General features: G+C 67.2%; 52 protein-coding genes and 1 pseudogene (2 of these 53 cut by a window edge). 29 read left to right on the forward strand and 24 right to left on the reverse strand.

Annotated elements, in window-relative coordinates:
- Window positions 1-743, forward strand: the 3' portion of a protein-coding gene (locus ACYVKR_RS19370) for a type 2 periplasmic-binding domain-containing protein (protein WP_460482593.1). 310 nt of this gene lie to the left of the window's left edge; the window shows 743 of its 1053 coding nt (coding positions 311-1053); its start codon lies off the left edge, out of view; the stop codon is at window positions 741-743.
- A 34-nt stretch (window positions 744-777) separates the two neighbouring features.
- On the forward strand, window positions 778-1755 hold the full coding sequence (locus ACYVKR_RS19375; protein WP_460482594.1) for an ABC transporter substrate-binding protein: 978 nt from the start codon (window positions 778-780) through the stop codon (window positions 1753-1755).
- Between the two features lie 6 nt (window positions 1756-1761).
- Here ACYVKR_RS19375 and ACYVKR_RS19380 read toward each other — a convergent pair whose 3' ends face one another.
- Window positions 1762-2673 (reverse strand): LysR family transcription regulator, encoded by a 912-nt coding sequence (locus ACYVKR_RS19380; protein ID WP_460482595.1) that lies wholly within the window; start codon window positions 2671-2673, stop codon window positions 1762-1764.
- A 142-nt stretch (window positions 2674-2815) separates the two neighbouring features.
- Here ACYVKR_RS19380 and ACYVKR_RS19385 point away from each other — a divergent pair, with 142 nt between their 5' ends.
- On the forward strand, window positions 2816-3769 hold the full coding sequence (locus ACYVKR_RS19385; protein WP_460482596.1) for a DMT family transporter: 954 nt from the start codon (window positions 2816-2818) through the stop codon (window positions 3767-3769).
- A 5-nt stretch (window positions 3770-3774) separates the two neighbouring features.
- Here ACYVKR_RS19385 and ACYVKR_RS19390 read toward each other — a convergent pair whose 3' ends face one another.
- Window positions 3775-4479, reverse strand: coding sequence for a Rossmann-fold NAD(P)-binding domain-containing protein (locus ACYVKR_RS19390; protein WP_460482597.1), 705 nt, complete (start codon window positions 4477-4479; stop codon window positions 3775-3777).
- A gap of 56 nt (window positions 4480-4535) precedes the next feature.
- On the opposite strand from ACYVKR_RS19390, the gene ACYVKR_RS19395 reads away from it, so the two are divergent.
- The 4 genes from ACYVKR_RS19395 (at window position 4536) to ACYVKR_RS19410 (ending at window position 7458) form a co-directional block, all read left to right on the forward strand.
- The gene (locus ACYVKR_RS19395) at window positions 4536-5291 is read left to right on the forward strand and encodes a Rossmann-fold NAD(P)-binding domain-containing protein (RefSeq protein WP_460482598.1); all 756 of its coding nucleotides are present in this window, start codon (window positions 4536-4538) and stop codon (window positions 5289-5291) included.
- Between the two features lie 260 nt (window positions 5292-5551).
- A complete protein-coding gene (gene bktB / locus ACYVKR_RS19400; RefSeq protein ID WP_460482599.1) occupies window positions 5552-6736 on the forward strand; it encodes an acetyl-CoA C-acyltransferase family protein in 1185 nt (394 codons plus the stop codon).
- A gap of 163 nt (window positions 6737-6899) precedes the next feature.
- The gene (locus ACYVKR_RS19405) at window positions 6900-7076 is read left to right on the forward strand and encodes a hypothetical protein (RefSeq protein WP_460482600.1); all 177 of its coding nucleotides are present in this window, start codon (window positions 6900-6902) and stop codon (window positions 7074-7076) included.
- A gap of 25 nt (window positions 7077-7101) precedes the next feature.
- Window positions 7102-7458 carry a YfeK family protein gene (locus ACYVKR_RS19410; RefSeq protein ID WP_460482601.1) on the forward strand — a complete coding sequence of 119 codons (357 nt, stop codon included), beginning with the start codon at window positions 7102-7104 and terminating at the stop codon, window positions 7456-7458.
- Between the two features lie 27 nt (window positions 7459-7485).
- On the opposite strand, the gene ACYVKR_RS19415 is transcribed toward ACYVKR_RS19410, so the two are convergent.
- A complete protein-coding gene (locus ACYVKR_RS19415) occupies window positions 7486-8736 on the reverse strand; it encodes a serine hydrolase domain-containing protein (RefSeq protein WP_460482760.1) in 1251 nt (416 codons plus the stop codon).
- A 117-nt stretch (window positions 8737-8853) separates the two neighbouring features.
- Between ACYVKR_RS19415 and ACYVKR_RS19420 the strand changes: the two genes are divergently transcribed.
- Window positions 8854-9786: a LysR family transcriptional regulator gene (locus ACYVKR_RS19420; protein ID WP_460482602.1), complete on the forward strand. Its 933-nt coding sequence runs from the start codon at window positions 8854-8856 to the stop codon at window positions 9784-9786.
- A gap of 115 nt (window positions 9787-9901) precedes the next feature.
- Here ACYVKR_RS19420 and ACYVKR_RS19425 read toward each other — a convergent pair whose 3' ends face one another.
- The 5 genes from ACYVKR_RS19425 to ACYVKR_RS19445 all read right to left on the reverse strand — a co-directional run bounded on the left by ACYVKR_RS19425 (window position 9902) and on the right by ACYVKR_RS19445 (window position 13702).
- Complete coding sequence (locus tag ACYVKR_RS19425; RefSeq protein ID WP_460482603.1) at window positions 9902-10879, reverse strand: hypothetical protein; 978 nt, start codon at window positions 10877-10879, stop codon at window positions 9902-9904.
- A 197-nt stretch (window positions 10880-11076) separates the two neighbouring features.
- A complete protein-coding gene (locus tag ACYVKR_RS19430) occupies window positions 11077-11640 on the reverse strand; it encodes a nucleotidyltransferase family protein (protein WP_460482604.1) in 564 nt (187 codons plus the stop codon).
- A gap of 89 nt (window positions 11641-11729) precedes the next feature.
- On the reverse strand, window positions 11730-12164 hold the full coding sequence (locus tag ACYVKR_RS19435) for a cupin domain-containing protein (RefSeq protein WP_460482605.1): 435 nt from the start codon (window positions 12162-12164) through the stop codon (window positions 11730-11732).
- A gap of 187 nt (window positions 12165-12351) precedes the next feature.
- Complete coding sequence (locus ACYVKR_RS19440) at window positions 12352-12990, reverse strand: sugar phosphate isomerase family (RefSeq protein ID WP_460482606.1); 639 nt, start codon at window positions 12988-12990, stop codon at window positions 12352-12354.
- Window positions 12991-13000: 10 nt separating this feature from the next.
- Window positions 13001-13702 carry a CoA transferase subunit A gene (locus ACYVKR_RS19445; RefSeq protein WP_460482607.1) on the reverse strand — a complete coding sequence of 234 codons (702 nt, stop codon included), beginning with the start codon at window positions 13700-13702 and terminating at the stop codon, window positions 13001-13003.
- An 88-nt stretch (window positions 13703-13790) separates the two neighbouring features.
- Between ACYVKR_RS19445 and ACYVKR_RS19450 the strand changes: the two genes are divergently transcribed.
- Window positions 13791-14363 carry a helix-turn-helix transcriptional regulator gene (locus tag ACYVKR_RS19450; RefSeq protein ID WP_460482608.1) on the forward strand — a complete coding sequence of 191 codons (573 nt, stop codon included), beginning with the start codon at window positions 13791-13793 and terminating at the stop codon, window positions 14361-14363.
- Window positions 14364-14432: 69 nt separating this feature from the next.
- Here the strand turns inward: ACYVKR_RS19450 and ACYVKR_RS19455 are convergent, their stop codons facing one another.
- The gene (locus ACYVKR_RS19455; protein WP_460482609.1) at window positions 14433-14861 is read right to left on the reverse strand and encodes an Lrp/AsnC family transcriptional regulator; all 429 of its coding nucleotides are present in this window, start codon (window positions 14859-14861) and stop codon (window positions 14433-14435) included.
- A gap of 125 nt (window positions 14862-14986) precedes the next feature.
- Here ACYVKR_RS19455 and ACYVKR_RS19460 point away from each other — a divergent pair, with 125 nt between their 5' ends.
- Together ACYVKR_RS19460 and rocF are read left to right on the forward strand one after the other, a co-directional pair.
- The gene (locus tag ACYVKR_RS19460) at window positions 14987-16114 is read left to right on the forward strand and encodes an ornithine cyclodeaminase (protein WP_460482610.1); all 1128 of its coding nucleotides are present in this window, start codon (window positions 14987-14989) and stop codon (window positions 16112-16114) included.
- A gap of 1 nt (window position 16115) precedes the next feature.
- The gene (gene rocF, locus ACYVKR_RS19465; protein WP_460482611.1) at window positions 16116-17069 is read left to right on the forward strand and encodes an arginase; all 954 of its coding nucleotides are present in this window, start codon (window positions 16116-16118) and stop codon (window positions 17067-17069) included.
- Between the two features lie 27 nt (window positions 17070-17096).
- Here rocF and ACYVKR_RS19470 read toward each other — a convergent pair whose 3' ends face one another.
- Window positions 17097-17984 (reverse strand): 5'-nucleotidase, lipoprotein e(P4) family, encoded by an 888-nt coding sequence (locus ACYVKR_RS19470; RefSeq protein WP_460482612.1) that lies wholly within the window; start codon window positions 17982-17984, stop codon window positions 17097-17099.
- 355 nt (window positions 17985-18339) lie between these two features.
- Here ACYVKR_RS19470 and katG point away from each other — a divergent pair, with 355 nt between their 5' ends.
- Window positions 18340-20529, forward strand: a complete 2190-nt coding sequence (katG, locus tag ACYVKR_RS19475) for a catalase/peroxidase (protein WP_460482613.1) — start codon at window positions 18340-18342, stop codon at window positions 20527-20529.
- Window positions 20530-20628: 99 nt separating this feature from the next.
- Here katG and ACYVKR_RS19480 read toward each other — a convergent pair whose 3' ends face one another.
- From ACYVKR_RS19480 to ACYVKR_RS19490, 3 genes are all read right to left on the reverse strand, one after another.
- Window positions 20629-22104, reverse strand: coding sequence for a YdgA family protein (locus tag ACYVKR_RS19480; protein ID WP_460482614.1), 1476 nt, complete (start codon window positions 22102-22104; stop codon window positions 20629-20631).
- Between the two features lie 200 nt (window positions 22105-22304).
- Window positions 22305-23291, reverse strand: coding sequence for a Bug family tripartite tricarboxylate transporter substrate binding protein (locus ACYVKR_RS19485; RefSeq protein ID WP_460482615.1), 987 nt, complete (start codon window positions 23289-23291; stop codon window positions 22305-22307).
- Window positions 23292-23471: 180 nt separating this feature from the next.
- A complete protein-coding gene (locus ACYVKR_RS19490; RefSeq protein WP_460482616.1) occupies window positions 23472-24263 on the reverse strand; it encodes an AraC family transcriptional regulator in 792 nt (263 codons plus the stop codon).
- Between the two features lie 101 nt (window positions 24264-24364).
- On the opposite strand from ACYVKR_RS19490, the gene ACYVKR_RS19495 reads away from it, so the two are divergent.
- Window positions 24365-25570, forward strand: coding sequence for an MFS transporter (locus ACYVKR_RS19495; RefSeq protein ID WP_460482617.1), 1206 nt, complete (start codon window positions 24365-24367; stop codon window positions 25568-25570).
- 55 nt (window positions 25571-25625) lie between these two features.
- Here ACYVKR_RS19495 and ACYVKR_RS19500 read toward each other — a convergent pair whose 3' ends face one another.
- Together ACYVKR_RS19500 and ACYVKR_RS19505 are read right to left on the reverse strand one after the other, a co-directional pair.
- Window positions 25626-25706: a hypothetical protein gene (locus tag ACYVKR_RS19500; protein ID WP_460482761.1), complete on the reverse strand. Its 81-nt coding sequence runs from the start codon at window positions 25704-25706 to the stop codon at window positions 25626-25628.
- Window positions 25707-25912: 206 nt separating this feature from the next.
- Window positions 25913-26806 (reverse strand): hypothetical protein, encoded by an 894-nt coding sequence (locus tag ACYVKR_RS19505; protein WP_460482618.1) that lies wholly within the window; start codon window positions 26804-26806, stop codon window positions 25913-25915.
- 151 nt (window positions 26807-26957) lie between these two features.
- On the opposite strand from ACYVKR_RS19505, the pseudogene ACYVKR_RS19510 reads away from it, so the two are divergent.
- Window positions 26958-27092: pseudogene (locus ACYVKR_RS19510) on the forward strand (transposase); the annotation flags it as partial.
- A gap of 199 nt (window positions 27093-27291) precedes the next feature.
- On the opposite strand, the gene ligA reads toward ACYVKR_RS19510, so the two are convergent.
- The 3 genes from ligA to smc all read right to left on the reverse strand — a co-directional run bounded on the left by ligA (window position 27292) and on the right by smc (window position 34120).
- A complete protein-coding gene (gene ligA / locus ACYVKR_RS19515; protein WP_460482619.1) occupies window positions 27292-29370 on the reverse strand; it encodes an NAD-dependent DNA ligase LigA in 2079 nt (692 codons plus the stop codon).
- Between the two features lie 71 nt (window positions 29371-29441).
- A complete protein-coding gene (locus ACYVKR_RS19520; protein ID WP_460482620.1) occupies window positions 29442-30569 on the reverse strand; it encodes a cell division protein FtsZ in 1128 nt (375 codons plus the stop codon).
- 23 nt (window positions 30570-30592) lie between these two features.
- Window positions 30593-34120, reverse strand: a complete 3528-nt coding sequence (gene smc, locus ACYVKR_RS19525) for a chromosome segregation protein SMC (RefSeq protein WP_460482621.1) — start codon at window positions 34118-34120, stop codon at window positions 30593-30595.
- A gap of 234 nt (window positions 34121-34354) precedes the next feature.
- Between smc and ACYVKR_RS19530 the strand changes: the two genes are divergently transcribed.
- The gene (locus tag ACYVKR_RS19530) at window positions 34355-36145 is read left to right on the forward strand and encodes a monovalent cation:proton antiporter-2 (CPA2) family protein (protein ID WP_460482622.1); all 1791 of its coding nucleotides are present in this window, start codon (window positions 34355-34357) and stop codon (window positions 36143-36145) included.
- A gap of 11 nt (window positions 36146-36156) precedes the next feature.
- On the opposite strand, the gene ACYVKR_RS19535 is transcribed toward ACYVKR_RS19530, so the two are convergent.
- From ACYVKR_RS19535 to ACYVKR_RS19545, 3 genes are all read right to left on the reverse strand, one after another.
- Window positions 36157-36546: a VOC family protein gene (locus ACYVKR_RS19535; RefSeq protein WP_460482623.1), complete on the reverse strand. Its 390-nt coding sequence runs from the start codon at window positions 36544-36546 to the stop codon at window positions 36157-36159.
- 69 nt (window positions 36547-36615) lie between these two features.
- Complete coding sequence (locus ACYVKR_RS19540; protein ID WP_460482624.1) at window positions 36616-36981, reverse strand: hypothetical protein; 366 nt, start codon at window positions 36979-36981, stop codon at window positions 36616-36618.
- A gap of 58 nt (window positions 36982-37039) precedes the next feature.
- Complete coding sequence (locus tag ACYVKR_RS19545) at window positions 37040-37927, reverse strand: LysR family transcriptional regulator (protein WP_460482625.1); 888 nt, start codon at window positions 37925-37927, stop codon at window positions 37040-37042.
- Window positions 37928-38045: 118 nt separating this feature from the next.
- On the opposite strand from ACYVKR_RS19545, the gene ACYVKR_RS19550 reads away from it, so the two are divergent.
- The 9 genes from ACYVKR_RS19550 (at window position 38046) to ACYVKR_RS19590 (ending at window position 44801) form a co-directional block, all read left to right on the forward strand.
- Entirely contained in the window at window positions 38046-39572 is a 1527-nt protein-coding gene (locus tag ACYVKR_RS19550; RefSeq protein WP_460482626.1) for a CoA-acylating methylmalonate-semialdehyde dehydrogenase, read from the forward strand.
- A 66-nt stretch (window positions 39573-39638) separates the two neighbouring features.
- Window positions 39639-40268, forward strand: a complete 630-nt coding sequence (locus ACYVKR_RS19555) for a lysozyme inhibitor LprI family protein (protein WP_460482627.1) — start codon at window positions 39639-39641, stop codon at window positions 40266-40268.
- Between the two features lie 191 nt (window positions 40269-40459).
- Window positions 40460-40762: a lysozyme inhibitor LprI family protein gene (locus tag ACYVKR_RS19560; RefSeq protein WP_460482628.1), complete on the forward strand. Its 303-nt coding sequence runs from the start codon at window positions 40460-40462 to the stop codon at window positions 40760-40762.
- Between the two features lie 74 nt (window positions 40763-40836).
- Window positions 40837-42003: an acyl-CoA dehydrogenase family protein gene (locus tag ACYVKR_RS19565; protein WP_460482629.1), complete on the forward strand. Its 1167-nt coding sequence runs from the start codon at window positions 40837-40839 to the stop codon at window positions 42001-42003.
- A gap of 7 nt (window positions 42004-42010) precedes the next feature.
- The gene (locus ACYVKR_RS19570; protein WP_460482630.1) at window positions 42011-42442 is read left to right on the forward strand and encodes a TfoX/Sxy family protein; all 432 of its coding nucleotides are present in this window, start codon (window positions 42011-42013) and stop codon (window positions 42440-42442) included.
- 13 nt (window positions 42443-42455) lie between these two features.
- Window positions 42456-42875: a DUF488 domain-containing protein gene (locus ACYVKR_RS19575; protein WP_460482631.1), complete on the forward strand. Its 420-nt coding sequence runs from the start codon at window positions 42456-42458 to the stop codon at window positions 42873-42875.
- A gap of 94 nt (window positions 42876-42969) precedes the next feature.
- Window positions 42970-43863 carry an HIBADH family dehydrogenase gene (gene mmsB / locus ACYVKR_RS19580; protein WP_460482632.1) on the forward strand — a complete coding sequence of 298 codons (894 nt, stop codon included), beginning with the start codon at window positions 42970-42972 and terminating at the stop codon, window positions 43861-43863.
- Between the two features lie 2 nt (window positions 43864-43865).
- Window positions 43866-44261, forward strand: coding sequence for a DUF3224 domain-containing protein (locus tag ACYVKR_RS19585; RefSeq protein ID WP_460482633.1), 396 nt, complete (start codon window positions 43866-43868; stop codon window positions 44259-44261).
- 45 nt (window positions 44262-44306) lie between these two features.
- Window positions 44307-44801 carry a DUF4440 domain-containing protein gene (locus ACYVKR_RS19590; protein WP_460482634.1) on the forward strand — a complete coding sequence of 165 codons (495 nt, stop codon included), beginning with the start codon at window positions 44307-44309 and terminating at the stop codon, window positions 44799-44801.
- A gap of 282 nt (window positions 44802-45083) precedes the next feature.
- On the opposite strand, the gene ACYVKR_RS19595 is transcribed toward ACYVKR_RS19590, so the two are convergent.
- Both ACYVKR_RS19595 and ACYVKR_RS19600 read right to left on the reverse strand, forming a co-directional pair.
- The gene (locus ACYVKR_RS19595; protein ID WP_460482635.1) at window positions 45084-47228 is read right to left on the reverse strand and encodes a xanthine dehydrogenase family protein molybdopterin-binding subunit; all 2145 of its coding nucleotides are present in this window, start codon (window positions 47226-47228) and stop codon (window positions 45084-45086) included.
- 13 nt (window positions 47229-47241) lie between these two features.
- Window positions 47242-47685 (reverse strand): (2Fe-2S)-binding protein, encoded by a 444-nt coding sequence (locus ACYVKR_RS19600; RefSeq protein WP_460482762.1) that lies wholly within the window; start codon window positions 47683-47685, stop codon window positions 47242-47244.
- Between the two features lie 200 nt (window positions 47686-47885).
- Here ACYVKR_RS19600 and imuA point away from each other — a divergent pair, with 200 nt between their 5' ends.
- The 5 genes from imuA (at window position 47886) to ACYVKR_RS19625 (ending at window position 55585) form a co-directional block, all read left to right on the forward strand.
- On the forward strand, window positions 47886-48683 hold the full coding sequence (gene imuA / locus ACYVKR_RS19605; RefSeq protein WP_460482636.1) for a translesion DNA synthesis-associated protein ImuA: 798 nt from the start codon (window positions 47886-47888) through the stop codon (window positions 48681-48683).
- Window positions 48625-49995, forward strand: a complete 1371-nt coding sequence (locus tag ACYVKR_RS19610; protein ID WP_460482637.1) for a Y-family DNA polymerase — start codon at window positions 48625-48627, stop codon at window positions 49993-49995. Before imuA ends, ACYVKR_RS19610 begins: the two co-directional genes overlap by 59 nt.
- A gap of 9 nt (window positions 49996-50004) precedes the next feature.
- Window positions 50005-53139, forward strand: a complete 3135-nt coding sequence (locus ACYVKR_RS19615) for an error-prone DNA polymerase (protein WP_460482638.1) — start codon at window positions 50005-50007, stop codon at window positions 53137-53139.
- 207 nt (window positions 53140-53346) lie between these two features.
- Entirely contained in the window at window positions 53347-54180 is an 834-nt protein-coding gene (locus ACYVKR_RS19620) for a hypothetical protein (protein WP_460482639.1), read from the forward strand.
- Between the two features lie 202 nt (window positions 54181-54382).
- Window positions 54383-55585, forward strand: coding sequence for an ABC transporter substrate-binding protein (locus ACYVKR_RS19625; protein WP_460482640.1), 1203 nt, complete (start codon window positions 54383-54385; stop codon window positions 55583-55585).
- Between the two features lie 63 nt (window positions 55586-55648).
- Here ACYVKR_RS19625 and ACYVKR_RS19630 read toward each other — a convergent pair whose 3' ends face one another.
- Window positions 55649-55651, reverse strand: the final stretch of a protein-coding gene (locus ACYVKR_RS19630; RefSeq protein ID WP_460482641.1) for a nitroreductase. It continues 663 nt past the right edge of the window; 3 of the gene's 666 nt are visible here — the last part of the coding sequence; the start codon falls outside the window, past its right edge — the gene reads right to left on this strand; it ends in the stop codon at window positions 55649-55651.

The following is a 55651-nucleotide window of genomic DNA, read 5'->3' on the forward strand; positions in this document are numbered from 1 at the left end:
TCAAGCAAGCCAAGCCAGATGGCAAGACCGTGCTGCTCAGCGCGATGGAGCCGCTGATCATCGCGCCGGCCATCTATCCCAACCTGCGCTTCAACCCGAACACCGATTTCACCCCCGTCACCGACGTGGCGAGCTTCGTCTTCTGCGTGGTCGTGGCGGGCAACTCGCCCTACAACAACCTGGCCGAGTACCTGCAGGCGGCGCGCACGACTCCCGAGAACGCCATGATCGGCATCACCTCGCCGGGCAGCATCGGCCACTTCTTCGCCTACGACTTCGGGCGCATCGTCAAGCTCGACAAGATATCGATGGTGCCCTTCCAAGGCGCGCCGGGGCTGATCACCAACCTGATCGGCGGCCAGGTGCCGGCGGTGATCGACGGCTCGACCGCCTTCGCCGAGCAGCACCGCAACAAGAAGCTGCGCATCCTGGCGCTGTCGTCCACGCAGCGCCTGCCCGGCCTGCCCGATGTGCCGACCTTTGCCGAGAGCGGCTACCCCTCGCTCGTGGCATCCGCCACCACGGTGCTCTACGCGCCCGCCGCCACGCCGCAGCCGCAAATGGCGATGTGGCACCAGGCCATGCGCAAGGTGCTGGCGCAGCCCGATGTGCGCGCCAAGCTGCAGCGCAACGGCTATATCGTGAGCGAAGGCGCCAGCTCGCAGGAGGTCGTCGACAAGGCCCGCGGCGTTGCCGAGCGCCTGTTGCCCATCGTCAAGGCCACCGGCTTCAAGGGCGACTGAGCCCATTCCTCCCCATTCTCCAAGGCACCCCACCATGACCACCACCTCCGGCCTGCAGCGCCTGCGCTTCATCCTCAACACCTACTACTCGGGCCCCCAGGCCTGGTTCTACCTGGCCGACGACCGCGGCTACTTCCGCGACGAAGGGCTGCAGATCGATTTCACCGAAGGCGACACCGCCGCCAATGCGGTGCCCAAGCTCGCCAGCGGCGCCTTCGACGTGGGCTACGGCGACATGAACGCGCTGATCGAGCTGGCGGCGCAACGCCCGGGCGAGGCGCCGATCGCGGTCTACGCCATGCACAACCAGTCGCCCTACACCATCGCCGTGCCCGCCGACGGCCCCATCCGCACGCCGGCCGATCTGCGCGGGCGCAAGCTGGTGTCGCATGTCAACGATGCGGCCTGGCGGATGTTTCCCGAGTTCGCGCATGCCAACGGCTTCGACCCGGCCGAGGTGACCGTCGAGTTCTCGGACCTGCGCCACCGCGAGATCGTGCCGCTGATGCTGCAGGGCCGCTGGGACGGGCTGTTCGGCTTCGTCAACACCGTGGCCGCCGGCACCATGGAGGCCGGGCTCGATCCCAAGGCCTGCCTGCGCCACCTGGAGTGGCGCCACCACGTGCCCTCGCTGTATGGCGCGGCGCTGATGGTGACGCCGCAGTTGCGGCGCGAGCAGCCCGAGGTGGTGGCCGGCCTGGTGCGGGCCGTCAACCGCGGCGTGGCCGATGCCGTGGCCGACCTGGATGCGGCGATCGATGCCGTGGCCCGCCGCAACCCGAACATCGACCGCGTGGCCAACCGCGCGCGGCTGGCCGGCACGCTGGCGCTGGAGATGGGGCATGCCGAAGGCGCGCGCCATGGCATTGGCGACATCGACGAAGCGCGGCTCGCCGAGGCCATTGCCTGCATCTCTGCGGCCAAGCATTTCGCCACGGCGCCGTCGGCGGCCCAGGTCTTCGACCGCGGCTTCCTGCCTGCGCCGGAGCAGCGCGTGCGCTCGCTGGGTTAAAGCGGCTCAGGCCCGCTTCCGGCGGGCTTGGGACTGCAACATTCCCGCGGCGGAATCCGCCGACCATGCATCCATGTGGCTGCGCAGCAGCTCCTGCGCCTGCACCGCCACCGGCCCCGGCGTGCCGGTCCCGGTGCGCAGCACGATGGACGCATAGGGCAGCACGGGCAGGCCGGCCTCCTGCGGCAGCACCTGCAGGCCGGCGCCCGGCAGCATGCGCTCGGACAGCAGCGACACGCCCAGCCCGGCCCGCACGGCCGCCAGGATGCCGGAGATGTTCGGGCTGGTGTAGGTGATGCGCCAGGGCCGGCCCATCGCGTCCAGCTGGCCCAGCGCATGGCCGCGCAGCACGCACTCGTGCGGAAAGAGGATCAGCGGCAGCACCCTGGCCTGCTCGAAGCCATGGCCCGGCGCGGCCACCCAGTGCAGGGTCTCGGCCCAGCTGTCCGGCCCGGCGATGGCCTGGCTTTCCACGCGCCGGAACAGCGCGACGTCGAGCAGCCCATTGGAGAGGTCCTGCTCCAGCTGCCGCGACAGGCCGCAGCGCACCTCCAGCCGCGCATGGCCCATGCCCTGCGCCAGCGGGCTGAGCAGGCCCGGCAGCGATTCCACCGCCAGATCCTCGGTCACGCCCACCCGCACCAGCTCGGGCAGGTCTTCGGTGAACACATTGCGCGCCTCGTCGTGCAGCGCCAGGATGCGGCGCGCATAGCCCAGCATGCGTTCGCCGTCGGGCGTGAGCAAGCTGCTGCGCGCGCCACGCGAAAGCAGCTGGCGCCCGGCCTGCTCCTCCAGCTTCTTGATCTGCTGGCTGATGGTGGACTGCGTGCGGTGCACACGCTCGCTGGCCCGCGAGAAGCCGCCGCTGTCGACCACCGAGGCAAAGGTGCGCAGCAGGCTGATGTCGAAGTCGGGCATGGGGTGCTCCAGGTATCGAAAAATCAAATATCTCTGATGGAAACTTTGAATTTCCAAATACAAGCATAAACCCCTAGAGTGACCTTGTCACCGCTTTTTGAGCGGCTTCTTCACGGTTTTCGCCGCCTTCAGGAGCACCACCATGACCCACTCCGCCACCGCCCACGCAGGCGCCCCAGAGGCTCCGTCCTGGGCCTATGCCCTGCCCTTCACCCTGGTCTGGGCCAGCGCCTTTCCCGCGACCAAGTTCGCCCTGCTCGACAGCCCGCCGCTGCTCTTCCTCGCCGGCCGCTTCCTGCTGGCCGGCTTGCTGCTGCTGGCCGGCTTGCTGCTGCTGGCCTGGGCCTGGTGGCAGGGCGAGCGCATCCGCCCCGGCCGCGCGGACTGGCTGGCCCTCATCGTGCTGGCCGGCTGCAACCACGCGCTGTACCTGGGGATGAGCTGGAGTGCGATGCGCGAGGCGTCCGCGGGCCTGGCCACCATCATCATCGGCGCGGGGCCCATCGTCGTGTCCGTCCTCGCCGTGCCGGTGCTGGGCGAGCGGCTGACCTGGCGCAAGGCCGCCGGCCTGCTGCTGGGCTTTGCCGGCATGGTATTCATCGTGCGCCACCGGCTCAGCGGGCAGATCGACACGCTGCACGGCACGCTGCTGCTATTGGCGGCGCTGGCGCTGCTGTCCACCGGCACCGTGCTATACAAGCGCCTGCGGGTGGGCATAGGCAGCAGCGCCAATGTGGCGCTGCAACTGCTGCTAGCGGCGGCCATCATGCTGCCCTGGGCGCTGGCCACCGAAAGCCTGGACGAGGTGCATCCCAACGCCCGCCTGGCGGCATCGATGGCCTGGTCGGTCGCCGTTGTCTCGGTCGTCGGCTACATGCTGTGGTTTGCGCTGCTGCGCCGAGCGGACGCCAGCCGCGCCAGCGCCTGGCTGTTCCTGACGCCGCCGCTGGGCCTGCTGGTGGGCTGGGCCGTGCTGGGCGAGCCGCTGGCGCTGGACGACTTCCTCGGCGTCATCCCGGTGATCGCCGGCATCGCGCTGGTGACCCGAGCGGGTGCGATGCCCAAGCCCTCCGCCATGCCGGCCCCGTGCCGGTAGCCCGCCTACACGTGGCGCATCAGGCCGCCATCGACCTTGATGTTCTGCCCGCTGATGTAGGCCGCACCTTCCGATGCCAGGAAGGCCACGGTGGCGCCGATCTCTTCTGCCTTGCCGTAGCGCTGCAGCGGCACGGCGGCCTGGCGCTCGTCCTTCTTGGGCAGGCTGTCGATCCAGCCGGGCAGCACGTTGTTCATGCGGATGTTGTGCTTGCCGTATTCGTCGCAGAAGATCTTGGTGAATGCGGCCAGGCCCGAGCGCGCCATCGCCGAGGTGGGGAACAGCGCCGCCGGCTCGAAGGCCCAGGCCGACGAGATGTTGATGATGCTGCCGCCGCCCTGCTGCTGCATGATGGGCGCGACGAGGCGCGTGGCGCGCACCACGTTCAGGAAGTACACCTCCAGGCCCGTGATCCAGTCCTCGTCGCTGATCGCCAGCAGCTCGCCCTTGGGCCCGTGGCCCGCGCCGTTCACCAGCACGTCGATGCGGCCATGGCGCTGCATCACGGCATCCACCAGCCGCTGCAGGTCGGCCACGCTGCGGTTCGAGCCGGTCACGCCCACGCCGCCCAGTTCCTTGGCCAGCGCCTCGCCCTTGCCGGACGACGACAGGATGCCCACTGCAAAGCCGTCCTCGTGCAGCTTGCGGGCCGCCGCCGCGCCCATGCCGCTGCCGCCGGCCACCACCACTGCTACGCGTTGCTCGTTCATGCTCGTTCTCATCTGGATTGAAAGACCGCCATCGTAGCGGCTCGTATGATGCGGGGATGCATCCACACCTCATCATCCTCACCGGCGGCTCGCGCGGCATGGGCCTGGCCATAGGCCAGCAGTTGCTGCAGCAAGGCCACCATCTGCTCAGCATCTCGCGGCGCAGCTCCGCAGACCTGGCCGCCAGCGCGCACGCGCCGGGCCAGCTCACGCAATGGGAGCAGGACCTGGCCGACAGCGGCGCGGCGGCGCAGCGCCTGTCCGGCTGGCTGCGCGGCCTGCAGGCGGCCGACTGGGCGGGCATCACCCTCATCAACAACGCCGGCGTGATCCCGCAGATCGCGCCGCTGTCGGCCGTGGCCACGGCCGACCTGCAGAACGCGCTGCGCGTGGGTTTGGAAGCCCCCATGGCGCTGACCGGCGCCTTCCTCGCCGCCACCGAAGACTGGACCATTCCGCGCAAGGTGCTGAACGTGTCCTCGGGCCTGGGCCGCCGGCCCATGGCCTCGCAGGCCGCCTACTGCACGGCCAAGGCCGGCATGGACGCCTACGCCCGCTGCGTGGCGCTGGAGGAAGCGCTCAAGCCGCACGGCGCGCGCATCGTCTCGCTGGCGCCCGGCGTGATCGACACCGACATGCAGCTGCAGCTGCGCAGCGCCGATGCCGGCGACTTTCCCGACGTGGCCAACTTCAGCGGCATGCATGCGGGCGGCAAGCTCAGCACGCCGCAGGACGCCGCCGCCAAGGTGCTGGCCTGGCTGGACCGCGCCGACTTCGGCCAGAACGTGGTCGCGGACGTGCGCGAGCCCTGAGCCACTTTTATTTAATTTGATAGCTGCTTGCGCTTGATTTATATGATTTTCAAATACAAAAACATCTGAAATCATTTATAAATAAGCGCTAGCAGCTATCAAAAATGCAGTATCCACACTGCCGCTGTCACCTAGGCGCGGTCCGTAAAGTTACTGACTTGCGCAAAGCCGCAGGCTCGCAATAATGTTGCAGTGCATCATCCGCATGCATGGCGGCATCGAGGCCCTGCACGCATCCATTCCATACCAGGAGATAAACCATGTCCCGTGAAGTCGTCGTCGTCAGCGCAGTCCGCACCGCCATTGGCACCTTTGGTGGCGCCCTCAAGGACGTGCCGCCCACCGAGCTGGGCGCGCTGGTCGTCAAGGAATCGCTGGCCCGCGCCGGCGTGGAAGGCAAGGACGTCGGCCACGTGGTCTTCGGCCACGTCGTCAACACCGAGCCCAAGGACATGTACCTGTCGCGCGTCGCGGCCGTGAACGGCGGCTGCGCCAAGGAAACGCCGGCCATGAACGTCAACCGCCTGTGCGGCTCGGGCCTGCAGGCCATCGTCAGCGCCAGCCAGGGCATCCTGCTGGGCGACTACGACGTGGCCATCGGCGCCGGCGCCGAGAACATGAGCCGCGCGCCCTACGCCAGCCTGGCCACGCGCTTTGGTGCCCGCATGGGCGACACCAAGATGGTCGACATGATGATCGGCGCGCTGCACGACCCCTTCCACACCATCCACATGGGCGTGACCGCCGAGAACGTGGCCAAGGAATTCGGCATCAGCCGCGAAGACCAGGACGCGCTGGCGCTCGAGAGCCACCAGCGCGCTGAGAAGGCCTGGGCCGAAGACCGCTTCGCGGGCCAGATCGTGCCCGTGATGCTCAAGAGCAGGAAGGGCGAGATCGCCTTCGACAAGGACGAGCACTTCCGCGCCGGCGCCAAGATCGAGGACTTCCAGAAGATGAAGCCGGTGTTCGTCAAGGAAGACGGCACCGTCACCGCCGCCAACGCCTCGGGCATCAACGACGCCGCCGCCGCCGTGCTGCTGATGGAAGCCTCGGCTGCTGGCGCGCGCGGCGCTAAGCCGCTGGCCCGCCTGGTGGGCTACGCGCACGCTGGCGTCGAGCCCAAGATCATGGGCATCGGCCCCGTGCCCGCCTCGAAGGCCGTGCTGGCCAAGACGGGCCTCAAGCTCGACCAGATGGACGTGATCGAGGCCAACGAAGCCTTCGCCGCGCAGGCCTGCGCCGTCACCAAGGGCCTGGGCGCCGACCCGGCCAAGGTCAACCCCAACGGCTCGGGCATCTCGCTGGGCCACCCCATCGGCGCCACCGGCGCGGTCATCACCGTCAAGGCCATCCATGAGCTGCACCGCACCGGCGGCCGCTACGCGCTGGTGACCATGTGCATCGGCGGCGGCCAGGGCATCGCGGCGATCTTCGAGCGCATGTAAGGCCAGGCGGCCTCCGGCTCTGCCGGAAGGCTTGCGCTGGAGTGGCAGGGGCATCGTTGGATGCCCCTGCTGCTTTGTGCACATGGCAACGGGCCGCGCTCGGCCATCGGTTACGCTCGGGGCAGTCCACACTCCACGCGCCTGTAGCCGGGCGCCGCAGACCATGGCAGAGCTCTTGCTGCAGATCCTGCTCGAACCACCGGCCTACGCCATCTCGCGGCTGCTTCTGAAGTTCACCTCCATGGCGGAGCAAACCGCCGGGCAGCTCGCTTATTGCATTCTTCTGGGCCTCATCACGGCAGCCTGCTTCGCCGCCTGGTTCATCTACCAGTCCAGCTAGCCGCCATGGCTTGCCGTCCTCTTCCATGAAAACCGCCCTGCTCGCCGCCGCCCTGTTGCTGCAAGCCGCCGCCTGGGCCCAGCCGCCGTCGCCCGCCACCGCGCGCGAGATCGATCAGCTGTTCGCGGCGCTGCGGCAGTCCGGCTGCGAGTTCTCGCGCAACGGCGCGTGGTACGGGGCGGCCAAGGCCGCCGAGCACCTGCAGCGCAAGTACGACTACCTGCGCGAGCGCGGGCTGGTGCCGTCCACCGAGTCCTTCATCGAGCGCGCGGCGACCAAGAGCAGCGTATCGGGCCAGCCCTACCAGGTGCGCTGCGGACAGGCCGCACCGGTTGCCAGCAGCGATTGGTTCACCGGCCAACTCCGTGAGCTGCGCAAATAGGCGGCCGTTCCGGCGAGCCTGTCCCGGTTATTCCTGCGCTCCGGCCACCTGCAGCCCGGCATAGACCGCATCGCGCAGCTCGGGCACCAGCCGGCCGGCCATGCCTTCGAAAGCCGTGTTGGTGAGCAGGACCACCGACAGCCCGCGCGCCGGATCGATGAACCAGTTGTGGCCGTAGGCGCCGCCCCACTGCAGCGTGCCGCGGCTTTGCGGGGTCTTGGCCGCGGCCGGGTCATCCAGCACCGCCCAGCCATAGCCGAAACCCCAACCCGGCCCCTGGGTCTGCGCCTGCGGCCCCACCTGGTCGCGCACCATGGCGGCCACCGTGTGCGGCTTGAGCAAGGGGCCACCGCCGTTTCTGACCGTCTCCATCAGCCGCAGAAAATCCCCGGCCGTGCCGACCATGCCGGCGCCGCCCGAGGCAAAGGCCTTGGCGTCGTAGGCACGCTGCGGCGCAAAGCGGATCGCCCCGCCCATCCCGGGCGGCAACGGCACCTCGATGTTGCGGAACATGCGCACGGGCTCGGGCTTGCCATCGGCATACGGCGTGGCCAGGCGGTCGCCGGCCTTCGCCACAAAGCCGGTGTGGCGCATGGCGAGCGGCCGTGTCACGAGCTTTTGCACTGCCTGCGGCAGCGGCTGGCCGCTGGCCTTGGCCACCACGGCGCCCAGCACGTCGATGGACAGCGAGTAGCGCCACTGGCTGCCAGGCTCGAAGTACAGCGGGCTTTTCGCCAGCCGACGCAGGTTCTCGTCCAGGCTCCCGCTGGAGTCGTCCAGCCCGTCTGAGATGCCCAGCCGGGCATAGGTGCCGTCGCGGCCCTCGGCAAAGCCATAGCCCAGGCCCGAGGTGTGCGTCAGCAACTGGCGGATGGTGATGGCTGGCACCCGGCCATCGGCCAGCGCAGGACTGAAGTACGGCAGGTAGGCCGTCACCGGCGCATCCAGGTCCAATTTTCCCTGCTCCACCAGGCGCATCGCCGCCACGCTGACGATGGGCTTGCTCATCGAGGCCAGGCGAAACACCGTGTCCGTCTCCATGGGCTGGCGCGCCTCGCGGTCAGCCCAACCCACGGCCTTGCGGTACAGCACGCGGCCCTGCTGGGCCACGACCACCACGCCACCGACGATGCGCTGCTCCTGCAACGCGGCTTGCAGCACCGGATCGATATGCACGCCCAGGGTTGCAGCGGGCGATGGTTTTTGCTGGGTTGGTGCCAACGCCTTTGCTGTTGTCGGTGTTTGCGCGGTGACCGTAACGCCTGCCACGGCAAGCATGGCCGCCAATGCCAACGAATAGATGGAATTTTTCATGGATCGCCTCTTTCAACTCAACAAGGCGACCAGCTTAGCTAGCACAATAGTGAAGAAAAACAGCCTTGCTCTTCACCCATCATGAAGCAATTCTTCACCAACGAGCGCGAGCCGCTGCATGCGCTGAACATCTTCGTGCAGGTGGCCCGCACCCACAGCTTCACCCGCGCGGGTGACCGGTTGGGCGTGAGCGCATCGGCCGTGTCGCAGCAGATGCGCAAGCTCGAAGCCCACCTGGGCCTGCGCCTGCTCAACCGCACCAGCCGCCATGTGGCGCTGACCGAAGCCGGCCAGCAACTGCTGGCCGAGGCCTCGCCCGCGCTGGACCAGCTCGACCTGGCGCTGCAGCGGCTGCGGGCCGACCACGACGCGCCCTCGGGGCTGTTGCGCATCAACACCTCGCGGCTGGCAGCCGGCATGCTCATCACGCCGCGGCTGGACGAGTTCCTGGCCCGCTACCCGCGCATACAGCTGGAGCTGTTCACCGACGATACCTTCGCCGACATCGTGCAGGGCGGCTTCGACGCCGGCATACGCCTGGGCGCCTTCCTGGCGCGCGACATGGTGTCGCTGCCGCTGGACCGCGGCCAGTGGGAGGCCGTGGTCGCCAGCCCCGACTACCTGCGCCGCCACGGCAGGCCCGAGACGCCGGCCGACCTCGCTGCCCACGACTGCCTGCGATTTCGCCTGCCCGGTAGCGGCCGGCTGCTGCCCTGGATCTTCATGGTCGATGGCCAGGAGGTGGAACTGGAGGTGGCGGGCCGGCTGATCTTCTCGGACGACGCCCTGGTCACCCGCGCTGCCTGCCAGGGCCATGGCCTGGCCCACAAGTTCGCCGGCAGCATCCGCAAAGAGCTGGCCGACGGCCGCCTGGTGCAGGTGCTGCAGTCCTACGAACGGCCGTGGTCGGGCTTTCACATCTACTATCCGGCGCGCAAGCTCATGCCGCCCAAGCTGCGGGCGTTTGTTGATTTTCTGCGGGAGCCTTTGGAGGCGGAAGAACGGCCGGCTTGAAAGACTTCCACCGCTGAAGGGGCGATCTCCGAGCTTCAGTCCAAGACTGCGTCGACCCGATCAGAACCAAAGCACCGGCCACCATGGGGCGGCAGGTGCTTCATGGGTGCGAATCTCAGTTCCAGTTCACTTCGATATTGATGGGCTGGGAAGTAGTACCGTTTTTGCCGGTCTGTGCCACCAGCCCCTTCAGCCTTCCGCTGGCGATGATCCATTGCGTGTCCACGGCAGGTTGACCGCCATCCCTCTGCGTGGTGTATTGCATCTTGCAGGTCTCAAAGGTACCAAACGCGGTCTGGATGGTTTCGCGGCCCAGATAGACCGAGGTGCGCACAACTTGGGTCGTGGTGTTCTGGATGTTATTCGTGTTGACGGCGGTGTAGCTGGCGGTGTGGGGTTGGTTGAGTGGCAGGGAAAGCGGCACCGCCAGGGGGGGTGTAAACGTTTCCTTGTAATTGAACAGCACATGGCGCGAGCCACTGCCGCCCCAGTTTCCATAGAGATAATTCACGCCATCTATGTTATTGGTATAGGTGTAGCGAAAGGGCGTGCTATCGCTATTGCCATTGATGAAGAATTCGCGCACCTGGTAGGCTTTTCTCCCTTCAAAGGTGAATTCGCCCATGGCTTCGGAGCCGTTCTTTCCCGTCGGCGTTATATATGCCCAGAGGCTGCCGGTGACGAATGGCTTGTCGGACGAAAAACAGGCAGCACTCGTGTCCGAATTGGCGGGGTCGTCTGCGCATTGCACCCTGATGTCCGAAATGGCTGCGTTAGCGATGCCACTGCCCTTGGCAACGGTGCACGTCTGGAATTGCGGCTGCTTTGCAACGGTGACGTTGTAGGGCTTGCCTGCTTCCACCTTGGCCGGAAACTCAAAAGCACCATTGCTCGACAGCGTCAGATCATTGCCGCCATTGTTCTGCAGCAGCAGTGATTTACCACTGCCCAATCCCTCCACTTCTCCACCAATGCCATACGAGGCCACAGGAAGCGGTGGTGTTTCGTCATCACTGCCACCTCCTCCGCCACAAGCGGACAGCACTATGGCAGCCATGAAAGAGGGGAAAAAAACAGTGGGCATGGCGCTCATGCGCATATGTCGTCCTTCATTGTTGAATTTTGGATACCACGCTAGATATTGGGCCGAGCCCAATATTTTTTCATCGATCGATTTTATATATCAACAATTAATCCATGCCATGAAAAACTGATGGAAATGCATTTTGTTACCTGAATCTGTTGCGCTTTTTGCCCCGCCCGGCTCATCTCCATCTGAGGCCCACCCTTCTATGCAGTGGGCTGAACGGGGGAGACGATCTTCAGCCAAGGCCAGCGGGCGCGATAGGACTCCGCCTTCTGCTGGAAAAGCTCGCGGTGCGGCGTCAAGGGATTGGGCGCTAGCACCCCGTCGTAGACCAGATCCAGCCCGTTCGGCGCATAGAGTTCACCGGGCCGGATGCCGATGCAGGTGGCCGGGATCAGAAACCGGTCGATGCCATCGGACGAACTGCGCAGCGCCGGGTAGGCGTGGCCGAAGTACGACTCGTACCAGAGGTGGACACGAGCTTGGTTTGTCACTTCTACCGAGATGCCCAGGTCCCGCAGGACATGTTCGGCACGCGCCTGCGCCTCCTGCTCCGCGGCTTCGGTGGTGTCCGAAGCATCGAAGTAGAAAAGGTCGTAGTCCTTGATGGACTCCTCGGGCTCTCGGCGCGCCTGCAGGTTCCAGACCGTCTGGAACAGGCAGCCGGCAACCAGCCAGCCGTCGGGAAGCTCCAAGTCTTCCCAGCGCTCAAGAATGGCACGGTTGTGGGTGTTTCGCAGGATGTCGGCGAGAAAGCGCTCTTGCATGGATCGCGGGTCAGGATCATGGTCCGCCCTCACTGAGCCGTGAGGGGCTGCTGCCAGCTGATTCTGCCGCAATGACGAAGGTCAGTGGCTTACGCGCCACCCGGCGCGGCGGGAACCAGCCCATAGCGAGCCATGACCGCCACCAGGGCCGCCTTGTCCGGTGGACCGCCTGCGTTGACGACTGCGCCTATGTCCCGAAAGTACTGGATACCGATATCGGGCGACTGCACGATGAGGGCCCGGGCTTCGGTGCCATGAGGGTTCGAGAAATGGTGGACGCTGCCTCGGGGGCTGTACATGCACTCCCCCGCGCCAAGGTCGCGGACTTCGGCGTCGACGGCGTACCGCAGGGTGCCTTCCAGCACGTAGACGCATTCGTCGTTGTGCGTATGGCTGTGTGGAGGCGGCACGTTGGAACTCGGCGGCACCGTGAGCTCGAACATGCCCACGCTTCCCGTCTGCGATCCATCCACGAGGTAGTGAACGGACAACTTCCCTAGCTGGATGGTTGAGGAATCGGTCATGGCAATCCTCCGTCGGCGATGACGCACCATCATGCCGCAACTGGCCTCCCGCAGGACGACGGTTCCTAGTCCATTCCTACCGGTCTTCGGCGGTGCGACCCGACCCTGCCAGTGGTTCAAATTGGAATGATGGAATGAAAAAACGCAGCCCGTGGCTGCGTTCTTGCTGTGAGCGAAAGACCGAGGCTCAGCGGATCAGTGCCGCGCCCGTCTTGGACTGCACTTCGTCGAAGCTCACGCCCTCGGCCAGCTCGACGATCTTCAGGCCCTGCTCGGTCACGTCGAACACGCCCAGGTCGGTGATGATGCGGTCGACCACGCCCACGCCGGTCAGCGGCAGCGTGCAGTTGGGCAGGATCTTCAGGTCGGTGGTGCCGTCCTTCTTCTTGGCCACGTGTTCCATCAGCACGATCACGCGCTTGACGCCGGCCACCAGGTCCATCGCGCCGCCCATGCCCTTGACCATCTTGCCCGGAATCATCCAGTTGGCCAGGTCACCCTTCTCGGACACCTGCATGGCGCCCAGGATGGACAGGTTGATCTTGCCGCCGCGGATCATCGCGAACGACTGGTCCGAGCCGAAGATGGACGAGCCCGGCAGCGTGGTCACGGTCTGCTTGCCGGCGTTGATGAGGTCGGCGTCGATCTCGTCCTCGGTCGGGAAGGGGCCGATGCCCAGCATGCCGTTCTCGGACTGCAGCCACACCTGCTTGTCGCCGGTGTGGTTGGCCACCAGCGTGGGGATGCCGATACCGAGGTTGACGTAGAAGCCGTCTTCCAATTCTTGCGCCGCGCGGGCGGCCATCTGGTCTTGGGTCCAAGGCATGTCGGGCTCCTTACTTCTTCTCGGTGATGGTGCGCTTTTCGATGCGCTTCTCGGGGGTCTTGTTCAGCACCATGCGGTGCACGTAGATGCCGGGCAGGTGGATCTCGTCGGGCTTGATCTGGCCCAGTTCGACAATCTCCTCCACCTCGACGATGCACACCTTGCCGCAGGTGGCGGCCGCAGGGTTGAAGTTGCGCGCCGTCAGGCGGAACTGCAGGTTGCCCGAGGTGTCGGCGCGCCAGGCCTTGACCAGCGACACGTCGGCCACGATGGAGCGCTCCATCACATAGGTCTCGCCGTCGAAGTCGCGCGTTTCCTTGCCCTCGGCCACCAGCGTGCCCACGCCGGTCTTGGTGAAGAAGGCGGGGATGCCCGCGCCGCCGGCGCGCATCTTCTCGGCCAGCGTGCCCTGGGGCGTGAATTCCAGCTCCAGCTCGCCCGCCAGGTACTGGCGCTCGAACTCCTTGTTCTCGCCCACGTACGAGGCGATCATCTTCTTGATCTGGCGGGTGTCGAGCAGCTTGCCCAGCCCGAAGCCGTCGACGCCGGCGTTGTTCGAGGCCACCGTCAGGCCCTGGACGCCGCTGGCCACCAGCGCATCGATCAGCGCTTCGGGAATGCCGCAGAGGCCGAAACCGCCGACGGCCAACAATTGGTTGTCGGCCACGACGCCCTTCAAGGCTTCTGCCGCGCTCGGATAAATCTTGCTCACATTTGTCTCCTGAAAGAGATTGCCGCTTCGAAGTTCGATAGGATACTACGTATTAACATACGTAGTATTTCGTAAAGACAAGCCCTCTATGAACGTTTCGGACCTGGACTATGCCCAAGCCTTCCACATGGCCCCGGTGGGCCTCGTCGTCTCGCGGCGGCGCGTGATGGTCGATTGCAACGAGCAGGTCTGCGCCATGTTCCGCACCTCGCGCGAGCTGATGGTGGGGCAGTCCTTCGTGATGCTCTACCCCAGCGCCGATGAGTACGAGCGCCTGGGCCGGCGCATCGCGCCCATCATGAACGCGCACGGCCTGTACTCGGACAACCGCATCATGAAGCGCGCCAACGGCGAGATGTTCTGGTGCCATGTGATGGGCCGGGCCTTCAACCGCGCCGATCCGCACGAGGGTGGCATCTGGAGCTTCGAGGACCTGAGCGCGCTGCGCCCGGTGCGTGCCGAGCTGACGCCGCGCGAGCGCGAGGTGGCCGCGCGCCTGCTCGAAGGCATGACCTCCAAGGAGATAGGCCGCAGCCTCGACATCAGCCACCGCACGGTGGAGATCTACCGCACCCGGTTGATGCGCAAGTACGCCGCCGCCTCGTCGGCCGACCTGGTGCAGAAGCTGCTGGCGGGCACGGCCACGCAGGCCGCGGATTGATTTCAAGCCAAATCGGCCTCCAGCCCTTATCCAACAAGCGCAAACAGCTATATTTAATATAGCAATCAATCAAGCATCGGCGCGGAAGGTCTCCAAGTGGATGCTGGTCTCGGTATTGCTGATGCCCTTGATGAGGCGGATGCGCTCGAGCACGCGCGACAGCTCTTCCAGGCTGGCCACCTGCAGCTCGGCCAGCAGGTCCCAGCGGCCGTTGGTGCTGTGCAGCGAAGCCACGCCGGGCTCGCCCAGCAGCTGGGCCATGATGCGGCGCGTGTCGTTGCCCTCGATGGCGATGCTCATCCAGGCCCGCAGGACGTCGGTCTGTGCATCGGGCCGCAGGCGCACGGTGTAGCCGACGACCACACCATCGCGCTCCAGCCGCGCCAGCCGGTTGGTGACGGTGCCGCGCGACACGCCCAGCCGCGCGGCCAGCGTGGCCACGCTTTCGCGCGCGTTCTGCCGCAGCAGGGCGATCAGGGCATGGTCTACATTGTCCATTTGCATAACCTTCGCTGCCATTTTGCCAAATTCCTGGCGATTTCAAGGCATTTTTGCCGCTAGGCATTCCAACTGCTCTGCGAGACACTCGATGGCATAAGCAATAGATATTTCCGGAGCACACCATGCAGGCCATCGCCCTGACACCCACCCACACGCCCTATTCAGCCCGCATCGACTACCTCAGCACCCCGGCCGCCGCGCGGCTGGTGGCCGAGGTCGGCCTGGTCGAGTGCCTGCGCGGCATGGTGCAGGCGCTGGAGCAAGACTTTGCGCGCTGGAACGATTTCGACAAGACCGCCCGCCTGGCCCAGCACACGCCCGATGGCGTGATCGAGCTGATGCCCGTGGCCGATGCGCGCAACTATGCGTTCAAGTACGTCAACGGCCACCCGCGCAACACCCGCGCCGGCATCCCCACGATCATGGCTTTCGGCGCCATCGCCCGCATGGACACTGGCGCCCCCACCTTTCTGAGCGAGCTGACGCTGACCACCGCGCTGCGCACCGCCGCCACCTCGATCATGGCCGCCAAACTGCTAGCCCGCCCGGACAGCCGCACCATGGCGCTGATCGGCAACGGCTCGCAGAGCGAGTTCCAGGCGCTGGGCTTTGCAGGCTTGCTGGGCATCCGCACGCTGCGGCTCTTCGATGTGGACCCTACGGCCACGCACAAGCTCCTGCACAACCTGCGGGATGCCGGCCTGGAACTGCTCGTCTGCGCCAGCGCCGAAGAGGCCGTGCGCGGCGCCGACATCGTGACCACGGTGACCGCCGACAAGACCAATGCCACCATCCTGCGCGCCGACATGCTGCAGCCCGGCATGCACCTGAACGCCGTGGGCGGCGACTGCCCCGGCAAGACTGAGCTGGAAGCCGCCATCCTCGAGCGCTCGCGCGTGTTCGTCGAGTTCGAGCCGCAGACCCGCATCGAGGGCGAGCTGCAGCAGATGCCGGCGGACTTCGCCGTCACCGAGCTCTGGCGCGTGCTGACCGGCCAGGAGCCGGGCCGCCGCGACATGCACGACATCACCGTGTTCGACTCGGTGGGCTTTGCGCTCGAGGACTACTCCGCCATGCGCCACATGCAGGCCCTGGCGCGCGAGCACGGCCTGCTCGAATCGCTGCAGCTGATTCCCGAGCTGGACGACCCCAAGGATTTGTACAGCCTGGTGCGAAACCAGCACCTGGCGGCCGGCACGAACACCGCCACAAACGCCTTCACAATACCGGCTGCCCAGAAATGCGCCTGATATGACCACGAACCACCCTTGCCCCATCACCCTGATTGGCGTTCCCACCGACATCGGCGCCAGCCGCCTTGGAGCGGCCATGGGCCCCGACGCGCTGCGCGTGGCCCAGCTCGGCCCCGCGCTCGCGCGCCTGGGCTGCGAGGTGCAGGACACCGGCAACCTCGCCGGCCCGCCCAACCAGCGCCGCGAACGCGACGAAGGCACTGGCCTGCGCAACTACGAAGAGGCCCTGGCCTGGAACCGCTCGGTGCACGACGCGGTGCACGGCGCGCTGGCAGCCGGCCGCCTGCCGATGATGCTGGGCGGCGACCACAGCCTGGCCGTGGGCTCGATCAGCGCCGTGGCGCGCCACTGCCGCGAGGCCGGCAAAAAGCTGCGCGTGCTGTGGTTCGACGCCCATGCCGACTTCAACACGCCCGCCACCTCGCCCACGGGCAATGTGCATGGCATTCCGGTGGCCAGCCTGTGCGGTTTGGGCCCGGCCGAGCTGGCGGGGCTGGCCGGCTTCACGCCGGCGCTGGCCTCGCAGTCGCTGTGCCAGATCGGCCTGCGCAGCGTGGACGACCAGGAAAAGTACCTCATCAAGACCCACGACATCGAGGTCTACGACATGCGCGCCGTCGACGAGCTGGGCATGCGCGAGGTGATGGCGCGCGCGCTGGTGCCGCTGGCCGGCTGCGGCCGCGGGGAGATGCACCTGCACGTGAGCTTCGACGTGGATTTTCTCGACCCCGATATCGCACCCGGCACCGGCACCACGGTGCGCGGCGGGCCGAACTACCGCGAGGCCCAGCTGTGCATGGAGATGATCGCCGACACCGGCCTGCTCGGTTCGCTCGACATCGTCGAGCTGAACCCCGCGCTCGACCTGCGCAACCAGACCGCCGAACTGGTGGTGGACCTGGTGGAGAGCCTGTTCGGCAAGAGCACGCTGGTCAAGGACCTGCGCCGCTGAGCACGGCGCAGGCAGAGGGGCGGTGCCCTACTTGCCGTCCCACGCCGAGCGCGTGGCGGCCTTCTTGAACAAGCGGCGGTTGTCGTCGCTGGCCGGCGGCTCCGAGTCGCCGAAGATCGCCGCCATCCAGTGGCCGTCGGTCGGGTTGGGGAAGAGCACGAACTTGCGGCCGAACTGCTCGCGCTCGCTCTCCATCGCCTTCAGGCGCCCGTCCACATCCTTCACGTAGAACTTACGGCGGAAGTCGTTGAGGTTGTCGCCCAGGTAGACCACCACGTCGAACCGCTTCGCGATCTCGTCCTGGCGCGGCTGCTTGTTGCTGCTGTCGCGCAGCACGGTCAGGTGCTCCTTGTCGGCATAGGGCGCGCCCAGCACCTTCAGGTGCTCCATCGCGTATTCGTAGGTGCGCTCGCCCTGCTCGCGGCTGGTCACGTAGAACACCTCGACGCCGTTGTCCTTGCAAAAGCGCAGGAAGTCCTGCGAGCCCGGCGACGGCACGATCTGGTTCTTGGGAATCCAGGTATCCCACTTCGGGTCGTCGAAGAAGTCCTGGTTCTGGTTGATCAGGTAGCCCCAGTAGGTCAGCGGCAGCAGGATGGTGTCGTCCATGTCGGTGACCACGGCCAGCGGCTTGTCGCCGGGCTTGCGGTTCTTCAGCGCCGCCTCGACGTGCATGCGCGCCACGTTGAAGCCCTGGTGGTACAGCGCGCGGTACTCGGCCGCGGTCTGCTTCCAGGCCACGGCGGCGATCAGCGGGTTGCCCACGCCTTCGCCCGCCGGGCCCAGGCTGTTGGCCTTGGCGCCGGCAGCGCCCGCCGAACCGCCCGTCTGGGCGCATGCCGTGCACAGCAGCGCCGCTGCCGCGAGGGTTCCGAATTTCCAGAAGCGGCTGCCGCCGCGCGCGCCTGAACGCATGGATGTCTCTCCGTAGGTGTTGGATGTGGGCTCGAAAATCAGCCGCCCAATGTACCGCACGGGAGTCCCTCCCTCGGCCATCCGCGCGCCTAAAAAATGCCGCAGCAGACACGGCCTGTCTCCGGGTTGCGCCATCCCCATCGCAAAGCTTGGAGGCCGTGGCTCCATCTGCCAGCCAAGCGCTTGATTTTTCTTAATGGCGCGCTTGGTTATATTCAATCGGCCTGTCACGCCATCGTGGTGCCGGCGCTCGCATAATCAATAGCAACCCATAGCGAAGCGATCCTTCCCGTGGCCCCGTTGCTGCTGCCGCAAGGCAGTAGGCGTCCTGTAAGTTTGAACCGGAGAACTCCCCATGACGACCGAATCCAAGTGCCCCTTCCACCAAGGCCAGAACCACGCCACCGGTACCACCAACCGGGATTGGTGGCCCAACCATCTGCGCGTGGATCTGCTGAGCCAGCACAACAGCAAGAGCAATCCGCAGGATGCCGGCTTCGATTACGCCGAGGAGTTCAAGAAGCTCGACTACGAAGGCCTCAAGCGCGATCTGCGCGCGCTGATGACCGACTCGCAGGACTGGTGGCCCGCCGACTTCGGCCACTACGGCCCGCAGTTCATCCGCATGGCCTGGCACGCTGCCGGCACCTACCGCGTGCAGGACGGCCGCGGCGGCGCAGGCCGGGGCCAGCAGCGTTTTGCGCCCCTCAACTCCTGGCCCGACAACGTCAACATTGACAAGTCCCGCCGCCTGTTGTGGCCCATCAAGCAGAAATACGGCAACAAGATTTCTTGGGGCGATCTGATGGTTCTGTGCGGCAACGTGGCGCTGGAGACCATGGGCTTCCGCACCTTTGGCTTCGCCGGCGGCCGCGTCGACACCTGGGAGCCAGACCACGATGTGTACTGGGGCGCCGAGAAAGAATGGCTCGCTCCCACCAACAATCCCAACAGCCGCTACAGCGGCGAACGCGACCTGGAAAACCCGCTGGCCGCCGTGCAGATGGGCCTGATCTACGTGAACCCCGAAGGCCCGGACGGCAATGGCGATCCCATCTCGGCCGCCCGCGACATCCGCGACACCTTCGCCCGCATGGCCATGGATGACGAGGAAACCGTGGCCCTGATCGCCGGTGGCCACACCTTCGGCAAGACCCACGGCGCAGGCCCCGCCTCGCACGTCGGCGCCGAGCCGGAGGCCGCAGGCCTCGAAGCCCAGGGCCTGGGCTGGGCAAGCAGCTTTGGCAGCGGCAAGGGCGGCGACTCCATCACCTCGGGCCTGGAAGTGACCTGGACGCAGACGCCGGCCCAGTGGAGCAACTTCTTCTTCGAGAACCTGTTCAAGTACGAATGGGTGCAGGAGAAAAGCCCGGCCGGCGCCCTGCAATGGGTGGCCAAGGACGCAGGCGACATCATCCCCGACGCACATGGCGGCCCCAACAAGAAGCCCACCATGCTGACCACCGACCTGTCGCTGCGCCTGGACCCGGCCTACGAGAAGATCTCGCGCCGCTTCCTCGAAAATCCCCAGGCCTTTGCCGAAGCCTTTGCCCGCGCCTGGTTCAAGCTCACCCACCGCGACATGGGTCCGCGTTCGCGCTACCTGGGCCCGGAAACCCCCAAGGAAGAACTGGTCTGGCAAGACCCGATCCCCGCCGTGCAGCACCCGCTGGTGAATGACGCCGACGTGGCCGCGCTCAAGGCCAAGGTCCTGGCTTCGGGCCTCACGGTCTCCGAACTCGTGGGCACGGCCTGGGCCTCGGCCTCGACCTTCCGCGGCTCGGACATGCGCGGCGGCGCCAACGGCGCGCGCATCCGCCTGGCGCCGCAAAAGGACTGGGCCGTCAACCAGCCCGCACAGCTGGCCCGCGTGCTGGCCGTGCTGGAAGGCATCCAGCGCGAATTCAATAAGGCCGCCGATGGTGACAAGCGCATCTCGCTGGCCGACCTGATCGTGCTGGCCGGCGGCGCCGGCGTCGAAAAAGCGGCCGCCGATGCCGGCACGGCCATCACCGTGCCGTTCACGCCCGGCCGCGCCGATGCGTCCCAGGAGCAGACCGATGTCGAATCCGTGGCAGCGCTCGAGCCCCGGGCGGACGGCTTCCGCAATCACCTGCAAGGCCGCTTCCCGGCGCCGGCGGAGGCCCTGCTGATCGACAAGGCCCAGTTGCTGACGCTGACCGCGCCGGAGCTGACCGTGCTCATCGGCGGCCTGCGCGCCATCAACATCAACACCGAAGGCAGCCAGCATGGCGTGCTCACCGCCACGCCTGGCCAGTTGACCAACGACTTCTTCGTCAACCTGCTGGACATGGGCACGCAATGGAAGGCGCTGGAAGACGGCACCTATGAAGGCGTGGACCGCAAGAGCGGCGAGAAGAAGTGGACCGGCACCCGCGTGGACCTGGTCTTCGGCTCCAACGCCGTCCTGCGCGCCCTGGCCGAGGTCTATGCCGAGGCCGGCTCCAGCCAGAAGTTCGCCCGGGACTTTGTCGCGGCCTGGGTCAAGGTGATGAACCTGGACCGGTTTGATGTGAAGCACTGAGGATGCCGTGCCGAAGCCTGGGAGCTTCGGCCATTCTCAATAAAAAAGGCTTCCAGCGCTTTCCCATCAAGCGCTGGAAGCTCTTTTTTTGATAGCTGCTTACTGCAGCGCGCCCGCAGGCAGGCGGAAGGGCTTGCCATTGAGCGTGGCCTGGCCCGCGTTCAGGCTGAAGGCGCTGGTCAGGTAGTCGCCCTCGGCCTTGCCGTAGCCCATCTTCTCGGCCATCTCGACCATGGCCTGCGCGTCCTGGTCCGTGGCCTCGGTGTTGCCGCTGGCCTTGAGCATGGGCGCGATCCAGGCCTTGGGCAGGCGCGCATTGGCCTGCACGGCCGAGGTCTGCAGCAGCGCCGGCAACCAGCCCGCGGCCTGCACCTGTTCGGCGGAAGGCGCCTTCTGCACCTCGCCGCCATAGGCCAGCTCGCCGGTCTGGCCCTGGTAGGTGGCCTGCAGCTTCATCGAATACGCCGGCAGGGCCGCCACCAGGCGCGAGGCGTTTTCCAGCAGCAGCTCGGCGCCCTGCTCCTGCAGCGATTCCATGGCCTTGGCCAGGCCTTCCTTGCGGTAGCCGTCGGCTACCACCTGCTGCAACTTGCGCAAGGTCTCGATGTCCAGGCGCTGGTACTTTTCCTCGTAACCCACGGATTCGAGGTCCAGCGGGCCGATGCGGCCCGTGCCCTTGACCTGGGTGGTCATCGACAGCGTGGCCTGGTCGGCCTCGATCACCGACTGCGCGCTCAGCTGCTTCAGGTCGGCCAGCGTCTGGGCGTCGCCGCCCTCGGCGGCTGTCTTCTGGATGCCAAGCTGGGCCAGGCGCAGCTGCGTGGAGCCGGGGCCCAGGCCCCACAGGCCGTCGACGGACTGGCTCTCGAAGCTGCCGTCCATGCCCTTGAGCGTGATGGTGGTGCGGTCGGTGGGCGCGGCGGCCAGGTCGTCGCCATCGTCCCCGTCTTCATCGTCCGCATCGCCGCCGGAAGACAGGCCCAGCAAGGCCAGCTCGGGCCAGCGCAGGTTGCCCTTGGCGCGGTCGCCCTTGAGCGTGGTGTCGAGCACCAGCTCCTGCCAGCGCATGGTGACTTGCTTGTCGCTGATCTCGCCGGCGGGCAGGAGCACCTGCACGTCGCGGCTGCCGATGAAGTGGTGCACGCTGGTCAGCGTGGGCGCCGTGGCCTTGGCCAGGGCCTGGCGGCTCTTGTCGTCCAGCCCCTGCAGCGCAAAGCGCGACTCGGACGCCGCGCTCGCCAGGCGGCCACCGGCGAACGGGCCGTGGTAGACGGTGGTGTCGATCACCAGGCGGATCGGCGCGGCCGGCTCGGTAGCCGCTTCCGCAGCCTCGGCTTCGTCGGCGTCATCCGCCTCGGGCGCTTCGCCCTGCAGTACCAGCTGCGCCTGCGACGAGAAAAAGCCCTTGTGGTACTCGTCGGCCACGATGGTCTTGTCGCCCAGCGCCTTGCGCAGCTCGGCCACCGCCTCGCGGTAGCCGGCCTCGGCCTGCTCGCCGGTGTACCAGGTCGCCCCTCCGTAGGCCACGACGGCCAATGCCACGGCCGCGGCCACGATGGTCTTCTTATTGCTCATGCTCAATATCCCGTAGTCAAAGCCACGCCCGCCGGATGGACGGGCCGCGCGACTTTACCAGTTGGATACATTTCCGCCTGTTGCGCCCAGGGTATTGAATGTAAAAAAAGCTTCCAGCGCCTGTACAGCAAGCGCGGGAAGCTATGTTTTTGCGAGTCCGGCGGGCTTCGCCTTTCTTCACACCGGCGGGCGGTGCCGCCTCAATCGAGCTGGATCTTGCGCTCCTTGATCAGCTTCACCCACTTCTCGTTCTCGGCCTTCACGAAGGCCGAGAAGCCGGCCGCGTTCAGCCCGTGCACCTCGGAGCCGGCCTGGGCGAACTTGGCCTTGATCTCGGGCTGGGCCAGCACCTTGGCCAGTTCGGCCGACAGGCGATCGACCACCTCCCTGGGCATGCCGGCCGGGCCGACCAGGCCCTGGAAGCCCACCGACTGCATGCCGGCCAGCCCCAGCTCGGCGGCGGTGGGCACGTCGGGCAGTTGCGGGTCGCGCTGCGTGCCGGTCACCGCCAGCGCCTTGAGCTTGCCGCTTTTCACCTGCGGCAGCAGCACGGTGCCGGCGTCGATCATCAGCTGCGTCTGCCCGCCGATCAGGTCCTGCACCGCCGGCGCGCTGCCCTTGTAGGGCACGTGGATGATGTCCAGCCCCGTCACCTGGTTCAGCAGCTCGCCGTTGAGGTGCGTGGACGAGCCGTTGCCGGCCGAGGCGTAGTAGGCCTTGCCTGGATGCGCGCGCGCCCAGTCCACGAACTCCTTGAGGTTCTTGGCCGGGTGGTCGGGCCGCGTGACGGCGATGTAGCTGCCCTGGCTGATCTGGCCGATGTAGCTGAAGCTGCGCAGCGGGTCGTAGGGCTGCTTGGCCTGCAGGTGCGGCGCGATGGCGAAGGGCCCGGTGTTGGCCAGCATCAGCGTATAGCCGTCGGGCGCGGCGCGCGACAGCTCGGTGGCCGCCAGCATGCCGCCGGCGCCGGGCTTGTAGTCGACCACGATCTGCTGCTTGAGCGCCTCTTGCAGCGGCTGCTGCACGGTGCGGGCGGTGAAGTCGATGCCGCCACCGGGCGGAAAGCCGATGATCAGGCGGATGGGCTTGGCCGCCGGGTACGCGGGCTGCTGCGCCAGCGCGGGGCCGACCAGGCCCAGGGCGCCCAGCGCCAGGCCCAGGTGGGCCAAGAGGCTTCTGCGTTGCATGGGGAATGTCTCCTCGTTGTTGCTCTTGGAAAGGAAGCAGATTCTACGCATGCCGGGCGCGGCAGCCGGCGTGGAGCATGCATCAATAAAGTGAGCTGCCTGCGCTTTCTGTGCCTAGCATTCAAATGGTTTTTACTCTGCAATCCATACACAGCAAGCGCAAGCAGCTATCAAAACAGATCAGCGGAAGAACCCGCTAGGCGTCTGCCCGAACTGGCGCTTGAACATGGTGGCGAAGGCGCCGGGGCTGTCGTAGCCCAGGGCCAGCGCCACGTCGATCACCTTCTCGCCCTGGGCCAGCCGCTCCAGCGCCTGCAGCAGCCGCGCCTGCTGGCGCCAGCGGCCGAAGCCCATGCCGGTGTCGCGTGCGAACAGCCGCTGCAGCGTCTTGGGGTTGACCTGCAGGCGCTCGGCCCAGTCCTGCAGCGTGGCGGTGTCGTCGGGGTGCTGCTGCAGGTGCGCGCAGATGCGCCGCAGCCGGGCGTCGGCCGGCTTGGGCAGGTGCATGGGCAGCACCGGCAGCGCCTGCAGTTCGTCGAGCAGCAGGCGCATCAGCCGGCCGTCGCGCGAGTCGGCCGCATAGGGCATGGCCACCGCCATGGCCGCGCGGATCAGCTCGCGCAGCAGCGGCGAGATGCCCACCACCTGCGCCTGCGTGGCCAGGCCCGGCGCGGCGTCGGGCCGCACGTAGAGGCTGCGCATGTGCACCTCGCCCACATGGCGCACCTGGTGGACCATGCCGGCCGGCATCCAGATGCCGCGCGTGGGCGGCACGATCCACTGCCCGCCTTCGGCCACCACCACCATCACGCCTTGCACCGCGTGGATGAGCTGGTGGTGCAGCGCGTGCACATGGTCGCCGGTGCTGCTGCCGGCGGGGTAGTCGGTGGCGCGCGTGGTGACGGGCAGCGCGCTGCGGTCGAGTTCGGCCTGCGAGAACGGCGTGGGGATTGAAACAGACAGCAAAGGCATGGAATGTCGCTTTTGCGAAGACTTGCGGCCAAATGGCGCAAGACAGGTCAAGGCCGCAAGCCTACCATGCGTGCAAACGTATCCACTCCAACGCTGTTTCCATGACTTCCGCAGCCTCTTCCACCCTCTCCCCGCCGCAATCCGCCGCCCAGCCCAAGGCCGCCTTCCGCGTGCTGGGCGCCATCAGCGCCTCGCACCTGATCAACGACATGATGCAGTCGCTGATCCTGGCCATGTACCCGGTGCTGCAGGGCAACTTCCACCTGAGCTTTGGCCAGATCGGCCTGATCACCCTCACCTACCAGCTCACGGCTTCGGTGTTCCAGCCGCTGGTGGGCCTGTATACCGACAAGCGCAGCACGCCGTACTCGCTGCCGGCGGGCATGTGCTTCACGCTGTGCGGCCTGCTGCTGCTGGCCTTTGCATCGAGCTTCGGCATGGTGCTGGTGGCCGCGGCGCTGGTGGGCACGGGCTCGGCCATCTTCCACCCCGAGTCGTCGCGCGTGGCGCGCATGGCCTCGGGCGGCCGGCACGGGCTGGCGCAGTCGCTGTTCCAGGTGGGCGGCAACACCGGCAGCGCGCTGGGGCCGCTGCTGGCAGCCGCCGTGGTCGTGCCCTTCGGCCAGCACAGCGCGGCCTGGTTCGCGCTGGCGGCACTGGCCGGCATCGCTCTGCTGACGCAGGTGAGCCGCTGGTACGCCGGCCAGCGCCGCACGGCCAAGGCCGCGCCCAAGGCCGTGGCCACGCTGCCGCGCAGCACGGTGCTGGGCGCCATCGCGGTGCTGCTGGTGCTGATCTTCTCGAAGTACTTCTACATCGCCGGCATCTCGAGCTTCTACACCTTCTACCTGATGCACCACTTCGGCGTGTCGGTGCAGAACTCGCAGTTGCTGCTGTTCGTTTTCCTGTTCGCTTCGGCGCTGGGCACGCTGGGCGGCGGCCCGCTGGGCGACCGCATCGGCCGCAAGCCGGTGATCTGGGCGTCCATCCTGGGCGTGGCGCCGTTCGCGCTGCTGCTGCCGCACGCCAACCTGTTCTGGACGGTGGCGCTCACGGTGCTGATCGGGCTGATCCTGTCGTCCGCGTTCTCGGCCATCCTGGTCTATGCGCAGGAGCTGATCCCCGGCAAGGTGGGCATGGTGTCGGGCCTGTTCTTCGGCTTTGCCTTCGGCATGGGCGGCCTGGGCGCCGCGGTGCTGGGCCTGCTGGCCGACCGCACCAGCATCGACTATGTGTACCAGGTGATCGCCTACCTGCCGCTGCTGGGCGTGGTGGCGGCGCTGCTGCCCAAGGTGAAGAAGGCCTAGGGAAGATCTGCCACTGGAAGCGACCTTTGTATGAACCCAGCAGAACCTGCGCAGGTCAGGCCGCTAATGTGAATGCCTCAACGGGAGTTCTCATGTTTAGCGCCTGGTGCGGGCGCCGATGGTTGTAGAAGTGGATCCATGATCAGGCGACTGGCATGCTGCAGCGATTCGAAGCGGTGTAGTCGCGTTGCGCTCGCTTGGTCATTGACTCCATCTCACTTGCCTCTCTTTGCAAGTCCTTGGTGTCAACGCTAATACGGACTGATCAAACCAAACAATAAAAGCGCCAATAGGCGCTTTTATTGTTTTATCTACTGGACACCAATGGATATGCGATAGCTTTCATTTTTCAGGGATACAAGCCTCGACGGATGTCGTATTGTCTTTTATATTTTCAATTGAATTAACGCATACTCCAAAAAAATCTCCATCAATCGCATCAGCGAGACTATCTCCTCCATCAACATGCATGGATCTAACCTTCATCGAAAGCCTCCCTGATTCATCAACCTGTATATCGGTATATCTTTTCTTAGCCGTACTGATGCCGCCTGATGCAACGCAGCCCCCATCCGCTACTATGCTAAAGGTAGCGCCTGTACGGACCAAATCTCCATTAAAGGTGCATGTGAAAGATGGCGTTCCTAGCCGAATTTTGACGGCATCGCCTTGAACATTGATTTGGTAATTCTGCATGCCAAAACCAGCATTGGCTTGCGAGAGCATCTGCGTGCTTGCTACGCGGAATGAGTGGTTCAGCTGCGCTCTTTTGTCTTCATAAATAATTGGTGAGAAGCTTTTACGGGTCTCACCAGGCAAAGTGACATAGCCCGATGATGGGGTGTCAAACTCAAACCGGACTTGGCCGATGATCTCCGCTACTTCGCCAGTCCGGATATTGCCTGCCAGTGCAGTGCCATTCTTGTACTCGACTAAATCAGCAGTCACTATGCTGCCATCCTTGATTTGACCCACTGCTTGGTAAAAAACCGCGGATCCGTCGACACGATAGCCATAGTACGACGCAATGATCGTTTCGCCGCCTTGGCGATCAATCTGGATACCGCGTCCAGGCTTACCGTTCAATTCGCTGTTGATCCCCCACATACCTGTTTGGGGAAGTGCTGCAAGCGAACCAAGCGAGAAAAACAATGCTGCAGAGCCGATTGCATACCGTTTAAAAACATCCATCACCTTTGTCTCCACTATTGATATCTTTATCATGATAGCAATCATTCCATATTGTTTAAGACACGCCAATCCAGGGGAGATCTGCACTACAGAAGCGACCTTGGCCGATGCGAGACGCTCAAGTTACGGAGCAAACGAGCCTGGGCTGGGGTGGATTCGAGCGCAAAACCAAGCAAACGGACCACCGTAAGATCCTAGAATTGGGCGCCCCTCGTTTGCTATCGAAACTAGGTTGTGCACCCACTTCCTGCAGCAGTGGTTCAACTTGTCAGCCCGAGCAACAGAGGAAGCTCTGTACAACATGGCGCTGTTCCTCGAGTTCATGAGCCTGAATGTGGGCAAGGGCAACCTGCTCCTATTTCGCTTTCTGTCATCTGCTTGCGCCGCCAAGCTGAGCCTTTAGATCTCGGTTACTGGCAACGCCACGCTGATGACCAAGGTGAAGAAAATCCAGTTTTTACTATCAAAAAAGAAGCTGCCAGCGCTTGTTTCATAAGCGCTGGCAGCTTTTTTCATATGAATCGACGGGATCAGCCCGCCAGCAGCTTGCGCATGCCCTCCTCGTCCAGCACCGGCACGCCCAACTCCTCGGCCTTGGCGAGCTTGCTGCCGGCGTCGGCGCCGGCCACCACGTAGCTGGTCTTCTTGCTGACCGAGCCGGCCACCTTGGCGCCGGCGGCTTCGAGCAGGTCCTTGGCCTCGTCGCGGCCCATGGTGGGCAGGGTGCCGGTGAGCACCACGGTCATGCCGGCCAGCGGCTGCGCGGGGCGTTCGGCGGGCTCGCCCTCGGGCCAGTGCACACCGGCGGCGCGCAACTGCTCGACCACCTCTCGGTTGTGCGGCTGGGCGAAGAAGGTGTGCAGGCTCTGCGCCACCACCGGGCCCACGTCGTGCACCTGCAGCAGATCGTCCTCCGACGCGTCCATGATCGCGTCGAGCTTGCCGAAGTGCTTGGCCAGGTCCTTGGCCGTGGTCTCGCCCACATGGCGGATGCCCAGGCCGAACAGGAAGCGCGGCAGCGTGGCCTGCTTGGAATGCTCCAGCGCGGCCAGCACGTTCTGCGCCGACTTCTCGGCCATGCGCTCCAGCCCCGACAGCGTGGCGATGCCGAGCTTGTACAGGTCGGGCAGCGCGCGCACCACCTGGCCGTCGACCAGTTGGTCGACCAGCTTCTCGCCCAGGCCCTCGATGTCCATGGCGCGGCGCTGCGCGAAGTGCAGGATCGCCTCCTTGCGCTGCGCCGGGCAGAACAGGCCGCCGCTGCAGCGGTGGTTGGCCTCGCCCTGCTCGCGCACCACGGCGCTGCCGCAGATCGGGCAGGCGGTCGGCATGTGGAAGTTGGGCACGTAGGCCGGGCGCGTGGCATTGACCCGCCCCACCACCTCGGGGATCACGTCGCCCGCGCGGCGCACGACCACCGTGTCGCCGGTGCGCACGCGCTTCTTGCGGATCTCGAAGACGTTGTGCAGCGTGGCGTTGGTGACGGTGACGCCGCCGACGAACACCGGCGCCAGCCGCGCCACCGGCGTGAGCTTGCCGGTGCGGCCCACCTGCACGTCGATGCCGTCGAGCTTCGTCGCCATCTCCTGCGCCGGGTACTTGTGCGCCACGGCCCAGCGCGGCTCGCGCGAGACGAAGCCCAGCTCGCGCTGCAACGCCAGCCGGTTGACCTTGTAGACCACGCCGTCGATCTCGTACGGCAGGCCGGCGCGCTCGGCGCCCATGCGTTCATGGAAGGCCACCAGCTCGGCCGCGCCATGCGCCAAGGAGACCTGCGGCGCCACCGGAAAGCCCCAGGCCTTGAGCTGCATCAGCATGCCGTAGTGCGTGTCCCAGGCGGGGCCGCCATCGGCCGGCGCCGACACTTCGCCCACGCCATAGGCAAAGAACGACAGCGGCCGCTGCGCGGTGATGCCCGAGTCGAGCTGGCGCACCGCGCCGGCCGCGGCGTTGCGCGGGTTGACGAAGGTCTTGGCGCCCGCGGCCTCCTGGCGCGCGTTGAGCGCATCGAAATCGGCGCGGCGCATGTAGACCTCGCCGCGCACCTCCAGCACCGGCGGCACGCCCTCGGGCAGCACCAGCGGAATCTGGCGGATGGTGCGGATGTTGTGCGTCACCTCCTCGCCGATCTCGCCGTCGCCGCGCGTGGTGGCCTGCAGCAGGCGGCCGTTCTCGTAGCGCAGGTTCATCGCTAGGCCATCGAACTTGGGCTCGGCCGCGTACTCGACCGGGGCGTCGCCCTCTTCCAGACCCAGCTCCTTGCGGATACGGGCATCGAAGGCCTCGGCGCCGCTGGCCTGGTTGTCGGTCTCGGTGCGGATGCTGAGCATGGGCACGGCATGGCGCACCGGCGTCAGGCCATCGAGCACCGCGCCGATCACGCGCTGCGTGGGCGAATCGGGCGTGACGAGTGCGGGGTGGGCCTGCTCCAGCGCCTCGAGCTGCTGGTAGACGCGGTCGTACTCGCCGTCGGGCACGGTGGGCGCGTCCTGCACGTAGTATTCGTGCGCCCACTGGTTGAGCTGGGCGCGCAGCGCTTTTATTTTGATAGCTGCTTGCGCTTGATCATCGGGCGCTGGAGCCGAAAAAAGGTCAAAATTCTCAGCCATGGGGCTCTACTCCGGAAGGGCCAAAAACAAAGGCTGCCCGATGGCAGCCTTCGCCTGAACTGTATTGCTTTTTAGCTGAAGAGGCGCCGCGCCGCCAGCGAGCCGGCGGCAAAGTCGCGCTCCTCGAGCTGGTCGTACAGGTTCTCCAGGTCCTGCGCGATCGGGTCCACCACCATCACCGGCAGCGGCGTGCCGTTCTGGTCGCAGATCACGCCGTCCATCTCGCCGCACAGGGCCTCGGCGGCCGAGCGCATCTTCTCGAACGGCGCTTCGCTGCGGCTCACATGCGGCACGTCCAGGCTCAGCAGCACCTCGCGCAGCGGGGTCTGCTCGGGGTCGTCGGCCAGCGCGGCCTGGGCATCGAACGACAGCGCCAGGATCGGCGGCATCTGCGCGATGCTGGACGGCATCACCATGCGGCCCGGGCCGGCCTGCACAAAGCCGTGCTTGGAGGCGATCTGCATCACGTAGCCGGGGCTCCAGGTGGCGCGCTTGGCGCGCAGCAGGAAGGCGAGCTGCGCATCGTGCTCGCTGGCGAACTGGTCCAGCTCGCGGGCGCGGGCCACTTCCTGCAGCATGTCGGGCAGGTCGGGCGAGGCGCCGATCACATCGGCAAAGCGCTGCACCTTGTTGACGAACTCGGAGAACTCGATCTCGTTCATCGGGCCGTGGCGGTTGGCCAGCTGGATGCCGGCCTGGAAGCCCACGTAGCGCTGGCCGGCCTGCGGCATCTCCCACTGCTTGCTGGCCTCGTTCATGCCTTCCACGTTGAAGGCCTTGTTGCCGGCGCGGAAGCTGCTGGGCATGGCCGCCAGCGCGGCATCGCCCGAGACCACGCCGTCGGTGTGCAGCGTGGCGATGGCATCGGTGAGCACGTCGAGGATCTGCTGGCGGTCGCCGAGGAAGAAGGCCGGCGGCGTGGCCGGCGCGCCGGCGCGCTGCACCGGGGCGGCATCCGCACCCCAGGCCGGCTCGGCACCGAACACCGGGTCAACGCCGGCGCCATCGCGCGCACCGGGGCTGCCCTCCATCACCGGGTCGAAGCGGCCCGGCTCGGGCGCCGTCGCGGCGGGCGCATCGGCCAGCTCCTGCCGCGGCTTGCGCGGCGCGTTGCGGCGCGACGACCAGGTGGTATAGCCCACGTACAGCACCAGGATCACCCCGAAGGTGATGGCCAGACCCAGTTGGAAATTACTCATAGATTCTTGTTGCTAAAACGGTGTCAGGCGGCTTCGGCCATGGAGAGTGCGGACTCCATATCGACCGCCACGATGCGCGAAACGCCCTGCTCCTGCATTGTTACACCAATCAGTTGCCGGGCCATTTCCATCGCGATCTTGTTGTGGCTGATGAAGAGAAATTGCGTGCCGCTGCTCATCGCCGACACCAGCTTGGCATAGCGCTCGGTGTTGGCGTCGTCCAGCGGTGCGTCCACCTCGTCGAGCAGGCAGAACGGCGCGGGGTTGAGCTGGAAGATGGCGAACACCAGCGCGATCGCAGTCAGCGCCTTCTCGCCGCCGGACAGCAGGTGGATGGTCTGGTTCTTCTTGCCGGGTGGCTGCGCCATCACCTGCACGCCCGAGTCGAGGATCTCGTCGCCGGTGATGATGAGCTTGGCCTGCCCGCCGCCGAACAGCTCGGGGAACATGCGGCCGAAGTGCTCGTTCACCGTGTCGAAGGTGCCCGACAGCAGATCGCGCGTCTCGGCGTCGATCTTGCGGATCGCGTCCTCCAGCGTGTTCATGGCCTCGGTCAGGTCGGCGGTCTGCGCGTCGAGGAAGGTCTTGCGCTCGCGCGCGGCGTTCAGCTCGTCGAGCGCGGCCAGGTTGACCGCGCCCAGCGCCTGGATCTCGCGGTGCAGGCGATCGATCTCGCCCTGCAGGCCCGACAGGCGCACATTGCCCTCGGTGATCGACTGCGCCACGGCCTCGAGGTTGGCCTCGGCATCGGCCAGCAGCGTGGTGTACTGCTCCAGGCCCAGGCGCGCGGCCTGCTCCTTGAGCTGGAACTCGGTGATGCGCTGGCGCAGCGGCTCGAGCTCGCGCTCGAATTGCAGGCGCCGGTCGTCGCTGCCGCGCAGCCGGGCCGTGAGGTCGTCGTACTCGCTGCGGCGGGCGGCCAGGTCTTTCTCGCGCTCCATCTTCAGGTTCAGCGCGTCCTGCAGGCCGCCCTGCGCGGCCGCGTCGTTCAGGCGCAGTTGCTCGGCCTGGGCGCGCTCCTGCTCGGCGGCCAGTGCGCGGGTCTGCTGCAGCGCGGTTTCCATGGTGCGGTTCAGCTCGGCGCGGCGCGCATCCAGGCTGCGCTGCGAGAACGTGGCCTCCTGCGCCTGGCGCTCCAGGCTGCGCAGCTGCTCGCGCGCGGCGTTGAGCTTGCGCTCGGCCTCGTAGGACTGCTCGTCAAGCTGGGCATGGCGCTCCTGGCTGTCGGCCAGCTGCATGTCCAGCTCCTCGAAGCGGGCCTCGGCAGCCACGCGGCGCTCCTGGATCTCTTCCAGATGCAGCGCGACTTCGGACAGGTCGGCATCGATCTGCGCGCTGCGCGCGCGTGCCTGCTCGGCCAGCTGCGTCTGGCGCAGCAGCTCCACGTGCAGCTCGTGCGCGCGGTTCTTGGCCTCGCTGGCCTCGCGGCGGGCGGAGGTCAGATTGGTCGAGGCATCGGCATAGGCCGCCTCGGCGCGCACCAGCGCGTTGCGGGCCTCTTCGCCGATCAACCCTTGAGCGCGCAGCTCCTTTTCGAGGTGCTCGATCTCCTGCGCGCGCGCCAGCATGCCGGACTGCTCGGAGTCCTGCGCATAGAAGCTCACGCTGTGGCTGCTGACGGCATGGCCGGTGGGCACGAAGATGGCTTCGCCCGCCTGCAGCTGCGGGCGCTGGCTCAGCGCCTCGTCCAGCGAGGGCGCGGTGTAGCAGCCGTGCAGCCAGTCCACCAGCACGGCGCGCAGGCCCGCGTCGTGCACGCGCAGCAGGTCGGCCAGCTGCGGCAGGCGCGCCGAGGATGCCGCGCCCGGCGCGGCCGGCGTGCTGTAGAAGGCCAGGCGCGCGGGCGGCGCATCGTGCGCGCCGGCGCCGAGAAAGCCGCGCACCATGTCAAGGCGGCTGACCTCGAGCGCCGCCAGGCGCTCGCGCAGCGCGGCTTCGAGCGCGTTCTCCCAGCCCGGCTGGATGTGGATGCGGCTCCACAGCCCCTGCAAGCCGTCGAGCCCGTGCTTGGCCAGCCAGGGCCGCAGCTTGCCGTCGGTCTTGACCTTTTCCTGCAGCGCCTTGAGCGCCTCCATGCGCGCGGCCAGCTCGGCCTGGCGGGCGCTCTCGTGGTTGACCTGCTGCTGCTTCTCGCGCCGCGCCTCGTCGAGCTGGGGCAGGCTTTCCTGCAGCTCGGCCAGGCGGGCCTCGGTGATCTCGGCGCTCTCGGCGGCCTCGTCGTTCTGCTGGCGCAGGTTGGCCAGGCGCGCCTCGTCGGGCGCGGCCATGGCGTTGCGGTCGGTGCGCAGGCGCTCGTGGCGCGTGTCGAGCTGGCGGGTCTGCTCGTCGAGACTGCGCTGCTCGGCCGCCAGCACCTGGATCTGCTGCTGCACCTGGGTGACGCTGCCGCGCTGCTCGTTGGCGCGCTGCTGGGCCTGGCGCAGCGTCTCTTCCATGTCGGGCAACTGCTGGTGCTGCTCCTCGAGCTGGGCGGCGAGCAGTTCGGTCTTTTCCTCGGCGTCCATGCCCTGGCCGGCCAGGGTTTCCAGCTCGGCCTCGGATTCGTCCTTGCGCACCGTCCACTGCGCGATCTGCTCGGCCAGCTGCACCAGGCGCTGCTCCACGCGCTGGCGGCCCTCGACCACGTAGCGGATCTCGGCCTCCAGCCGGCCGACCTCGGCCGTGGCCTCGTACAGCCGGCCCTGCGCCTGGTTGACCTGGTCGCCCGCGGCATAGTGCGCCTGGCGGATGGATTCGAGGTCGGCCTCGACGTGGCGCAGGTCGGCCATGCGGGCTTCGAGGTCGTTGACGGCCTTGAGGCCCTCGGCGCGCACCTTTTCCTGGTCGCCCTCGGCGTCCTGCTTCTTCAGGAACCAGAGCTGGTGCTGCTTGAGCGTGGCGCTGGCGTTCAGCGCGTTGTATCTGGCGGCGATCTCGGCCTGTTTCTCGAGCTTGTCGAGGTTGGCGTTCAGCTCGCGCAGGATGTCCTCGACGCGGGTCAGGTTCTCGCGCGTGTCGGTGAGGCGGTTCTCGGTCTCACGGCGGCGCTCCTTGTACTTGGAGACGCCGGCCGCTTCCTCAAGAAACAGGCGCAGCTCTTCGGGGCGCGACTCGATGATGCGGCTGATCGTGCCCTGGCCGATGATGGCGTAGGCACGCGGCCCCAGGCCCGTGCCCAGGAACACGTCCTGCACGTCGCGGCGGCGCACCGGCTGGTTGTTGATGAAGTAGCTGCTGTTGCCGTCGCGGGTGAGCACGCGCTTGACGGCGATCTCGGTGTACTGGCTCCACTGGCCGCCGGCGCGGTGGTCGGCGTTGTCGAAGGTCAGCTCCACACTGGCGCGGCTGGCCGGCTTGCGGCTGGTGGTGCCGTTGAAGATCACGTCCTGCATGGACTCGCCGCGCAGCTCGCTGGCCTTGGACTCGCCCAGCACCCAGCGCACGGCGTCCATGATGTTGGACTTGCCGCAGCCGTTGGGGCCCACCACGCCCACCAGCTGGCCCGGCAGCAGGAAGTTGGTCGGCTCCGCGAAGGATTTGAAACCCGCTAGCTTGATGGAGTTAAGGCGCACAGTGCTTCAGGAGGTGGCTCGGCCCGCCAGAGGGAAGCGCTTCCCGGGGCCAGCGAAAAAAACAGTGCGCAATAATACCGCGCCCGCCATGGCCCGCCGCCCGAAAAAACCGTGGTCCGCCGCAGCTTTGGCCCAGCGCCCTGTTAACTTGTGTTGCAGTGCGGCATGGAGCGGGGAATCCACCGGGCCATTGCGCCCACAATCCGTCTTTCAGCACCGCAAAGGAAACACAGGATGGCAACCGAGGGCAATGCAAGCCAGCTGGTCGGCGTGGTCACGCTGCTGGGGGCCGCCGTGGTGGCGGTGCCGCTGTTCAAGCGCCTGGGCCTGGGCTCGGTGCTGGGCTACCTGGCGGCTGGCCTGGCCATCGGCCCCTACGGCCTGGCCCTGGTGGCCGATCCCGGCACCATCCTGCACGTGGCCGAGCTGGGCGTGGTGATGTTCCTCTTCGTCATCGGGCTGGAGATGAAGCCCTCGCACCTGTGGGACCTGCGCGGGCAGATCTTCGGGCTCGGCAGCATGCAGGTCGTGCTGTGCGCGCTGCTGCTCACCGGGGTGGGCATGGCGTTCGGCTTCTCGTGGCAGGTGGCCTTCGTGAGCGGCGCGGGCTTTGTGCTCACCTCCACCGCCATCGTCATGCAGGTGCTGGCCGAGCGCGGCGACATCCTGGCGCCGCGCGGCCAGCGCATCGTCTCCATCCTGCTGCTCGAGGACCTGCTGATCGTGCCGCTGCTGGCCATCGTGGCCTTTCTCGCGCCGGCCGAGGCCGCTCCGGTGGCCACCTCGCCGCTGTGGCAGCGCATGGGCATCGCGCTGGCGTCGCTGGGCGCGCTGGTGGCGGCCGGCCTGTGGCTGCTGAATCCCATGTTCCGCGTGCTGGCCAAGGCCAAGGCGCGCGAGGTGATGACGGCCGCCGCGCTGCTGGTGGTGCTGGGCGCGGCGCTGCTGATGGAGCTGGGCGGCTTGTCCATGGCCATGGGCGCCTTCGTCGCCGGCGTGCTGCTGTCCGAGTCGTCGTTCCGCCACCAGCTCGAGGCCGACGTCGAGCCTTTCCGCGGCCTGCTGCTGGGCCTGTTCTTCCTGGGCGTGGGCATGGCGCTCAACCTCGACGTGGTGGCGCGCAACTGGCAGCTCATCGGCCTGGGCGTGCTGGCGCTGATGGTGGCGAAGGCGCTGTGCATCTACCTGGTGGCGCGGCTGGCCAAAAGCAATCACGCCGACGCCATCGACCGCGCCACGCTGATGGCCCAGGGCGGCGAGTTCGCCTTCGTGCTGTTCGCCGAGGCGCTCAAGCTCCAGGTCATCAGCCCCGAGGTCAATGCCAACATGACGGCGATCATCGTGCTCTCGATGGCCATCACGCCGCTGGTGGTGGCCGTCCGCAAGCGCTTCGTGCGCGCCGACGCGGCATCGCTCGATGGCGTGGAGGCGCCGCAAGACCTGCAGGGCAACGTGCTCATCATCGGCTTCGGCCGCGTCGGCCAGATCGCCAGCCAGGGCCCGCTGGCGCGCGGCGCCGAGCTGTCCATCATCGACAACGACCCCGACGTGATCCGCAACGCCGAACGCTACGGCTTCAAGGTCTACTTCGGCGACGGCGCCCGCCCCGACGTGCTGCATGCTGCCGGCGCCCCGCATGCCCGCGCCATCCTGGTCTGCGTGGACGACCAGGCCGCCGCCACCCGCATCGTCGAGAACGTGCGCCACGAATGCCCGCAGGCCAAGCTGATCGTGCGCGCCTACGACCGCGAGCATGCGCTGGCACTGGTGCAGCTCGATGCCGACCACATCGTGCGCGAAACCTTCGAATCGGCGCTGCAGATGGGCCGTCAGGCCGTGCTGGCCCTGGGCGCCACCCAGGATGAGGCCCAGGCGCTGGACGACGAGGTGCGCGGCCGCGACGCCGAGCGCTTCACGCTCGAGACCGCCGGCGGCACCTTTGCCGGGCGCGCGCTGCTGCTGGGCAATATCGAGCGCATCGACCCGCCGCGCCACGACAAGGCGCCGGCCGAGGGCAGTGCCTGAGGTGAATTGCCTCAGGCCGGCTGGCGTGCGTAGCTGACGGTGAGCATCTCCCACTGGTGGCCCTCGGGCTCGTTCCAATAGACCATGCGGCCGCCGTAGCCAGTGTTGACCTGCCCGTCCATGGGGCCGCGCACCGTGCTGCGAAAGGCAATGCCCGCCGCCCGCAGCCGCGCCAGAATGGCGTCGAAATCCGCCTCGCTGACGCGAAAGCAGAAGTGCTCGACCGGAAAGCTTTCCTCGGTCTCGATGAAATCCAGCGTCAGCCCGGCGTTGACATACACGGCAAAGAACGGCCCTTCGCGGGTCGGGCCGCTGGGCACGTCCAGCAGATGGGCCAGCTGCCGGGCCGATGTATCGCGGTGGCGCGCCGAGACGATGACGTGGTCGAGTTCGATGCTCATGGAGGGCTCCCGCCAGGTTGGCCAGGCCCCATGATGGACTGCTGCCGCAACCGCCGCAAGGCGGTGGGTTCAGGCGTTTGCGCTCTGGGGCGCGCCCCGCTCCTGCAGGCGTCCGAGCCGCAGCAGGCGCGAGTGGATCGCACCCCGGCTGCGTGCGTGCTTTTCCGCCAGTTCCTTGACGGGAATCCCCGCATCGAAACGGGCCAGCAGTTCTTCGTCCTCCTCGCTGGACCATGCGCGGCCCGCATTGCCCGGCAGGGGCTTGGCTGGTTTGCCGCGGCCGGCATCGCCGTCCAGCGCCTGCGCGGCAATGAAAAGTGCGCGTATCACCTGCGGACTGTGGAGCACGCCCGGCTCCGGCAGGATTTCCCCGGTTTCCGGGTCTATGCCCCGGGCAAGCGCTTCCAGGATGGGTCTGGCTTCGAGTGGCGACATGGCAGCAGGCTCCCTCTCTCGTTGGAATAGCCTGAAACTACCATGCAAACCAACCCCATCACCTCAGCAAATCCCCTGCCTGCTCCTGCACCACCGCCTGGATGAAGCGCCACACGGTCTGCACGCGGGTGGCCGAGCGCAGTTCGGGCGGCATCGACATCCAGAAGGTGCGGGTGAAGCGCGCCTGCTCGGGCAGCACGCGCTGCAGCAGCGGGTCCTTGTCGGCCAGGAAGGCCGGCAGCACCCCCAGCCCCGCGCCAGCGCGCACGGCAGTGTATTGCGCGAGGACGCTGGTGCTGCGGAAGCTGTAGCGCTGCGGGTTGCACAGCGTCTCCAGCAGCTGCAGCTCGCGGGTGAAGAGCTGGTCGTCCACGTAGTTGACGAAGCTGTGCCCGGCCAGATCGCCTATCGCCTGCACCAGGGGCTGGCGCGCCAGGTATTCGCGCTGGCCGTACAGGTACAGGCTGTAGTCGGTGAGCTTGCTGGTGACCACGGTGTCGCGCGCCGGGCGGTCCAGCGAGATCACGATGTCCGCCTCGCGCCGCGACAGATGGAACATGCGCGGCACCGCCAACAGGTCGATGGTGAGCTGCGGGTGGCGCATGCTCAGCAGCGCCAGGTGGCGCGCCAGGATCTGTGTGCCGAAGCCCTCGGTCACGCCGATGCGCACCACGCCGCTGGGCTGGCCCGGGTCCTGCGGTGCGGCGCTGGAGATGCCGCGCACGATGGCGTCCATGGCCTCGGCCTGGGGCTGCAGCTGGCGGCCTGCGTCGGTGAGCTTGTAGCCGCTGCCCTCGCGGGTGAACAGCGTGGCGCCCATCTGCTTTTCCAGCGCCTGGATGCGCCGCGATACGGTGGTGTGCTCGACCCCCAGGCGCTTGGCCGCCCCCACCAGCGTGCCTGCCTGCACCAGGGCCCAGAAATAGCGCAGATGATCCCAGTCCAATCCAGCCTCCGTGTCGTATTGTGCAAATATGCAGATATTTTCTGCAGCATTGTCTATTGTCATGGGGTTTTTGCACAAATACCATGGTGCGATCCATCCAAAACCCCAGGAGATACCCATGAACGCTGCAACCCCTTCCGGCGTGCTCGCCCCCACCGTCAAGCTGCTCATCAACGGCCAACTGGTCGAATCGCAGACCACGCAATGGCGCGACCTCGTCAACCCCGCCACGCAGGAAGTGCTGGCCCGCGTGCCCTTCGCCACGCCCGACGAGGTGAATGCCGCCGTCGCCAACGCCAAGGAAGCGTTCAAGACCTGGCGCAAGACGCCCATCGGTGCCCGCGCCCGCATCTTCCTCAAGCTGCAGCAGCTGATCCGCGAGAACATGAAGGAGCTGGCCGCGATCCTGACGGCCGAACAGGGCAAGACCCTGCCCGACGCCGAGGGCGACGTGTTCCGCGGCCTCGAGGTGGTGGAGCATGCCGCCGGCATCGGCAACCTGCAGCTGGGCGAGCTGGCCAACAACGTGGCCAACGGCGTGGACACCTACTCGGTGCTGCAGCCGCTGGGCGTGTGTGCGGGCATCACGCCGTTCAACTTCCCGGCGATGATTCCGCTGTGGATGTTCCCCATGGCGATCGCCACCGGCAACACCTTCATCCTCAAGCCCTCCGAGCAGGACCCGATGGTCACCATGCGCCTGTGCGAGCTGGCGCTCGAAGCCGGCGTGCCGCCCGGCGTGCTCAACGTCATCCACGGCGGCGAGGACGTGGTCAACGCCATCTGCGACCACCCGGACATCAAGGCCATCAGCTTCGTGGGCTCGACCAAGGTCGGCACCCACGTCTACAACCGCGCCAGCCTGGCCGGCAAGCGCGTGCAATGCATGATGGGCGCCAAGAACCACGCCATCGTCATGCCCGATGCGAACAAGGAGCAGTCGCTCAACGCCCTGCTCGGCGCCGCCTTCGGTGCCGCGGGCCAGCGCTGCATGGCCGTGTCGGTGGCCGTGCTGGTGGGCGAGGCCCAGAAGTGGATTCCCGAGCTGGTGGCCAAGTCCAAGACGCTCAAGGTCAGCGGCGGCACGGAGCCCGGCACCGACGTCGGCCCGCTGGTCTCATGCGCGGCGCTGTCGCGCGTCGAGGGTCTGATCGAGCGCGGCATTGCCGATGGCGCCACGCTGGAGCTCGACGGCCGCAAGCCCCAAGTGGCCGCCGGCTACGAGAAGGGCAACTTCGTCGGCCCGACGGTGTTCAGCGGCGTCAAGCCCGGCATGAGCATCTACGAGCAGGAAATCTTCGGCCCCGTGCTGTGCCTGGTGGCCGCCGACGACCTGGACCAGGCGATCGAGTTCATCAACCGCAACCCCAACGGCAACGGCACGGCCCTGTTCACGCAGTCGGGCGCGGCGGCGCGCAAGTTCCAGGAGGACATCGACGTGGGCCAGGTCGGCATCAACGTGCCGATCCCCGTGCCGGTGCCGCTGTTCTCGTTCACCGGCAGCCGCGCCTCCAAGCTCGGCGACCTGGGCCCCTACGGCAAGCAGGTGGTGCTGTTCTACACTCAGACCAAGACCGTGACCGAACGCTGGTTCGACGACGATACGACCAGCCACGGCGTCAACACCACCATCAGCCTGAAGTAAGCACCAGACATGCGACTGCGCCCGCCTCCCGACCGCCAACTACCACCATGGTTTCGCAGCAGGAGGATGGGCGCAGTTCTACTTTGCCTGGCAGCAGTCAGTGCGGCAGCGCAGGAAAAAGCTGACGGGCAAGCCGTCGCTGCCGACACTGCGCTGGAGCGCAGCCTGAAAAAGCTCGATGCCCTGATGCCGCCCGAACGAAGCGCGCAACTGCAGGCCCAGCAGCGCGACTGGGCCCGGCGCCGCGACCAGGAATGCACGCCCACGGACAAGACTGCAGCCGACAGCAATGCCCAGGCCCGCGCCGCGCAATGCCGCAGCAAGATGGCCCTGCAGCGCGCCGAGCTGCTCGAAAGCCTGCAGCCGCCCGCCCAGTACCCGCCCAAAGACGGGCTGAACTGCACCGACGCGCAAAAAGGCACGCTGGCCTGCTTCCAGCAGCAGCGGGCCACCATCGAATACGGTGTGCATGTGCTCTATATCTCCACGGCGCTGGACCTGCCCGAGCTGCAGGCCGAGAGGCTCCATGCCGAGCAGAAGCGCTGGCTGGAGGAAGGCGAGCAAAGCTGCCGGCTCAACGGCTATGCCCACGAGCAGGAAGATCAGGCCATCTGCCATTTCCGCCGAGGACTGGAACGGGTGAAGGTCTACCGAAGCGACTGGCGGCCCCTGGCCAGCGCCGGAGCCAAGCCATGAGCCGCAAAACCCATCGTTGCCCCCATTCGCGCCCCACCTGCCTGGCCGGCGGCGATGAGGGACTCATGGCTCCACGCCATCGGAATTTCAAGCCAAATTGCGTTACAACCATTAATGAATGTGCGCTAGCAGCTATTATTTTTGCAGTAATCTTCAGCCCGGCGGCACAGGCCCAGGCAGGAGCAGCCTGTGTGCCCGATGGCACGGTGCAGCAGACCAATGCCTGCGCCGTCAAGGATTTTCAGCAGGCCGACGCCAACCACCAGATCCTCTACGGCGACGTGATGCGCAGCCTGGCCGCGCCGCAGCGCACCGCGCTGCGCAAGGACCAGGGCGAATGGACGCGCCACCGCATCCAGCACTGCAAGCAGGCGCAGGCCGCCTTCGAGGCCCAGCCCGACTGGCCGCGCCGCTACCACGAATGCCTGGTCCGGCAAACCCAGGCCCGCGACGGCGTGCTTCGGCAATGGCCGCAGCGCGGTGCGCCGCAATGACTATGCATTCCATAGCTATCAGCGCTTTACCCATAAGCCTTTGAAGCCAATCAGAACAACAAAGGAGAGACACCATGGACTTTGAACTGACCCAAGATCAGCACGCCTTCGCCGACACCGCCCGCGCCTTCGCCCAGGCCGAGCTGGCGCCGCACGCCGCCGAGTGGGACCGCGCCGGCCTCTTTCCGCGCGAGGCCATCGCCAAGGCCGGCGAGCTGGGCTTCTGCGGCCTGTATGCGCCCGAGCGCATAGGCGGCCTGCAGCTGCCCCGGCTTGACGCCACCCTGGTCTTCGAGGAAATGGCCGCGGTCGACCCCAGCACCACGGCCTTCATCACCATCCACAACATGGCCACCTGGATGCTCGGCACCTGGGGCGGCGACGAGGTGTGCGCCGAATGGGGCGAGGCGCTGACCAGCGGGCGCAAGCTCGCCAGCTATTGCCTGACCGAGCCCGGCGCGGGCTCGGACGCCGCCTCGCTCAAGACCCGGGCCGAGCTGGTGGGCAACGAGTATGTGATCAACGGCGCCAAGGCCTTCATCAGCGGCGCGGGCAGCACCGACGTGCTGGTGCTGATGGCGCGCACCGGCGATGCGGGCTCGGGCGCCGGCGGCATCAGCGCCTTTGCCGTGCCGGCCACGGCCGAGGGCGTGAGCTATGGCAAGAAGGAAGAGAAGATGGGCTGGAACAGCCAGCCCACCCGCGTCATCAACTTCGACAACGTGCGCATTCCCGCGCGCAACTTGCTGGGCCGCGAGGGCGAAGGCTTCAAGATCGCCATGAAGGGGCTGGACGGCGGGCGCATCAACATCGCCACCTGCTCGGTGGGCGCCGCGCAGGGCGCGCTGACCCAGGCCCAGCAGTACATGCAGGAGCGCAAGCAGTTCGGCAAGGCCATCGCCAGCTTCCAGGCGCTGCAGTTCAAGCTGGCCGACATGGCGACCGAGCTGGTCGCCGCGCGCCAGATGGTGCGCCTGGCCGCCACCAAGCTCGACGCCGGCGCGCGCGACGCCTCCACCTACTGCGCCATGGCCAAGCGCTTTGCGACCGACGCCGGCTTCATGGTCTGCAACGAGGCGCTGCAGCTGCATGGCGGCTACGGCTACATCCGCGAGTACCCGCTGGAGCGGCTGATGCGCGACGCGCGCGTGCACCAGATCCTCGAAGGCACGAACGAGATCATGCGCGTCATCATCGCGCGGCGTATGCTGGAAGGCGACGCGCCCGACGCCATCCGCTGAGCCTGCCATGCCCGCCAAGCCCCTGTCCCCCGACACCCTGCTGCTCATCGACGCGCTGCGCGAGGCGCTGGCCGCGCGCGGCGACGTGGAGGAGCGCACGCTGTTCGGCAGCTACTGCTTCTTCGTGGACGGCAAGCTGTGCCTGGGCGTCAAGCATGGCGAGCTGCTGGTACGCCTGCCGCCCGAGCGGCACCAGGAGTTCCTGGAGATGCAGAACACCCGCGAGCTCTCGCCCGACGGCGGCATGCAGGGCTATTTCTGGGTGGAGCCCAACGGCTTTGCCACGCGCGAGCACTGGCAGTTCTGGCTCCACGAGGCCCTGGCCTACAACCCGCGCGCCAAGGCATCGCCACGGCGCAAGGCGGCCGCCAAGACCGCGGCCGCACCCAAAACCGCCGCCGGCCGCAAGCGCCACAGCGTATTCGACAGCGATCTGTAGGAGACCTCTTGCCATGCCCATCCGCATCGTTCGACTCGGCACCCCGCGCAACCCCCATGAAGGCCTGCGCATAGGCACCGTGCGCCGCCCGCCGCGCGGTGTGCCCAAGGCCGAATTCGCCAGCCGCGACTACTACGACGTGTGGTACCCCGAGCTGTCGCCCGAGGTGGACACCATGAAGCTGGCGCTGGAATCGCACCACCTGCAGGACCAGGGCCAGGCCGCCGAGGCCGACAAGCTGTGGAAGCAGTTCGACAAGTTGTTCCGCAGGCAGCTGGCCGAAGCGCCGGCCAGCCGCACCCTCGATGTGCTGGCCGCGCTGTCGCGCCAGGCCGCGTTCTCGGTGGGCTGCTACTGCGAGAACGAGGCGCGCTGCCACCGCAGCATCCTGCGCAGCCTGCTCGCCGAGCGGGGCGCGGAGATCACGGACTAGATTTCAAGCAAAATTGGCCTCCAGCGCTTTATGGAAAAGCGCTAGCAGCTATCAATTCAGGACCAACCTTTTCATACCGACGGGAGACAAGCACATGCAAATCGCATTCATCGGCCTGGGCAACATGGGCGCGCCCATGGCCATCAACCTGTGCAAGGCCGGCCACCAGGTCAAGGCCTTCGACCTGTCCAAGGACGCCTGCGCCAAGGTCGCCGCCGAGGGCGCGCAGATCGCGGCCAGCGCGCAGGATGCCGTGCAAGGCGCCGAGGTCGTCATCTCCATGCTGCCCGCCAGCCAGCATGTGAAGGACCTGTACCTGGGCACCGCCAGCCAGACCGGCCTGCTGGCCAACATCGCCGAAGGCGCGCTGGTCATCGACTGCTCGACCATCGCCGCCGCCACCAGCCAGATGGTGGCCCGCGCGGCCGAGCCCACCGGCATCGCCTTCATCGACGCGCCCGTCTCGGGCGGCACCGGCGGCGCCATCGCCGGTACTCTCACCTTCATGGTCGGCGGCAAGACAGCCGACCTGGAGCGCGCGCGCCCGCTGCTCGAGAAGATGGGCAAGAACATCTTCCATGCCGGCGACGTGGGCGCGGGCCAGACCGCCAAGATCTGCAACAACATGCTGCTCGGCATCCTGATGATCGGCACCAGCGAGGCCATCGCGCTGGGCGTGGCCAATGGGCTGGACCCCAAGGTGCTGTCCGAGATCATGCGCCGCAGCTCGGGCGGCAACTGGGCACTCGAGGTCTACAACCCCTGCCCCGGCGTGCAGGAGAACTCCGCCGCCACGCGCGGCTACACCGGCGGCTTCGGCACCGACCTGATGCTCAAGGACCTGGGCCTGTCGCAAGAAAGCGCTCTGGCCGTGAAGGCCAGCACGCCGCTGGGCGGCATGGCGCGCGCGCTGTATGCCATGCATTCCATGAGCGGCAGCGGCGCGCTGGACTTCTCCAGCATCATCCAGAGCCTGCAGAAGCGCTGACCATGCCCTGGATCACCGGCACCTTCAAGGTACAGCTGCGCCCGCTGGCCACCCACGCGCAGGGCAGCGATGGCATCGGCCTCGGCCGCATGTCCATCGACAAACAGTTCCATGGCGAGCTGGAAGGCGCCAGCCAGGGCGAGATGCTCAGCGCCGGCACGCCGGTCCAGGGCTCGGCCGGCTACGTGGCCATGGAGCAGGTGCGCGGCACGCTGGCCGGGCGCAGCGGCAGCTTCGTGCTTCAGCATTTCGGCACCATGGACCGCGGCCAGCCCCGGCTGGTGCTCGAAGTGGTGGCGGATTCAGGCACCGGCGAGCTGGCCGGCCTGCGCGGCACGATGGCTATCCGCATCGAGGATGGCCAACATTTTTACGATTTCGATTACGCGCTCCCCTGAGCTATTCTGGTGTGCCCACACACCAGAAACACCAAGGAGCCCACCATGCCAGCCCTCCGAGGATTGACCCTGGCCGCAGCCTTCCTGGCCCTGGGCGGCTGCGCCGCGCAGTATGGCCAACAGGGCGATGGCGCGGCGGCCGCGCCGCCCCGTTGCCAGGCGGTTTCCGAGCCCGAGATCGCCGCGCTGTTCGACCGCTGGAATGCATCGCTGCAAACGGGTGATCCGCAGAGGGTCGGGGCCAACTACGCGCCCCGCTCCATCCTGCTGGCCACGCTGTCCAACCAGCCGCGCGTGACGGCGCAGGAGCGGGCGGAGTATTTCCACCACTTCCTGGAAAACCGCCCGTCGGGCACCGTCACCCAGCGCCACATCGACATCGGCTGCAACATGGCCGTCGATTCCGGCCTCTACACCTTCCGCTTCGCCAAGACCGGGGCGGTGGCGCAGGCCCGCTACACCTACGCCTACCGCTGGGACGGCGCGCAGTGGCTGATCATCAGCCACCACTCGTCGCTGATGCCGGAACCTAAATCCTAGGGCCTGTTCACCTAAAACTGGGAGATGCGTTGCCCCGCCGTGGGGATGAATGCGCGAAGCCCGGTATTCCCCATAGCCGTAGCTATGGGGAATACCGGGCGACAAAGCAGGCGCCCCACGGCGGGGCAACCCGCAGGGAAGGACGAATGCCGACCTGGGCGGCCCCGGCGGATCGCGGTGTTGCGCTACCCAGCCCATAGCTACGGCTATGAGCTGGGCACCGCGTCTAGCACTGCATCCCGGCATTCATCCTTCGCACTCCCATTTTTAGGTGAACAGGCCCTAGGCCAGCGCATAGCCATGGCGCGACAGCGGCAGCGAACGCAGCCGCTCGCCCGTGGCGGCGAACAGCGCATTGGCCAGCGCCGGCGCCAGCGGCGGCACGCCCGATTCGCCCACGCCGCCGATCTTCGCGCCGCTCTCGATCAACTCGGTCTCGATGGGCGGCGTCTGCGCCAGGTGCAGCATGGGGTAGTCGTGGAAGTTGGACTGCAGCACCTTGCCCTGCTCGATACCGATCTCGCCGAAGGCCGCGGCCGTCAGGCCCCAGATGGTCGCACCCTCCAGTTGGCGCTGCACCGTGGCCGGGTTGATGACGGTGCCGCAGTCCACGGCGCAGACCACGCGGTGGATGGTGATGCGTTTGTCCTGCACCGACAGCTCCACCGCCGTGCCGCAGATCGAGCCCCAGGCCTCGGACAAGGCCAGGCCCAGGTGGCGGCCCGAGCTTGCTTTCCCCCAGCCCGCGCGGCCGGCCAGGCGCCGCAGCAGTTCGGCATGGCGGGGCTGGTCCTTGAGCAGCGCCAGGCGAAAGTCCAGCGGATCGCGCTTGGCCTGGTGGGCCAGCTCGTCGACAAAGCTCTCGAAGAAGAAGCAGTTCTGCGTATAGCCCACGCCGCGCCAGAAGCCCGCCGGTATGGCGCTGTTGACCATGGCGTAGCGCACGCCGAAATGCGGCAGCGCATAGGGAACGTCCACCACGCCTTCCACGGATTTCGGGTCCACGCCGTTCTTCACCCGGTCGGGAAAGTTGCGGATGTAGATGGACGAGCAGGCCAGCCGGGCCTCCAGCGCCTGCACGCTGCCGCCCTCGCCCAGCACGGCCGCAAAGCGTGCGGCGGCCGCAGGCCGGTAGAAGTCCTGCTGGATGTCTTCCTCGCGCGACCAGATCAGCTTGACCGGGCGCTTGGCAGCCTGAGAGGCCAGCGCCGCCTGGATGAAGATGTCGAACTCCTCGCGCCGCCCGAAGCCCCCGCCCACGAAGGTGGAGTGCACGGTGATGCGCTCGGCGGGCAGCCCCAGGTGTGGCGCCAGGCGCTCGGCGATCTCGCCGCAGACCTGGGTGGGGCCCCAGATCTCGGCGCGGTCGGCGCGCACGTCGGCGGTGGCGTTGATGGGCTCCATGGTCGCATGGGCCAGGTACGGTACCTCGTACTCGGCCTCCACGCGCTGTGCGCTCTGGCGCAGCGCGGCCTCAGGGTCGCCATTGCGCTTGGCCACGGTATCGGTCTGCGCCGCGGCGCTGCGCAACTGGGCCAGCATGGCCTTGCTGTCCACCAGCGGGCCTTCGGGCAGTTGCCAGTCGAGCTGCAGCTTGGCCAGACCCTGCTTGGCCGGCCAGTAGCTTTCGCCCAGCACGGCCACGGCACTGCCGGCCAAAGGCACAACCTTGTGCACGCCCTTGACCGCCAGCGCGGGCTTGCCGTCGAAAGACTTGAGCTTGCCGCCCCGCACCGGGCAGGCAGCCACCGTGCCTATGAGCATGCCGGGCACTTTCACATCCACGCCGAAGACCGCGCTGCCATTGGTCTTGAGCGGAATGTCCAGCCGCTGCACCGGCTGGCCGATAAGCTGCCATTCGGGCTTGGCCTTGAGCGCGATCTTGGCCACGTCGGGCCGGGGCAGCTGAGCGGCCCTGGGCGCCAGCTCGCCATAGCCCAGGCTGCGGCCGCTGGCGCCATGCAGCACGCGGCCGCGCACGGCGGTGCATTCGGCGGCATTGACCTGCCACTCGCGCGCGGCGGCCTCCACCAGCATCAGGCGCGCGGCGGCACCAATGCGGCGCAGCGGCTCGAAGGACCAGCGCGACGAGGTGCTGCTGGCCGTGGCCTGCACCTTGAACATGCGGTTGGCATAGACCGGGTCGGTGGGCGCGATCTGCGCGCGCACCTGGCGCCAGTCGCATTCCAGCTCCTCGGCGATCAGCATGGGCGCCGAGGTGTAGACGCCCTGCCCGATCTCGGCCGAGGGCACCATGATGGTGACCGTGCCGTCGGGCGCGATGCGCAGCCAGGCGTTGACGTCGTCCGGGTCGCGAGCCGGCTGGCCCTTGGCCGCGGCAATCGGCATCTTGAAGCCCAGCACCAGGCTGGCGGCCGCACCACCGGCCTTGAGGAAGTCGCGGCGATCCACTTGCAATGCTTGCATGATGGCGCCCTCCTCAAGCCTTGGAGGCGCGCAAAATGGCGCGCTCCACCCGGGGATAGGTGCCGCAGCGGCACACATTGGTCATGGCCTCGGCGATGTCGGCCTTGCTGGGCTGGGGCTTGTCCTTGAGCAGCGCGGCCGCGGCCATGAGCATGCCGGACTGGCAGTAGCCGCACTGCGGCACCTGCTCGGCGATCCAGGCCTGCTGCACGGGGTGGGAGTTGTCGCTGGACAGCCCTTCGATGGTTGTGATGCGGCCCTTGGCCACGGCAGACACGGGGGTGATGCACGAGCGCAGGGCCTTGCCGTCCACATGCACCGTGCAGGCGCCGCACAGGCCCGCTCCGCAACCGAACTTGGTGCCAGTGAAACCCAGGTAGTCCCGCAGAACCCACAGCAACGGCGTGTCCGCCGCCACATCCAGACGGCGCGAGCGCCCATTTACGTTCAAGGTAATCATGCAATCCTCGACGGATCGTGAGAGCTGTTGCCGCTCTCCAAGTGGGGCGCCTCGCATTGAACAACAATGAAGCACACGCCGCGCAATGTAGGGGTGCAGCGCCGATCTGTCAAAGCCGGGAAATAACCCAGAGCCGGGCCGCCATATTGGTGTTAATGGGCTTTTGATGCATACTGTATATATAAACAGCATTCGCCATGCCACACCACCACGCCACCTCTCCTGCCGCACAGGCCCACGCCCGGCTGCCGCCGTCGGTGGCCGCCGCCGTCTGGCCGGGCGCGGGCATGGCGCAGTCGCGGATCAGCGCCATCCCCACGGGCTGGCCGGCGCTGGACCAGGCCCTGCCGGGCGGCGGCTGGCCCACGCACGGGCTGACCGAGCTGCTGCCGCAGCAGTGGGGTACGGTGGAGTGGCGCCTGACCGCGCACGCGCTGCAGGCCGGCAGCCCGGACCTGCCCATCGCCGTGCTGGGCGCGCCGCATCCGCCGCATGCCCCGGGCCTGGCGCAATCGGGCATCGCGGCCCGCCAGCTGGTCTGGGTGAACCCGGCCTGCGCGGCGGACCTGCTCTGGGCCACCGAGCAGCTCATCAACGCCAATGCGGCGGGCGCCGTCGTCGCCTGGCTGCGCGAGGCGCGGCCCGAGCAGATCCGCCGCCTGCAGATCGCCGCGCACCGCTTCGACGGGCTGGTCTTCCTGGTGCGCCCCGCCCTGGCCTGCCATGCGGCCACGGCCGCGCCGCTGCGCCTGCAGGTGGCACACGCGCCGGACTGGGCCTTGCAGGTGCGCATCCTCAAGCGCCGCGGCCCGGCGCTGGACGAAGCCCTGCGTCTGCCCGCCGTGCCGCCCGCGCTGACGGGGCTGCTCACGCCCCGCATGCTGCATTACAGCGGGCGCCTGGCGCCGCCCGACACTTTTCCCCGCAAGGTTCCGCATGCCGTCCCTGCTCTGGGCAGCCCTGCTCCCGCCGCCGCCGAGCCCGCCTGGCACTGAGGGCGGCGACGCCACCAGCCAGCCCTCGCAGGGCCTGGCCTGGTGGTGCCTGCAGTTCACGCCGCGCGTCGCTACGCCGCGCGTCGCACTGGTGCCTGGAGCCGTCGTGATGGAACTGTCCGCCTCCGCGCGCCTGTTCGGCGGCACGCGGGCGCTGGCGGCCCGCATCCGCGCCGAAAGCGAGCTGCTGGGCGTGCAGGCATTGGCCTGGGCGCCCACCAGCCTGGCGGCGATGGCGCTGGCGCGCTGCGGCCAGCGCAATGGGTTTGCCCAGCCGCTGGCGCAGCTGCTGGATGCGCTGCCCTTGTCGGCGCTCGACGCCACGCAAGCCCATGCGCCCACGCTGGCACGCCTGGGCTGCGCCACGCTGGGGCAGGTGCGCGCGCTGCCGCGCAGCGGCGTGGTGCGCCGCTTCGGCAAGGCGCTGCTGGTGGCGCTGGACCAGGCCTATGGCCTGCAGCCCGAGGCCCACGACTGGATCGCGCTGCCCGCGCAGTTCCATGCACGGCTGGAGCTGCTCCACCGCGCCGACACCACCGCGCACATCCTGCACGGCGCCGGGCTGCTGCTGCGCCAGATGTGCGGCTGGCTGGCAGCGCACCGCGCGGGTGTCACCCAATTCACGCTGCGCTGGCGCCACGATGCGCTGCGCAGCAGCGCCGCCGCGGCCGGCGGCGAACTCGGCATCCGCACCGCCGCATCCACCCGGCAGTTCGACCACCTGCAGCGCCTGCTGCAAGAGCACCTGGCCCATGTGGTGCTCGAGGCCCCGGTGATCGAGCTGGAGCTGCTCGCCCCCGAGCCGCAGCCGCTTGCGGAAAGCGCCGCCGACCTGCTGCCCGACCCCGCCCGGCGCCACGAAAACCTGCCCCAGGTGCTGGAGCGCATCGCCGCCCGGCTGGGCGCCAGCCAGGTGCTGCGCCCAGTGCTGTACGACGACCACCGCCCCGAATGGCAGGCGCGCTGGCAGCCGGCGGGCGAGCCGCTGCCGGCGGCCGAGGCGCCGCTGCCCACCTCGGCCCAGCCCAGCTTTCTGCTGGAGCAGCCGCTGCCGCTGGCGCAAGACAAGCAGGGCCTTCCCCTGTACCAGGGCCCGCTGCAGCTGGTGGTGGGTCCGCAGCGGCTGGAAGGCGGCTGGTGGCACCGCAGCCCAGACTTTGCCCTGCCCGGCGAGCCGGCGCAGCAGACCGCGCACAACGCCGTGCGCGACTACTGGATCGCCGCCAGTGCGCATGCGGGCCTGCTGTGGATCTACCAGACCCGGCTGGAGGGCGAGCAAGGCGCCTGGTTCCTGCACGGCATCTTCGCCTGAGGCGCCGCCATGGCTGACATCCTCCCCGCCTACGCCGAACTCTGGTGCCTGAGCAACTTCAGCTTTCTGCGCGGCGCCAGCCATCCGCACGAGCTGGTGGCGCGCGCCGCCCAGCAGGGCTATCAGGCGCTGGCGCTGACCGACGAATGCTCGATGGCTGGCGTGGTGCGCGCCCATGTGGCGGCCAAGGAGCACCAACTGCCGCTGCTGGTGGGCACGCAGTTCGCGGTGCGGCCGGTCTGCGGCGGTGCGCCCTTCACGCTGGTGGCGCTGGCCTGCAACCTGCGCGGCTACGGCAACCTGTGCGCGCTGATCACCAAGTTAAGAAGAAAATCGCCTAAAGGCCAATATCAGCTTGCGCAAGCAGCTATACAAAAAAGAGCATTCGAGGATTGCGTGGTGCTCGTCGCCCCCGACCGCGATGCCGGCAGCAGCGACGCGCAACTGCAGTCCCTGGCCCGCTGGATGCGTGCGCTGTTCGGCCAGCGCTGCTGGATTGCCGCGCACCAGGCCTGCCGGCTCGACGACGAGATGTGGCTGGCCCGCCTGCAGTGCATGGGCGAGCCCGAGGGCATTCCGCTGGTGGCGGCGGGCGACGTGCACATGCACGTGCGTTCGCGCAAGCCGCTGCAGGACGTGCTCACCGCCACACGCACCGGCCAGCCCCTCAGCGCCTGCGGCCATGCGCTGCAGCCCAATGCCGAACTGCACCTGCGCCACCGGCTGCGGCTGGCGCAGCTCTACCCGCCCGAGCTGCTGGCCCAGACCCTGGTGGTGGCCAGCCATTGCCATTTCTCGCTGGACGAACTGCGCTACCAGTACCCCGACGAGGTCGTGCCCGCGGGCGAGACACCCATCGCCTACCTGCGCCGCGTCACCTACGAAGGCGCGGCCCGGCGCTGGAGTGGCGGCATCAACGCCGAGATGCAGGAACGCCTCGAAAAAGAGCTCGGGCTGATCGCCGAGCTGCGCTACGAGCACTACTTCCTGACGGTGTACGACATCGTGCACTTCGCGCGCAGCCAGCGCATCCTGTGCCAGGGCCGGGGCTCGGCCGCGAACTCGGTGGTCTGCTACTGCCTGGGCGTGACCGAGGTTAATCCTGCGCAGACCACCTTGCTGTTCGAGCGCTTTCTCAGCAAGGAGCGCGACGAACCGCCGGACATCGACATCGACTTCGAGCACGAGCGGCGCGAGGAAGTCATTCAGTATCTCTACGAGAAATACGGCCGCCACCGCGCCGCGCTCACCGCCGTGGTCATCAGCTACCGCAGCAAGTCCGCCATCCGCGACGTGGGCAAGGCGCTGGGCTTTGCGCCCGCCGCGATCGACCAGCTGTGCAAGAGCCGCTACTGGTGGGATGGCGACGCCATTGCCGCCGAGGCGCTGGCCGGCGCCGGCCTGCACCCGGACGACCTGGCCGTACGCCAGCTGCAGGAGCTGACGCAGGCGCTCATCGGTTTTCCGCGCCATTTGTCGCAGCACGTGGGGGGCTTCGTGCTCACGCGCGGGCCGCTGTCGCGCATGGTGCCGGTCGAGCGCGCGGCCATGGACAAGCGCACCGTCATCGAATGGGACAAGGACGACCTCGACGCCATGGGCCTGCTGAAGGTGGACGTTCTCTCGCTGGGCATGCTGACCGCGCTGCGCAAGGCTCTGGCCCTGGTCAACCAGAGCCGCGGCGAAGCGCTGGCGCTGCAGGACATACCGCCAGAAGACCCGGCCACCTACGACATGATCTGCGAGGCCGACACCCTGGGCACCTTCCAGGTCGAAAGCCGTGCGCAGATGAGCATGCTGCCGCGCCTGCGCCCCCGCAGCTACTACGACCTGGTGGTGCAGGTGGCCATCGTGCGGCCCGGCCCCATCCAGGGCGGCATGGTCCACCCCTACCTGCGCCGCCGCCAAGGGCTGGAGCCGATCCATTACGAAAACGACGACCTCAAGCCTGCCTTGAAGCGCACGCTGGGCGTGCCCATCTTCCAGGAGCAGGTGATGCAGATCGCCATGCTGGCCGCCAATTTCACGCCCGGAGAAGCCGACCAGCTGCGCCGCGCCATGGCCGCGTGGAAGCGCCACGGCGATCTGGCCCCTTTCCGGCAAAAGCTCATCGACGGCATGCTGGCCAACCATTACCCCCTCAAATTTGCCGAATCGATCTTCGAGCAGATCAAGGGCTTCGCCAGCTACGGCTTTCCCGAGAGCCATGCGGCCAGCTTCGCCATCCTCGTCTACTACAGCTGCTGGCTCAAGCGCCACCACCCGGCCGAGTTTCTGGCCGCCATGCTCAACAGCCAGCCGCTGGGCTTCTACAGCGCCAGCCAGCTGGTGCAGGATGCGCGCCGCCATGGCGTCGAAGTGCGGCCGGTGGACGTGCTGTGCAGCGACATCGATTGCACGCTAGAAGACCTGCCGGACCGGCATTCGCCGTCGGCCAGGCCCGCGGTGCGCCTGGGCCTGCGCCTGGTGGATCAATTGCCAAAATCGGCTGCAGCGCGCATCGTACAAGCGCGAGCAGCTATGCTTTTCGATAGTACCCAGGACCTGGCCCTGCGCGCCCGGCTGCCGCAGCGCGAGCTCAGGCTGCTGGCCGCCGCCGATGCGCTGGCCAGCCTCGAGGGCCACCGCCGCAACCAGCTCTGGCAGGCCACCGGCCACGAGCGCCCGTCCGCGCTGCTGCAAGCCGCGCCCATCGAGGAAAACTTGTTCGAGCTGCCGCCCGCACCCGAGGGCGAGGACATCCACTGGGACTACGCCGCCCTCGGCCTCACGCTGCGCCGCCACCCGCTGGCGCTGCTGCGGCCCCGGCTGGCGCAGCGGCACGTGCACACCGCCGCCAGCCTGCGCCAGGTGCCCGACGGCCACTGGGTGCGCTGCTGCGGCATCGTCATGCTGCGCCAGCAGCCCGGCACCGCCAAGGGCACGGTCTTCGTCAGCCTCGAGGACGAGACCGGTGTGGTCCAGGTCATCTGCTGGCCAAAGATCCGCGACACCCAGCGCGCCGCGCTGGTGCAGTCGCAGCTGCTGCTGGTGGACGGCCGCTGGCAGCGCGAAGGCCATGCCTGCAACCTCATCGCCCGCCGCCTCACCGACCTGAGCCCCTGGCTGGACGGGCTGTGGACGCGCAGCCGCGATTTTCACTAGGCGCAGCCCCTGCCCTCGCCCATCCTGGCAACCCTGGTGGGCCATAACCACCCGGAATTTTCATGCCTGTCAAGTGCAAATATGTTTCAACTATCGGATTTGTCATTCTTTCAAATCCAACAATTGGATAGACTTGTTACGTAAATTCTTTATGAAGGAGACGTAATGAAAATGAAGTGGTTGGCTGCATTGGGAGCCGTAGCGTGCATGTCTGCACAGGCCTTCACGCCTTTGGCGGGGACCTGGGTCATCGACCAGGAATTGAACGGCAAGCCGGGCCGGGGTTTGGCCATCGACGTGCAGAACGGCACGGTGGTGATGCAGATCTACGCCTACGACAAGAACGGCCAGCCGACCTTCTACATGGGCAGCAGCTCCAACATGGCGGCCTCCATGGCCGTGGTGCCGCTCAAGCAATACCAGGGCGGGCGCTACCTGGGCAGCGGCGACCGCTCGGCCACCGAGAGTGCGTCGGTGGGCGATGCGATCCTCAACTTCAGCAGCGCCACCAAGGGCACGATCAAGCTGCCGGGCGAGACGGAAGTGGCCATGTCGCGCTTCGAATTCGGCTATGCCCCCGGCAGGCCGGAGAGCCTGCTCGGCACCTGGGTGTTGACGAGCGTTGGCAAGACCTCGGCCTATGACTTTGTGGAATGGGCCCCGCTGAGCGAGACGGGCCCGGCCACCCCCGATGGATCGGGCACGGTGTGGACCAAAGACTTTTCCATCGGTTGCGAACAGAAAACCTCCGGCGGTCTGGCAGGAACCACGTTCTGCGCCATCTTCAGCGGCGATGCGATTGTGCGCGCCCATTCATTCCCGTGGGCCATCCACGATGGAGAGGGCAGCGTGTACGACCGCAGCGGCAATTTCCTCGGCGTCTCGCTGGCCAAGCGCATCCGGGATGACAAGGGAACGTCGGTGGGATTCCTGAGATCGGCGCCCGCAGAGTCGTCCGCGCCCTCCAAGGCAGAAAGCGCCGAGCAGGACGCACGCCTGCGCGCTTTCGAGCAGGCCAGCCAGCAAGTCGGCGCACCCTGATGGCCCGCCTCTGACCCGCTGACACCACCCAGGCTGCGCCGGTATGCCAGCAGTCCGGGGGTGTCGGCAGCGCAGGAGTGTCACAAGCGCCCGGAGCATGTTTACGCGCCCCGGCCCTTGCAGGTTTTCTCTCTTGCGCTATCGATTTTTTTAGCAGTAGGCTTGCCGTGGCACATACAACACTGCACAAGGAGCCTTCTGCATGCCTTTCGCCTTCACCCGAACCCCTCTTGCCGCCCTCGCGCTGGCCGCGCTTGGCGCCGCCGGCCTGGCCCATGCGCAGGAACCCGTGCGCCTGGGCTTCCTGACCGACATGTCCAGCCAGTATTCCGACGGCGACGGCAAGGGCGGCGTCGCTGCCATCCAGATGGCGATCGAGGATTTTGGCGGCAAGCTCCTGGGCCGGCCCATCGAGCTGATCACGGCCGACCACCAGAACAAGGCCGACATCGCCTCCACCAAGTCGCGCGAATGGGTGGACCAGCAGGACGTGCAACTGCTGATCGCCGGCACCAACACCGCCACCACACTGGCCATGGGCCAGGTGGCCAACGAGAAGAAGCGCGTGATGCTCATCAATGGCGCGTACTCGTCGGGGCTCACCGGCGACAAATGCTCGCCCTACTGGGTGCACTACAACTCCGACACCACCGCGATTGCCCGCGGCACCGGCCGCGCCGTGCTGGAGCAAGGCGGCAAGACCTGGGCCCTGCTCACGGCTGACTACACCTTCGGCCACACGCTCGAGGCCGACCTGACCAAGGTGGTCACCGCCGGCGGCGGCCAGGTCATCAAGTCCATCCGTGCGCCCTTCCATGCCAGCGACTTCTCGTCCTACCTGGTGCAAGTGCAGGCCACCAAGGCCGAGATCCTGGGCCTGGCCAACGCGGGCGGTGACTTCATGAACTCGCTCAAGGCCGCCAAGGAATTCGGCATCACCCCCAAGATGAAGGCCGTGGCGCTGATGGTCTTCGCCAACGAGGTGGAAAGCCTGGGCCTCAAGCAGGCCGGCGGCCTGATGTTCACCGACAGCTGGTACTGGGACCGCACGCCCGACGCCCGCAAGTGGACCGACCGCTACTACGCCCGCACCAAGAAGATGCCCACCTCGCTGCACGCTTCGGACTACTCCTCGGTCATGACCTACCTCAAGACCGCCGAGCGCATCCAGAGCCTGGATGCCGACAAGGTCATGGCCGCGCTCAAGTCGCAGCCGCTCGACGACATGTTCGGCAAGGGCATGATCCAGCCCAACGGCCGCTATGTGCACGACATGTACTTGCTGCAGGTGAAGACACCGCAGGAATCCAAGGGCCGGCACGATTTCTTCAAGCTCGTGAAGGCCCTGCCCGGCGACCAGGTCTTTGCCACCAAGGCCGAGGCCCAGTGCCCGCTGTGGAAGTAGCCCCGGGCACCGCGCCCATGAAAAAAGCAGCGCCACGGCGCTGCTTTTTGCTGGCCGGCCTCTTTA

This window comes from Comamonas humi (genome assembly GCF_054782535.1).

Coding starts and splice junctions, on each gene's coding strand:
- ACYVKR_RS19375 (WP_460482594.1), top strand. CDS start 778: ATGACCACCACCTCCGGCCTGCAGCGCCTGCGCTTCATCCTCAACACC.
- ACYVKR_RS19380 (WP_460482595.1), bottom strand. CDS start 2,673: ATGCCCGACTTCGACATCAGCCTGCTGCGCACCTTTGCCTCGGTGGTC.
- ACYVKR_RS19385 (WP_460482596.1), top strand. CDS start 2,816: ATGACCCACTCCGCCACCGCCCACGCAGGCGCCCCAGAGGCTCCGTCC.
- ACYVKR_RS19390 (WP_460482597.1), bottom strand. CDS start 4,479: ATGAACGAGCAACGCGTAGCAGTGGTGGTGGCCGGCGGCAGCGGCATG.
- ACYVKR_RS19395 (WP_460482598.1), top strand. CDS start 4,536: ATGCATCCACACCTCATCATCCTCACCGGCGGCTCGCGCGGCATGGGC.
- bktB (WP_460482599.1), top strand. CDS start 5,552: ATGTCCCGTGAAGTCGTCGTCGTCAGCGCAGTCCGCACCGCCATTGGC.
- ACYVKR_RS19405 (WP_460482600.1), top strand. CDS start 6,900: ATGGCAGAGCTCTTGCTGCAGATCCTGCTCGAACCACCGGCCTACGCC.
- ACYVKR_RS19410 (WP_460482601.1), top strand. CDS start 7,102: ATGAAAACCGCCCTGCTCGCCGCCGCCCTGTTGCTGCAAGCCGCCGCC.
- ACYVKR_RS19415 (WP_460482760.1), bottom strand. CDS start 8,736: ATGCTTGCCGTGGCAGGCGTTACGGTCACCGCGCAAACACCGACAACA.
- ACYVKR_RS19420 (WP_460482602.1), top strand. CDS start 8,854: ATGAAGCAATTCTTCACCAACGAGCGCGAGCCGCTGCATGCGCTGAAC.
- ACYVKR_RS19425 (WP_460482603.1), bottom strand. CDS start 10,879: ATGAGCGCCATGCCCACTGTTTTTTTCCCCTCTTTCATGGCTGCCATA.
- ACYVKR_RS19430 (WP_460482604.1), bottom strand. CDS start 11,640: ATGCAAGAGCGCTTTCTCGCCGACATCCTGCGAAACACCCACAACCGT.
- ACYVKR_RS19435 (WP_460482605.1), bottom strand. CDS start 12,164: ATGACCGATTCCTCAACCATCCAGCTAGGGAAGTTGTCCGTTCACTAC.
- ACYVKR_RS19440 (WP_460482606.1), bottom strand. CDS start 12,990: ATGCCTTGGACCCAAGACCAGATGGCCGCCCGCGCGGCGCAAGAATTG.
- ACYVKR_RS19450 (WP_460482608.1), top strand. CDS start 13,791: ATGAACGTTTCGGACCTGGACTATGCCCAAGCCTTCCACATGGCCCCG.
- ACYVKR_RS19455 (WP_460482609.1), bottom strand. CDS start 14,861: ATGGACAATGTAGACCATGCCCTGATCGCCCTGCTGCGGCAGAACGCG.
- ACYVKR_RS19460 (WP_460482610.1), top strand. CDS start 14,987: ATGCAGGCCATCGCCCTGACACCCACCCACACGCCCTATTCAGCCCGC.
- rocF (WP_460482611.1), top strand. CDS start 16,116: ATGACCACGAACCACCCTTGCCCCATCACCCTGATTGGCGTTCCCACC.
- ACYVKR_RS19470 (WP_460482612.1), bottom strand. CDS start 17,984: ATGCGTTCAGGCGCGCGCGGCGGCAGCCGCTTCTGGAAATTCGGAACC.
- katG (WP_460482613.1), top strand. CDS start 18,340: ATGACGACCGAATCCAAGTGCCCCTTCCACCAAGGCCAGAACCACGCC.
- ACYVKR_RS19480 (WP_460482614.1), bottom strand. CDS start 22,104: ATGAGCAATAAGAAGACCATCGTGGCCGCGGCCGTGGCATTGGCCGTC.
- ACYVKR_RS19485 (WP_460482615.1), bottom strand. CDS start 23,291: ATGCAACGCAGAAGCCTCTTGGCCCACCTGGGCCTGGCGCTGGGCGCC.
- ACYVKR_RS19490 (WP_460482616.1), bottom strand. CDS start 24,263: ATGCCTTTGCTGTCTGTTTCAATCCCCACGCCGTTCTCGCAGGCCGAA.
- ACYVKR_RS19495 (WP_460482617.1), top strand. CDS start 24,365: ATGACTTCCGCAGCCTCTTCCACCCTCTCCCCGCCGCAATCCGCCGCC.
- ACYVKR_RS19505 (WP_460482618.1), bottom strand. CDS start 26,806: ATGATTGCTATCATGATAAAGATATCAATAGTGGAGACAAAGGTGATG.
- ligA (WP_460482619.1), bottom strand. CDS start 29,370: ATGGCTGAGAATTTTGACCTTTTTTCGGCTCCAGCGCCCGATGATCAA.
- ACYVKR_RS19520 (WP_460482620.1), bottom strand. CDS start 30,569: ATGAGTAATTTCCAACTGGGTCTGGCCATCACCTTCGGGGTGATCCTG.
- ACYVKR_RS19530 (WP_460482622.1), top strand. CDS start 34,355: ATGGCAACCGAGGGCAATGCAAGCCAGCTGGTCGGCGTGGTCACGCTG.
- ACYVKR_RS19535 (WP_460482623.1), bottom strand. CDS start 36,546: ATGAGCATCGAACTCGACCACGTCATCGTCTCGGCGCGCCACCGCGAT.
- ACYVKR_RS19540 (WP_460482624.1), bottom strand. CDS start 36,981: ATGTCGCCACTCGAAGCCAGACCCATCCTGGAAGCGCTTGCCCGGGGC.
- ACYVKR_RS19550 (WP_460482626.1), top strand. CDS start 38,046: ATGAACGCTGCAACCCCTTCCGGCGTGCTCGCCCCCACCGTCAAGCTG.
- ACYVKR_RS19555 (WP_460482627.1), top strand. CDS start 39,639: ATGGGCGCAGTTCTACTTTGCCTGGCAGCAGTCAGTGCGGCAGCGCAG.
- ACYVKR_RS19565 (WP_460482629.1), top strand. CDS start 40,837: ATGGACTTTGAACTGACCCAAGATCAGCACGCCTTCGCCGACACCGCC.
- ACYVKR_RS19570 (WP_460482630.1), top strand. CDS start 42,011: ATGCCCGCCAAGCCCCTGTCCCCCGACACCCTGCTGCTCATCGACGCG.
- ACYVKR_RS19575 (WP_460482631.1), top strand. CDS start 42,456: ATGCCCATCCGCATCGTTCGACTCGGCACCCCGCGCAACCCCCATGAA.
- mmsB (WP_460482632.1), top strand. CDS start 42,970: ATGCAAATCGCATTCATCGGCCTGGGCAACATGGGCGCGCCCATGGCC.
- ACYVKR_RS19585 (WP_460482633.1), top strand. CDS start 43,866: ATGCCCTGGATCACCGGCACCTTCAAGGTACAGCTGCGCCCGCTGGCC.
- ACYVKR_RS19590 (WP_460482634.1), top strand. CDS start 44,307: ATGCCAGCCCTCCGAGGATTGACCCTGGCCGCAGCCTTCCTGGCCCTG.
- ACYVKR_RS19595 (WP_460482635.1), bottom strand. CDS start 47,228: ATGCAAGCATTGCAAGTGGATCGCCGCGACTTCCTCAAGGCCGGTGGT.
- imuA (WP_460482636.1), top strand. CDS start 47,886: ATGCCACACCACCACGCCACCTCTCCTGCCGCACAGGCCCACGCCCGG.
- ACYVKR_RS19610 (WP_460482637.1), top strand. CDS start 48,625: ATGCCGTCCCTGCTCTGGGCAGCCCTGCTCCCGCCGCCGCCGAGCCCG.
- ACYVKR_RS19615 (WP_460482638.1), top strand. CDS start 50,005: ATGGCTGACATCCTCCCCGCCTACGCCGAACTCTGGTGCCTGAGCAAC.
- ACYVKR_RS19620 (WP_460482639.1), top strand. CDS start 53,347: ATGTCTGCACAGGCCTTCACGCCTTTGGCGGGGACCTGGGTCATCGAC.
- ACYVKR_RS19625 (WP_460482640.1), top strand. CDS start 54,383: ATGCCTTTCGCCTTCACCCGAACCCCTCTTGCCGCCCTCGCGCTGGCC.